This is a genomic window from Thalassospira sp. CA1 (assembly GCF_059052855.1).
The window spans coordinates 747,005-804,675 of the sequence record NZ_JBZCIA010000001.1; the positions used below are offsets into that span (position 1 = coordinate 747,005).

General features: G+C 54.7%; 50 protein-coding genes and 1 tRNA gene (2 of these 51 running past the window's edge). 22 read left to right on the forward strand and 29 right to left on the reverse strand.

From position 1 onward, the window contains the following. The 11 genes from AC5Q5A_RS03400 to AC5Q5A_RS03450 all read right to left on the reverse strand — a co-directional run. Nucleotides 1–2,632, reverse strand: the 5' portion of a protein-coding gene (locus AC5Q5A_RS03400; RefSeq protein ID WP_493894334.1) for a type I restriction endonuclease subunit R. It extends 368 nt beyond the left edge of the window; the window shows 2,632 of its 3,000 coding nt (coding positions 1–2,632); the start codon lies at nt 2,630–2,632; the stop codon falls past the left edge of the window. Then, nucleotides 2,622–3,353, reverse strand: coding sequence for a hypothetical protein (locus tag AC5Q5A_RS03405; protein ID WP_493894335.1), 732 nt, complete (start codon nt 3,351–3,353; stop codon nt 2,622–2,624). The genes AC5Q5A_RS03400 and AC5Q5A_RS03405 overlap by 11 nt, the downstream gene beginning before the upstream one ends. Then, entirely contained in the window at nt 3,346–4,587 is a 1,242-nt protein-coding gene (locus AC5Q5A_RS03410; protein ID WP_493894336.1) for a restriction endonuclease subunit S, read from the reverse strand. The genes AC5Q5A_RS03405 and AC5Q5A_RS03410 overlap by 8 nt, the downstream gene beginning before the upstream one ends. Then, nucleotides 4,577–6,067 carry a type I restriction-modification system subunit M gene (locus tag AC5Q5A_RS03415; protein WP_493894337.1) on the reverse strand — a complete coding sequence of 497 codons (1,491 nt, stop codon included), beginning with the start codon at nt 6,065–6,067 and terminating at the stop codon, nt 4,577–4,579. The genes AC5Q5A_RS03410 and AC5Q5A_RS03415 overlap by 11 nt, the downstream gene beginning before the upstream one ends. 322 nt (nt 6,068–6,389) lie before the next feature. Continuing rightward, a tRNA-Gln gene (locus tag AC5Q5A_RS03420) sits at nt 6,390–6,464 on the reverse strand. A gap of 78 nt (nt 6,465–6,542) precedes the next feature. Next, the gene (locus AC5Q5A_RS03425; protein ID WP_493894338.1) at nt 6,543–7,472 is read right to left on the reverse strand and encodes a 4-(cytidine 5'-diphospho)-2-C-methyl-D-erythritol kinase; all 930 of its coding nucleotides are present in this window, start codon (nt 7,470–7,472) and stop codon (nt 6,543–6,545) included. Nucleotides 7,473–7,493: 21 nt separating this feature from the next. Then, nucleotides 7,494–9,209 carry a tetratricopeptide repeat protein gene (locus tag AC5Q5A_RS03430; protein ID WP_493894339.1) on the reverse strand — a complete coding sequence of 572 codons (1,716 nt, stop codon included), beginning with the start codon at nt 9,207–9,209 and terminating at the stop codon, nt 7,494–7,496. 182 nt (nt 9,210–9,391) lie between these two features. Then, on the reverse strand, nt 9,392–10,579 hold the full coding sequence (locus AC5Q5A_RS03435) for a M20 aminoacylase family protein (protein WP_493894340.1): 1,188 nt from the start codon (nt 10,577–10,579) through the stop codon (nt 9,392–9,394). Nucleotides 10,580–10,675: 96 nt separating this feature from the next. Beyond that, nucleotides 10,676–11,164, reverse strand: a complete 489-nt coding sequence (locus AC5Q5A_RS03440) for a hypothetical protein (RefSeq protein WP_008889212.1) — start codon at nt 11,162–11,164, stop codon at nt 10,676–10,678. 2 nt (nt 11,165–11,166) lie between these two features. Beyond that, entirely contained in the window at nt 11,167–11,997 is an 831-nt protein-coding gene (locus AC5Q5A_RS03445; protein ID WP_493894341.1) for a DUF3100 domain-containing protein, read from the reverse strand. Between the two features lie 230 nt (nt 11,998–12,227). Further along, nucleotides 12,228–13,157 carry a LysR family transcriptional regulator gene (locus AC5Q5A_RS03450; protein WP_008889214.1) on the reverse strand — a complete coding sequence of 310 codons (930 nt, stop codon included), beginning with the start codon at nt 13,155–13,157 and terminating at the stop codon, nt 12,228–12,230. Nucleotides 13,158–13,377: 220 nt separating this feature from the next. Between AC5Q5A_RS03450 and AC5Q5A_RS03455 the strand changes: the two genes are divergently transcribed. Continuing rightward, on the forward strand, nt 13,378–14,292 hold the full coding sequence (locus AC5Q5A_RS03455; RefSeq protein WP_493894342.1) for an NAD(P)-dependent oxidoreductase: 915 nt from the start codon (nt 13,378–13,380) through the stop codon (nt 14,290–14,292). Between the two features lie 2 nt (nt 14,293–14,294). After that, on the forward strand, nt 14,295–15,830 hold the full coding sequence (locus AC5Q5A_RS03460) for an aldehyde dehydrogenase family protein (protein WP_493894343.1): 1,536 nt from the start codon (nt 14,295–14,297) through the stop codon (nt 15,828–15,830). Between the two features lie 87 nt (nt 15,831–15,917). Here AC5Q5A_RS03460 and AC5Q5A_RS03465 read toward each other — a convergent pair whose 3' ends face one another. Next, the gene (locus AC5Q5A_RS03465; RefSeq protein ID WP_493894344.1) at nt 15,918–17,555 is read right to left on the reverse strand and encodes an electron transfer flavoprotein-ubiquinone oxidoreductase; all 1,638 of its coding nucleotides are present in this window, start codon (nt 17,553–17,555) and stop codon (nt 15,918–15,920) included. A gap of 273 nt (nt 17,556–17,828) precedes the next feature. Here AC5Q5A_RS03465 and AC5Q5A_RS03470 point away from each other — a divergent pair, with 273 nt between their 5' ends. The 3 genes from AC5Q5A_RS03470 to AC5Q5A_RS03480 all read left to right on the forward strand — a co-directional run bounded on the left by AC5Q5A_RS03470 (nt 17,829) and on the right by AC5Q5A_RS03480 (nt 21,108). Then, nucleotides 17,829–18,719, forward strand: coding sequence for a uracil-DNA glycosylase (locus tag AC5Q5A_RS03470; RefSeq protein ID WP_493894345.1), 891 nt, complete (start codon nt 17,829–17,831; stop codon nt 18,717–18,719). Nucleotides 18,720–18,951: 232 nt separating this feature from the next. Further along, nucleotides 18,952–20,805, forward strand: coding sequence for a lytic transglycosylase domain-containing protein (locus AC5Q5A_RS03475; RefSeq protein ID WP_493894346.1), 1,854 nt, complete (start codon nt 18,952–18,954; stop codon nt 20,803–20,805). 15 nt (nt 20,806–20,820) lie between these two features. Beyond that, on the forward strand, nt 20,821–21,108 hold the full coding sequence (locus tag AC5Q5A_RS03480; protein WP_493894347.1) for a hypothetical protein: 288 nt from the start codon (nt 20,821–20,823) through the stop codon (nt 21,106–21,108). Between the two features lie 14 nt (nt 21,109–21,122). Here AC5Q5A_RS03480 and AC5Q5A_RS03485 read toward each other — a convergent pair whose 3' ends face one another. The 10 genes from AC5Q5A_RS03485 to AC5Q5A_RS03530 all read right to left on the reverse strand — a co-directional run bounded on the left by AC5Q5A_RS03485 (nt 21,123) and on the right by AC5Q5A_RS03530 (nt 28,930). Further along, a complete protein-coding gene (locus AC5Q5A_RS03485; protein ID WP_286792903.1) occupies nt 21,123–21,839 on the reverse strand; it encodes a tetratricopeptide repeat protein in 717 nt (238 codons plus the stop codon). A 46-nt stretch (nt 21,840–21,885) separates the two neighbouring features. Then, entirely contained in the window at nt 21,886–22,386 is a 501-nt protein-coding gene (locus tag AC5Q5A_RS03490; protein WP_008889222.1) for a cytochrome c-type biogenesis protein, read from the reverse strand. Next, entirely contained in the window at nt 22,383–22,919 is a 537-nt protein-coding gene (locus tag AC5Q5A_RS03495) for a DsbE family thiol:disulfide interchange protein (protein ID WP_493894348.1), read from the reverse strand. Before AC5Q5A_RS03495 ends, AC5Q5A_RS03490 begins: the two co-directional genes overlap by 4 nt. Next, nucleotides 22,916–24,985: a heme lyase CcmF/NrfE family subunit gene (locus AC5Q5A_RS03500; protein ID WP_493894349.1), complete on the reverse strand. Its 2,070-nt coding sequence runs from the start codon at nt 24,983–24,985 to the stop codon at nt 22,916–22,918. Before AC5Q5A_RS03500 ends, AC5Q5A_RS03495 begins: the two co-directional genes overlap by 4 nt. 132 nt (nt 24,986–25,117) lie before the next feature. Then, the gene (ccmE, locus tag AC5Q5A_RS03505; protein WP_493894350.1) at nt 25,118–25,606 is read right to left on the reverse strand and encodes a cytochrome c maturation protein CcmE; all 489 of its coding nucleotides are present in this window, start codon (nt 25,604–25,606) and stop codon (nt 25,118–25,120) included. A gap of 13 nt (nt 25,607–25,619) precedes the next feature. Continuing rightward, complete coding sequence (ccmD, locus tag AC5Q5A_RS03510) at nt 25,620–25,817, reverse strand: heme exporter protein CcmD (RefSeq protein ID WP_008889226.1); 198 nt, start codon at nt 25,815–25,817, stop codon at nt 25,620–25,622. Then, entirely contained in the window at nt 25,814–26,602 is a 789-nt protein-coding gene (locus tag AC5Q5A_RS03515) for a heme ABC transporter permease (protein ID WP_493894351.1), read from the reverse strand. Before AC5Q5A_RS03515 ends, ccmD begins: the two co-directional genes overlap by 4 nt. Before the next feature lie 60 nt (nt 26,603–26,662). Beyond that, nucleotides 26,663–27,328, reverse strand: coding sequence for a heme exporter protein CcmB (gene ccmB, locus AC5Q5A_RS03520; protein ID WP_210514964.1), 666 nt, complete (start codon nt 27,326–27,328; stop codon nt 26,663–26,665). Then, a complete protein-coding gene (gene ccmA, locus AC5Q5A_RS03525; RefSeq protein WP_493894352.1) occupies nt 27,325–28,038 on the reverse strand; it encodes a heme ABC exporter ATP-binding protein CcmA in 714 nt (237 codons plus the stop codon). The genes ccmB and ccmA overlap by 4 nt, the downstream gene beginning before the upstream one ends. Before the next feature lie 139 nt (nt 28,039–28,177). Further along, nucleotides 28,178–28,930 (reverse strand): DUF1223 domain-containing protein, encoded by a 753-nt coding sequence (locus AC5Q5A_RS03530; protein WP_493894353.1) that lies wholly within the window; start codon nt 28,928–28,930, stop codon nt 28,178–28,180. Nucleotides 28,931–29,209: 279 nt separating this feature from the next. Here AC5Q5A_RS03530 and AC5Q5A_RS03535 point away from each other — a divergent pair, with 279 nt between their 5' ends. Next, a complete protein-coding gene (locus tag AC5Q5A_RS03535; RefSeq protein WP_338183850.1) occupies nt 29,210–30,550 on the forward strand; it encodes a sodium-dependent transporter in 1,341 nt (446 codons plus the stop codon). Nucleotides 30,551–30,629: 79 nt separating this feature from the next. Here AC5Q5A_RS03535 and AC5Q5A_RS03540 read toward each other — a convergent pair whose 3' ends face one another. Together AC5Q5A_RS03540 and acnA are read right to left on the reverse strand one after the other, a co-directional pair. Further along, a complete protein-coding gene (locus AC5Q5A_RS03540) occupies nt 30,630–33,176 on the reverse strand; it encodes an EAL domain-containing protein (protein ID WP_493894354.1) in 2,547 nt (848 codons plus the stop codon). Between the two features lie 216 nt (nt 33,177–33,392). Beyond that, entirely contained in the window at nt 33,393–36,080 is a 2,688-nt protein-coding gene (acnA, locus tag AC5Q5A_RS03545) for an aconitate hydratase AcnA (RefSeq protein ID WP_493894355.1), read from the reverse strand. An 820-nt stretch (nt 36,081–36,900) separates the two neighbouring features. On the opposite strand from acnA, the gene AC5Q5A_RS03550 reads away from it, so the two are divergent. The 7 genes from AC5Q5A_RS03550 (at nt 36,901) to AC5Q5A_RS03580 (ending at nt 45,290) form a co-directional block, all read left to right on the forward strand. Continuing rightward, complete coding sequence (locus AC5Q5A_RS03550) at nt 36,901–37,710, forward strand: ABC transporter ATP-binding protein (protein ID WP_040822694.1); 810 nt, start codon at nt 36,901–36,903, stop codon at nt 37,708–37,710. Between the two features lie 2 nt (nt 37,711–37,712). Beyond that, entirely contained in the window at nt 37,713–39,662 is a 1,950-nt protein-coding gene (locus tag AC5Q5A_RS03555; protein WP_063088589.1) for a long-chain fatty acid--CoA ligase, read from the forward strand. A 60-nt stretch (nt 39,663–39,722) separates the two neighbouring features. Further along, nucleotides 39,723–40,616, forward strand: coding sequence for a branched-chain amino acid ABC transporter permease (locus AC5Q5A_RS03560; RefSeq protein WP_008889236.1), 894 nt, complete (start codon nt 39,723–39,725; stop codon nt 40,614–40,616). A gap of 19 nt (nt 40,617–40,635) precedes the next feature. Next, entirely contained in the window at nt 40,636–41,709 is a 1,074-nt protein-coding gene (locus AC5Q5A_RS03565) for a branched-chain amino acid ABC transporter permease (protein WP_008889238.1), read from the forward strand. Between the two features lie 105 nt (nt 41,710–41,814). Then, a complete protein-coding gene (locus AC5Q5A_RS03570; protein ID WP_493894356.1) occupies nt 41,815–43,059 on the forward strand; it encodes an ABC transporter substrate-binding protein in 1,245 nt (414 codons plus the stop codon). A gap of 152 nt (nt 43,060–43,211) precedes the next feature. Beyond that, nucleotides 43,212–43,994, forward strand: a complete 783-nt coding sequence (locus tag AC5Q5A_RS03575; protein WP_008889240.1) for an ABC transporter ATP-binding protein — start codon at nt 43,212–43,214, stop codon at nt 43,992–43,994. 60 nt (nt 43,995–44,054) lie between these two features. After that, complete coding sequence (locus tag AC5Q5A_RS03580; RefSeq protein WP_493894357.1) at nt 44,055–45,290, forward strand: phenylacetate--CoA ligase family protein; 1,236 nt, start codon at nt 44,055–44,057, stop codon at nt 45,288–45,290. A 79-nt stretch (nt 45,291–45,369) separates the two neighbouring features. Here the strand turns inward: AC5Q5A_RS03580 and AC5Q5A_RS03585 are convergent, their stop codons facing one another. Beyond that, the gene (locus AC5Q5A_RS03585; RefSeq protein ID WP_493894358.1) at nt 45,370–46,638 is read right to left on the reverse strand and encodes a permease; all 1,269 of its coding nucleotides are present in this window, start codon (nt 46,636–46,638) and stop codon (nt 45,370–45,372) included. A 132-nt stretch (nt 46,639–46,770) separates the two neighbouring features. On the opposite strand from AC5Q5A_RS03585, the gene AC5Q5A_RS03590 reads away from it, so the two are divergent. The 8 genes from AC5Q5A_RS03590 to rnhB all read left to right on the forward strand — a co-directional run bounded on the left by AC5Q5A_RS03590 (nt 46,771) and on the right by rnhB (nt 54,865). After that, nucleotides 46,771–47,976 carry an MFS transporter gene (locus tag AC5Q5A_RS03590; RefSeq protein WP_493894359.1) on the forward strand — a complete coding sequence of 402 codons (1,206 nt, stop codon included), beginning with the start codon at nt 46,771–46,773 and terminating at the stop codon, nt 47,974–47,976. Between the two features lie 180 nt (nt 47,977–48,156). Next, on the forward strand, nt 48,157–51,030 hold the full coding sequence (locus AC5Q5A_RS03595; RefSeq protein ID WP_493894360.1) for a monovalent cation/H+ antiporter subunit A: 2,874 nt from the start codon (nt 48,157–48,159) through the stop codon (nt 51,028–51,030). 1 nt (nt 51,031) lies between these two features. Continuing rightward, nucleotides 51,032–51,388: a Na+/H+ antiporter subunit C gene (locus tag AC5Q5A_RS03600; protein ID WP_064779809.1), complete on the forward strand. Its 357-nt coding sequence runs from the start codon at nt 51,032–51,034 to the stop codon at nt 51,386–51,388. Next, entirely contained in the window at nt 51,388–52,920 is a 1,533-nt protein-coding gene (locus AC5Q5A_RS03605; RefSeq protein WP_493894361.1) for a monovalent cation/H+ antiporter subunit D, read from the forward strand. Before AC5Q5A_RS03600 ends, AC5Q5A_RS03605 begins: the two co-directional genes overlap by 1 nt. Nucleotides 52,921–52,937: 17 nt before the next feature. Continuing rightward, on the forward strand, nt 52,938–53,429 hold the full coding sequence (locus tag AC5Q5A_RS03610) for a Na+/H+ antiporter subunit E (protein WP_064779807.1): 492 nt from the start codon (nt 52,938–52,940) through the stop codon (nt 53,427–53,429). Continuing rightward, nucleotides 53,426–53,695, forward strand: a complete 270-nt coding sequence (locus tag AC5Q5A_RS03615; RefSeq protein WP_063088598.1) for a K+/H+ antiporter subunit F — start codon at nt 53,426–53,428, stop codon at nt 53,693–53,695. Before AC5Q5A_RS03610 ends, AC5Q5A_RS03615 begins: the two co-directional genes overlap by 4 nt. Before the next feature lie 12 nt (nt 53,696–53,707). Beyond that, nucleotides 53,708–54,112, forward strand: a complete 405-nt coding sequence (locus tag AC5Q5A_RS03620) for a Na+/H+ antiporter subunit G (RefSeq protein WP_064779806.1) — start codon at nt 53,708–53,710, stop codon at nt 54,110–54,112. Nucleotides 54,113–54,241: 129 nt separating this feature from the next. After that, a complete protein-coding gene (gene rnhB, locus AC5Q5A_RS03625; protein ID WP_493894362.1) occupies nt 54,242–54,865 on the forward strand; it encodes a ribonuclease HII in 624 nt (207 codons plus the stop codon). A 23-nt stretch (nt 54,866–54,888) separates the two neighbouring features. On the opposite strand, the gene AC5Q5A_RS03630 is transcribed toward rnhB, so the two are convergent. Continuing rightward, nucleotides 54,889–55,671: an acyl-[acyl-carrier-protein] thioesterase gene (locus AC5Q5A_RS03630; protein ID WP_493894363.1), complete on the reverse strand. Its 783-nt coding sequence runs from the start codon at nt 55,669–55,671 to the stop codon at nt 54,889–54,891. Nucleotides 55,672–55,699: 28 nt separating this feature from the next. Further along, nucleotides 55,700–56,116, reverse strand: coding sequence for an alternative ribosome rescue aminoacyl-tRNA hydrolase ArfB (gene arfB, locus AC5Q5A_RS03635; RefSeq protein WP_063088602.1), 417 nt, complete (start codon nt 56,114–56,116; stop codon nt 55,700–55,702). 149 nt (nt 56,117–56,265) lie between these two features. Here arfB and AC5Q5A_RS03640 point away from each other — a divergent pair, with 149 nt between their 5' ends. After that, nucleotides 56,266–56,670 (forward strand): YbaN family protein, encoded by a 405-nt coding sequence (locus AC5Q5A_RS03640; protein WP_063088603.1) that lies wholly within the window; start codon nt 56,266–56,268, stop codon nt 56,668–56,670. A gap of 21 nt (nt 56,671–56,691) precedes the next feature. Here AC5Q5A_RS03640 and AC5Q5A_RS03645 read toward each other — a convergent pair whose 3' ends face one another. Together AC5Q5A_RS03645 and AC5Q5A_RS03650 are read right to left on the reverse strand one after the other, a co-directional pair. Beyond that, a complete protein-coding gene (locus AC5Q5A_RS03645) occupies nt 56,692–57,075 on the reverse strand; it encodes a MerR family transcriptional regulator (RefSeq protein WP_064779803.1) in 384 nt (127 codons plus the stop codon). A 38-nt stretch (nt 57,076–57,113) separates the two neighbouring features. Further along, nucleotides 57,114–57,671, reverse strand: the end of a protein-coding gene (locus AC5Q5A_RS03650; RefSeq protein ID WP_493894364.1) for a sensor histidine kinase. 1,062 nt of this gene lie beyond the right edge of the window; only the last 558 of its 1,620 coding nucleotides appear in the window; its start codon lies beyond the right edge, outside the window; its stop codon occupies nt 57,114–57,116.

Below are 57,671 nucleotides of genomic sequence, written 5' to 3' on the forward strand. Positions count from 1 at the left end.
GCAATTCCTTGAGACGCTGGGAAAACTTCCCGTACTGGTGCGGGTTTTCATCAAGCCGTTCATAAACCGTTTTGCGCAACTCTGTGCCCTTTCGGATCGCAGCCGTTTGAAGGTCCCTTTCCGGTTTACCGTCTATCTCGAAGTCCTGCCAGAAGTCAGGGTCGGTGATCGACCGAAGTTTGACGGTTACGCTCAAACCCGTGGCATCAAGGTGCTCTTCGAGCATTTCACGGATTTTCTTGCTGTATTCCTTCTGATCGAACGCTTCTTTTTTCTCAAACACCTGTGTGGCATATCGCAGGAAGCTTGCGACCCATTTCAGGTCCTTGGTGTAGTCCAGAACGGATTTATCCGGGCTGAGTGCCGAGTAGATGGAAATAAACTCTCGGGCGACAGTGCGGTAAGCAAACCACTGGTCTTCGGTCTTCAGGATATCCACAAAGGCGTCATATTCCGCCTTCAGGTCCGCCGTGCCGCGCTTCAATCCCTTCATCATCTTCATGACGGCAGCATGGGCCGCTTTGAGCTGGGAACGAAGGTTGTCCAAGTCAACCATCGCATTCTGAACATCATCAGACCGATAGGACGAAAGAGCCTGATCAAGGTTCTGAGAAACCCCGATGTAATCCACGATCAGGCCGTTTTTCTTATTGGCATCAGCAACGCGGTTGGTCCGCGCAATCGCCTGAAGAAGGGTGTGCTCCTTAAGCGGTTTATCAAGATACATGACCGATTCAATTGGCGCATCAAACCCAGTTAGCAGCTTGTCACAGACGATCAGGAAATCCGGGTCTTCGCCCTTCTTGCCAAATGCCTGTTTGACCAATTTCTCAGCGTCACGATCAAGGTAATGCGCCATCAATCCCTTGCGCAGATCAGCAACATGATCATCTTCGGAAGGCTTATCGTCTTCTTGCGACCGTGAATAGACACAGGCTGATTTAAGGGTTGCGGCCTTTTGGGCGTCATCCGGCGACATCCCCTGCTTGATCAGATCATCCGCAATCACCGTATCCAAGGCCCGTTTGTAAAGGATCACCGCTTCGCGATCTATGGCAACGATCTGCGCCTTGTAGCCATCCGGGGCCGCGTATTCCTTGAAATGGGTCCAGATGTCATAGGCTATAAGATCAATGCGTCTGGGGTGCTTCACCAGATCGGCAAAGGTGACACCGCGCTTCTTGAGTTCTTCAAGCTTGTCATCAGGCAGATCGGCAAACCACTGATCAAACAGAATGTCGATCTTGGCTTCATCAATATGCCAGTCGGTCTTGCGTCCAGTGTAATAGATCGGAACGGTCGCCCCATCAGCCACAGCATCATCAATGCCGTACTTGTCCAGATACCCCTCGCCAACGACCCCAAAGTTCTTGTAGGTATCTTGGTCAGATTTCTTGATCGGGGTGCCGGTAAAGCCAAAGAACCGCGCTTCAGGCATCGTTGCACGAAGATACGCACCAAGGTCCTTTTCCTGTGTCCGGTGACATTCATCCACCATGACGATCCAGTTTTGGGAGTTGGCAATCGGTGACTTCGACCCTTGGAACTTGAAAATCGTCGAAAGCGCGGTAATGCCGTCAATACCACTGCCAATCAGTTTATGAAGGTCTGCAACGGAGCCAACGCTTACAGGGTTTGGTAACCCACAGGCTTTGAATGTGCCGCTGATCTGATCATCCAGATCAATACGGTCTGTCAGCACCATCAGGTTGGGGTTTGCCAGTTCGGGGGATGCTTCGGTCAGATGGGTTTTCAGCTTCAAGGCCGCAAACACCATCGTCAAGGACTTGCCCGATCCTTGGGTATGCCAGACCAGCCCCTTGCGGTGTTTGCCTTCTACGACCCTGCTGACGATCTTGTTGACCGCCCGGAACTGCTGATAGCGGCAAATCTTCTTGATCTTGCCGACTTCGGCTTGTTCAAAGACGATAAAATGGGCGATCAAATCCAATAGGCGCGAAGGCTCCAACAGGCTCCAAAGACCCTTGTCGAGTTCATTGGAAAAGTCTTTGTCGTTGCGCGGCCAAGGATCACCCCAAGAACCATAGAACTTGGACGGGCTTCCAGTGGTACCATACAGGCAATTGGTGCCATCGGTCAGGATGTTAAAGCAGTTGGAAAAGAACAGCCGTGGGATATCGCGTTCATACTGTTTGAGCTGATCGAACGCCTCGCCGGTCTTGTCCTTGGCGTTGATTGGTGACTTGGCCTCTATCACCACCACCGGGATGCCGTTGATATAAACCACGACATCGGGAATGCGGGATTTCTCCGCCTTCACATAAAGCTGGTTGGTAACAGTGAATGTGTTGTTTTCGGGTTTAAGGAAATCAATGACCTTGATGGTCTTGTACTCGGTCTGGCCCTGCACCTTGCGGCTATAGTTTCCGCGCAAAATGCCCAGCCATTCCTCATTGTCATTCTTACTGGTCAGATCGACATAGGCAGCTTGGGCATCTTCGTCAGACAATCCGTTCAAGCGTTTGATGGCATCAACAAGGTGCGGGCGGAACAGAACTTGGTTCTCGCCATCGCGCAGGGCTTCATGTTCCGCCTTGGTTACAACGGTATAGCCCATATCCTTCAGGGCTTGGATCGTTGGCTTTTCTGCCAGTAACCATTCACTGCCCATTGTCACCGCCGGATGATATTGCGCCAATGCACCTCAAAAAGTCCTTGCCAGCTTCACTAATGAGGTACCGATGAGAACTTGGCTGCATTTCGGCGCTGCCAAAAATCTGGTCTAACTCGAGAAGGCCAAGAGAGGACAGGTGCCTGCGCATGATCTCGTTTAGCCTTGCACCTCTCTGGGCTTCTTCTCGACCAGTATGATCCAGGATGTCCTCAACCGTATGCCCCGGCTGCACCACATTTCGGTTTGCCTCGTGAAACCTTGCGCCTTGCTCGTTTCCAACTGTTGGGGAGTTCGCTGGATGATATTCTGCCAAAAGAATGATCTGCCGGTCATCAAGTTGCTCCAGAATACGCATGAAGTGCCGCGTTTCTTGTTGTTCAAGACCTGTCTCTTGAAGTCCTTTTGCAACCAGTTCCGCGATGTATTTTTTACGATCACCTGTTGAGGCACGTGCAGATTGCCAGAGTCCCTCTTCAAAAAGGTCAAGCCCTTCGGGTTTCTCCAATGCGATCTGCAGTTTGAGTTCATCAATCTGGTCTTGGAGATATCGGAGATAGGCTTCCACCCTTTCAGCCCGGACATTAGGTATTAACTCTGTCAAAACTGTTTGGACGGTTGCCCCAGCGAGTGGGATAACGCCCGCAGCACTTGCCCCAATCCGTAACGCCTTGGCGGTTGAAGTATCTCCAAGCGGTGGATGTTGATTTTCTTCAGGCATCTGGTACCTCAACCCGTTTGCGGCCTGTCAGAAGATCGGACATCAATCCATATTTGAGCGTTTGGAGCTGTTCAAGTTTCTCTTTGCTGGAGTTGATGGCATGGTCAAAGTCGCTAAGTATATCTGTGATAGCCTTCATTTCATCCAAATCACTCGGTCGGGCTATTTTAAATAGGCGGACCTTCTTGATGCCTAGGGCCGGTTGGCTGGTAGTGTTTATTTGTTTAAAAATCTGACTTTCAACCTTTTTCGACTGAAGAGCATGGAAGAGAAAGTCGGAGTATATCGGGCATTTCGAGGTGATCAAAATTACATTCGCTGATAGGCAGAAGCGTTCAACGTTTGGCAAATAGGTGGGATTTCCGATTGTCCCGATTTTGCCAAAGATGAAGGCCTTAGGGTGAATGTCGAAGCCCGCTTTTTGTTTCACCAAAACGTCAGGATGGACCTCTCTGGCATTCTCGAAATCAATGACGCCATTTTTATCTATATCTCCCATCCCGACATATGGGACACCTCCCTGAAAAACAGGTGGTGTCCGATGATCTGGTTGGGGATCAATCACATCAGCAAGACTACCAACATCAACAACTTCCCAACTTTCAGGAATCTCCCCCAGTTCGGTTTGTTTGAACTTGGTGTGGCCGATGCCTTTGGTGAGGAGGGTTTGAAGCAGCCCTTTTTTGACCTGTTTCGTTTGGTCAATGACGGGTTTGGTCGCCACAATGGCCTCATCCACGCTGCTCAGAACTTCCGCGATTTTCTTCTGTTCGGGAATTGGTGGAATCAGGATTTTTGCGTCAGAAAGATTTCTAAATGAGATGCTCTTTCGCCGATTAACGCCGCCATTTGCCAGTGTGTTGAAATGTCCAAGGAGGGCTTTTCTCTTCAGCAAAGAATGAAGAAATGGACGGAATACGATATCTTCGTTCACTTCAAAAACAGTATACATCGGGCTTACAAGGCCCTCATCAAAATCACGAAGATAATCTATTGACCCCTCATCAAGGTGAATGGTTGCGTAAGCAAACTGTCCCTTGCGGACAATCTTATATTTTGATGTGTTTGTGCTATAGACTCGCTTTGAAAAATACTCTTCCGAACACACAAAACCGTCGTATTTTGTCATGCTGAGAACGGGAATATCCGTGGAGGAATTGTTTTTGGTAGAAACGGGCTTAGCGAAGTCGCCAATACTCATTTCCCTCCATCCGATAGGAGCTTCATGCGCCATAGCCAAGCTCCTTGAGAAAGCCCATCATCCTGGCTTCGGCTTCGTCACGTTTCTGGCGTAGCTCATTCAGCTTAAATAGTTCTTCCGCGACATCAATCTCGGCTTCGTCTTCCTCTGTGCTGACATAGCGAGAAATGTTGAGGTTAAAGTCGTTGCTTCGGATCTCATCCAAAGTAATCACTCGGGCGAACCTGTCTTCGTCCTCAAAAGCAGCGAAAGCATCGGCGAAACGCTTCACGTTGCTGTCTGATAAGTAATTTTGGACCTTGCCAAGCTCCAACTCATGGGTTCCATCAACCACCAGAACCTTGCCCTTGCGCTCTGCAGGTTTGTTCCTGCGAATGATCAGGACACAGGCCGGAATACCCGCACCATAAAACAGGTTCGGTCCCAGCCCGATCACCGCATCGATCAGGTCATCTTCCAGAAGTCCTTTGCGGATTTTGGCCTCTGCCCCGCCCCGGAACAGAATGCCGTGCGGCAGGACCACACCCAACATACCATCTTCCTTCAGGCTGGCGAGCATGTGCTGGACAAACGCCAAATCACCATAGGACTGCGGTGGGCAACCATAGGTATCGCGTCCGAATTTGTCCCCGGTTGACCAGACATCATGGCCCCAGTTTTTCAGGGAGAAGGGCGGGTTGGCGAGGACACGATCAAAGGTACGAATGGCCTTTGTGCCATCCCCGACCAGATGTTTGGGATCAAGCAAGGTATCCCCACGCTCGACAAAGGCATCATCAATGTCATGCAGGAACAGGTTCATGGAGCAGATCGCCCATGTGTTCAGGTTCTTTTCCTGACCATAGAGCGACAAGGAACGCGGGTTCTTGCCTTGACGTTCAAGGTGATGGAAGCATTCCAGAAGCATCCCGCCAGAGCCACAGGTAGGGTCGTAGACCGACATGCCCTCATCAGGCTTCAGGCATTCGACAATCAACCGCACGACCATCTTGGGCGTATAGAACTCACCGCCTTTCTTGCCCGCATCATCAGCGAACTGGGCGATCAGATATTCATAGGCATTGCCAAGGATATCGGCCTCAACATCGACATGACGCAGACGGTGCTTTTCAAAGTGCTGAAGAAGCTTTTCAAGTGTGGCGTCGGGGAAGCGTTGCTTGTTGTTGAAGTCCACATCCTGAAACACACCACGAAGGCGGTGGTTGGCGTCCTCAATCGCGTGGAAGGCCGCGTTCAGGTGTTCACCGATGTTGGTAGTGTGCTTGCGCACGTCTTTCCAGAAATGGCCTTCGGGGATATGGAAACGGTGTTCATCCGGATCAGCCGCCAGTTCCTTGTCGCCATACTGACTCAGTTTCCGTTCATATTCCTCTTCCCAGACATCACAAAGACGGCGGAAGAACAAAAGGCCGAAGATGTAATGTTTGAAGTCCCCGGAATCGATGGATCCACGAAGAATGTTTGCGGCACCCCACAGGTGGGATTCAAGTTCTTGGAGCGTCAACTGAGACATGAAACTGGTGTTTCTCCTGCAACTTTAGGTACGTCGAATGTTATGGGATTCACCATAAAGGAAACCGAGTTTTTGGCAATCAGTCCGATGGTAACTGTGTCAGTAAACGTCTTCGTGATAGGGGAGATGACATGCCGCTTAGCAGCTATGACTGGTGCAATCGAACCTGCCTTGTGACTGATTGCGTATTGTTTGCTGTATAGGTGGTTTAGGAGGGAAGTTTTTATGTACCGTTGTGAACACCAAACGTGTACCACCAACGTGTACTACCCCGCGCTATGGCAGGGTAGTAACTCGTTGATTTTACTGAAAAAATCACAGTTGGCTGGGGCGGTAGGATTCGAACCTACGGTACACGATACCAAAAACCGATGCCTTACCACTTGGCCACGCCCCATCAGCGTGCGTGGCGCGGAAAATAGCGCCCTCATGACAAGAGTGCAACCCTCTATTTGAAGGTTTTTTTATCTCGCGCTCAGTCGGGGAAGGCAGCCCCCATATCTGCCTGCTCGCGGCTCTTTTCCGTCAGGATATGGGTGGGCGAAATCCACCAGTCCGGGTTCTGTGCTGCAATGGCATTTGCCGCACGTTCTGCCTGATCGTTTGTGTCGTAAATCCCGAAACACGTCGCCCCGCTGCCTGACATTCTGGCCAGCAAGCATCCCTCTTCACGGGCAAGCGCATTTAGCACATCACAAATTTCCGGAAGGATACCGGTGGCCGGCAGGGTCAGATCATTGCCGCATTCTGACAATGCATCGGCAAGGGCCGCACCGCTTTGAAAGGTCTGCGTGGTATCCCATGCGCCGGTCGGGCTAAACCCCTCGTCCGCCCGGGCCTTGAAGATTTCGGGTGTTGAAACCGCCTTGCCGGGATTGATCAGGACCATCGGGACGGACGGCAGGTCAGGCAGTGCGGTGATTTCTTCGCCGATCCCCGACATCAGACAGCTTTTGCCATGCAGGCAAACCGGGACATCGGCCCCCAGCGACAGGGCAATACGCGAAAGGGTGTCTGCGTCGAGATCAAGTTTCCACATCTCGCACAGCAACCGGATCGCCGCCGCCGCATCCGCCGACCCGCCACCGATGCCCGATGCAATTGGCAACCGCTTATCAAGGATCAGGTCGGCCCCCTGTGTCGTGCCACTTTCTGCCTGGAGCATCCGGGCGGCACGCATGACAAGGTTGTCACTGGTGTCTTCATGGACGAGGTTAGCGGCCATGGGGCCTGATATCGAAAGGGTGATGGTGCCATCGTCGCGCACCTCGCCACTTACCACGTCGCCGGATGCGGTAAAGCAGACGAGGCTTTCAAGCAGGTGATAGCCGTCATCGCGTTTGCCGGTGACGTGCAGAAACAGGTTAACCTTGGCAGGTGCCTGCTGGCGATAGGTCGCAGACATGAACGTTTCTTCCCAAATGCGTCAGTTTACGACGGTCGGGGCCACGCTTGGTACCTGACCATTGATTTTGGCTTCGACGGTACTGCGCAGTTCTTCGGTCGGATTGAAGGACAGGGCACGGTGCCACTGGAAGCGGGCCTCGTGATAGCGCCCGATCTGCCAATAGGCATCCCCCAGATGATCATTGATGGTCGGATCGTCCGGTTTCAGTTCGACCGCCTTTTCAAGCTGTTCGACCGCATCTTCGAACCGGCCCAGTTTGTAGTAAACCCACCCCAGACTATCGACGATATAGCCATCATCAGGCTGCAATTCGACAGCGCGTTTAAGCATTTCTTCGGCCTGATCGAAATTCATGCCCATATCAACCCAGCTATAACCAAGATAGTTGAGCACATAGGGCTGTTCAGGCTCGATCTCGAGCGCCTGAAGGAAATCTGCCTCTGCCTTGGCCCAGTCCCCGGCTCGTTCATGGGCAATGCCGCGACGATAGAGCAAACGCCAGCCAACCTGCGTCTGGCCACCAAGCCGTTCAATCGCCTTGTCATAGGCGTCGGCCGCCGGGCCATATTGCTGCTGAATGCGCAGGATATCGCCAAGCTGGATTAGCGCATCCGGGCGATCACGGCGTTCGCTGACCATGTCTTTGAGGATATCAATCGCCTCGTCGGCGCGGCCGATCTGCTCTAGGCTTGAGGCGGTACGAAGGCGCGCGTTCCAGCTGTGCGGGGATGAGCGCGGGATCCCTTTGTAAACCTCAATTGCCGTTTCAAAACGGTTCTGAATTTCCATCACTTCACCCACCAGAAGGCGGGTAATGTCATCATCGGGACGCAGCGACAGCGAATAGCGCGCCATCAGCAAGGATGGATCAACCGCGTTTTCCTGACTAAGCAGGGTGGCAATATCGAGATAGGCCTCTGCCAGACCCTCTGCCGGGGTCAGCATGGTGGCGATCGGTGGTTCTTTGCGATCAAGCCGTGCGAGATGGAACGGCATGGCAAGCGATTGCGGATGCCGATCCATATAGCTTTCATACAGAAGGGACGCCTTTTGCACCTGACCTTTACGCTCATAGACGGCACCAAGGGCCTCGGCAGCGCGAAGCGGCGCGTCGGCCGGATCGCCATAGGCACTGGCAAGGGCCCGTTCGGCGGCATCAAAATCACCAAAATGCGCCAGGATCAGACCGCGATGATACTCCGAAAGCGGGTTAAGCGCGCCATTGCCCTGCATGCCATCAAGGGCCGTCATTGCTGCGTCTTTTTGATCAAGGCCAGTGTAAAGCCAGGCCTTTGCCAGCGGCGCAATCAGGGCATTGATGCCCCGTTCGGGCAGGCTTGAGACGATATCAAGCGCATCCTGATAGCGATCTTCGCGAATGGCGGCATCCATCACCGTCAGGGCCGCAAACAGGTCCTGATCGTTTTCGGATTGTAAGCTGGTGGCAATGTCGACGGCATCGCTGATGCGTCCGTCGCTGATCAATGCCAGAAAGGCGCGGCGGCGCAATTCTGCGTTATCGGGGTCAAGTTGATGGGCGCGCAAAAGATATCGCGCAGCGTAGTCGGACCGGCTTTCCATCTGGGCGGCCTTGCCAGCCAGGAAGTTGCCCGAAAACCCGTTGGATTGCGGATACTCGAAAACGGCATCGTCGCTGTTCTGTAGCATGGTGCCACAGGCCGAAAGCGCAATAGCCGTCATCGGGATGAGGAGATGTAACAATTTACGTTTCAAAGGCTTTTCCTGCGTCCGCAATTCGGGTTCGGCGACGCCAGATCAGGCGCATCGCCATAGTGAATTTCGGGATTAGCCTACTCAGTCGGCAATTATAAGGCAAAGCATTTGCAACAACAGCAAACCGCTATCTTTGAATGCCATCGATGACACGGGAATACGCAGCGCAGGATAATATGTCGTCAGTCCTGCGACAGGGCTTCTTTGACCAGTGCAATCCAATAGCTGACACCATGCGTGATGGCGTCATCGTTGAAGTCATATGCGGCGTTATGAAGCAACCGGTCGCCATCCGTCGGGCCATTACCGAGCCAGATATAGCAACCCGGTTTGACATTCAGCATGAAGGCGAAATCTTCGCTGGCCATGGACGGTTCCGGATTGGTGTCCACCTGATCTGCGCCGACAATCTTCGATGCCACCGAAAGGGCAATTTCGGATTCTGCCGGGCTGTTGATTGTTGCCGGATAGCGGCGTTGATAATTCACCCGGGCATCGCAGCCCAGGGCCTGTGCGGTGTGTTTGGCTGTTTCGACCAGACGCGCTTCGATAACATCCTGAATATCAGGATCAAATGTGCGGACGGTGCCGCGAATGGTCGCGGTATTGGGGATTACGTTCCAGGTGTCACCGCCGAAAATCTGCGTGGGTGAAATGACAGCGCTTTTCAAAGGATTGATTTCGCGTGAAACGATGGTTTGCAGTGCCAGCAGAACCTGACCTGCTGTTGTAATCGGATCATGTCCGAGATGGGGCATGGCCGCATGACACCCTTTGCCCTCAATCACGATTTCAAACACGTCGTAGCTTGCCATCATCGGGCCAGCCTTAACGGCCATGGTGCCGATATCGCGGCCCGGCCAGTTATGCATGCCATAAACCGTATCGACCGGATGACTGTCAAAAAGGCCTTCTTTGACCATCTCGCGCCCACCGCCTTCGTTTTCTTCGGCAGGCTGGAAAATAAAATCAACCGTTCCGGCAAAATCCGGGTTTTCAGCAAGAATTTTGGCGGCACCAAGCAGCATGGTCATATGGCCATCATGACCACAGGCATGCATTTTTCCCGGATGTTTTGACGCATAAGGCAAATTGGTTGTTTCATGGATATCAAGCGCATCCATGTCGGCGCGAAGCCCGATCCGCTTTCCCGCCCCTTTGTTGCCATGCAGGGTTGCGACAACACCTGTTTTGGCGATGCCGGTTTTGACTTCCAAGCCAAAGGATTTCAGCTTTTCTGCGACAAAGGCACTGGTCAGGTTTTCTTCAAATGCGGTTTCAGGGTGAGCATGCAGATGGTGACGCCAGCTGATGAATTCTTCGACAAGTTCGGTGGCGCGAGGATGAAGGGAGCAAGAAGGGACAGTCATCTGCATACTCGATTTTGGATGATATGTGCGGGCGTGAACCCGGTAACTTAACACCGGGACCACCATATTTCAGATGGTCCCGGTTACAGGATGTTATCAGATACCCTGAAGCTTCAGGATCGCTTCGGCAACAAGAACCGAACCGGCATAGGTGCCAAGGAACACAAGGCAGGCAACCAGTGCCAGCTTCCAGCCGGAATGTTTGGCAACTTCGATTTCCTTTTTGGCAATCGCAAAGCCGGCATAGGCAAGCGCCGGGGTTGCAAGGGCCAGGAAGTTAACCGACTTGGCCTGTGCGACGATCCATTCCGAACCCGGGGTCCAGGGAAGGGTCGCGACAATGCCGACCAACGAAATCCATGCAACGCTTGGCAGATAGAACGGCGCAAAGCGGGTCAGGATAAGGCCAACCATCGAGATCAAATAGATCACGATCATGCCCATAAATCCGTCCATCAACGGTATCGCCGGTCCGACTGTGTTCATCACAAGTCCGACAAGGCAGACAATGATCAGGACGACGGCATGATCGACAAGATCAATTTTCGGGCGGGTGGTTTCTTTTGCAACAACGCTATCAGACATGATCAAGCCCTCTTGTTGTCAGCAGCGGCAAGGTCACGCTTACCAGCCGTCGCGTTATAGAGTTTTTCAACGATCGGAAGAGCAATAAACAGTCCGGCATAAAGACCTGTTGCATAGGTCAAAAGGTTGCTCGCCCCGGCAAGTGCAAGGATTTCGTCCTTCATGGTTGGGACAACTTCCGTCAGCGCACCAGTGCAGGCCGCCATCATTGATCCGCTGCCGATCCCGCATGCCATTGCAAGCGCGCGCGGATCAAAAACATCAATGCTGGCAAACAGCGACGCCAGAATGGCAAAGATAAACGTGCCGAAAAGCGTGCCGATCACATAAACGCCCATGACACCCGCACCTTCCGGGCTTTTGAGGGTGTAACGGTCGGCAATGATGGCAAGGTTCGGTTCACGTGCGATCGAGAAGGTCGCACCAATGGCCTCACGGCCCATTTTCAGGCCCCAAACCGCAAGCGGGAATGCCAGAACAATCGTGCCGAGGTTCCCAAGTTCCTGCAGCAACAGCGCAGGACCCGCTTCGATGATGGTTTCGATTGCCGGGCCGATGGTGGTTCCGAATTTGGCGATGAACGGCATGATCGCAATGACGATCAGCGGTGAGGCCGCCTTGACTTCTTTTTCACCGATGAACTTGCCAAATTTCGGCATGACATTCGGATTCATAAGGGCTGCCATGATAAAGGCATAAAGCAGCGGCAACAGAAGGATTGCCCCAATTCCCAACGGAATTTTGCGGATGCCGATCAGCTCGGCGATCGCCCCAATGATGATAACGGCTAAATGGAGCTTCCATAGCCCCATTTGTCCCCGAAGCGCATTCATTTCCCAGTCTCCTTGACAGACAGTGGCGTTTACGACGCAAGGACACCTTTCCCATTGATGCGGGAAACCAAACGCGCCTTGTCATCCCTGTAAAATCCGGCGACGCAAAATTCATCGTTTTGCCATTTTTGGATCCGGAATTTCCGACCGAGAATGGGAACATGCCGATTCATGGGCAAGTGCCATTTTGGGATGCTTCTGTTGCCGAAATGGCAACAGGTCACGCAAGGTTATTCATGTTCTTCGGGATACCAGGCGGAGCCAAATGCCTCCATGCGATCCCGGATCATGCCTGTAACCGCCCGCACCGCGGCGGTTTTGGGGCGCTCCTTGCGCACCAGCAAGTGTGAAGGAACACGCGCCAGGAAGGGATCGGTCATCGGTATGGCAACGACTTCTCCTCTGCGTAGTTGTCGTGATACCGCAAACGCAGGCAGATAGGTAATACCGCCCCCCGACAGGACAAAGTGAATGGCAACATTGATCGAATCGGCGGTCAGAAAAGCATCCCGCGCAACACGATTTCCCGGATCGGCATTTGCCAAAAGTTTGGACACCCCGAAATTCTGATCCAGCAAGGCGGCCGGATAATTCAGCGTTTCATTCAGTTTGCAGCTTTGCTTGGAGGCAAGGGCAAATTCCGGCGGGACCAGCACGCAAAGCGGGCTGTGGTTTTCGGCAAGTAATTCAAGCTCTGGCGTGCGTGGCGGGTTGAAGACCAGCCCCAGATCATAGTCATCGCGCAGAATGCCATGGGTGATCTTCTCGGTTCCGGCAACATCGACTTCAAGCCGAATATCGGGGAACTCGTCGCGCAGCGGGCGGATCACGTGATTAACAAGATCGACAACAAAGCCTTCCCCGGTCGCGATGCGCACCGTCCCGGCAATGGCGCCACGGGCCGCGGCAAGATCAACCGCAAATGCTTCGTCGATTTCAATGCGCTTGCGTGCATGTGCCGCAACCATATGCCCCGTTTCGGTAAAGATGATCCCGCGTTTGGTGCGTTCCATCAAAAGCGTATTCAGATGGGCCTCAAGGCTTGAGATCTGTCGACTGATCGCCGAGGGGGCAATGCGCAAGTTCTCGGCGGCAGTCCGGATCGAACCGGCTTCGAAAACAGCCAAAAAATAACGGAGAGGTTTGTCATCGATCTTCATATCGGGGCTTCGAATTGTGGGGCGATGTCGTAATCAGAGCATATCTGTTGCTGTTTCGGCAACAACATGTTCCGGCAATTGATCTTGAAACAGCGGTGCTTCCGCCGGAAGTTGATCAGGAAATCAAAACAGAAAAGGGCGGAAAAGGGCAGTCAAAGGCGAAGATTGTCACCTTTGATACAGCGCGTAACGACCCCAAAGCAGCAAAGAGGCAGCAATCGTGACACAAACACACATCAATGGCAGCGGAACCGTCGGGGTCATCGGGCTTGGAAATATGGGACTTGGTATGGCGCGCACACTTTTACGCGAGGGCCAAGCTGTAACCGGGTTTGACCTTTCCGTCGAACGCCAGGCGGATGCTGCGCGCGATGGTGTGACCATCGTTGCCACCCAACAGGAACTTTTTAGCGCCTGTGAGACCATCATTCTTTCCTTGCCGACAGCACGCCACGTGCAAACCGTTTTGACCGGGGATAATGGCCTTGCATCTTGTGATCTTGCGCCGCGCCTGATCATTGATACGACAACGTCTGAACCCGATGTGACCCGCGAACTTGACGCGGCTTTGCGTGTGATCGGTCATGTCCTGATTGATGCGCCGGTCAGTGGTGGCCCCGCTGGTGCCAATAGTGGGCAACTGACCATGATGGTTGGCGGCGATGATGCCGGTTTTGCCAAAGCGATGCCGATCCTTTCAGTTCTGGGCGGCAAGATTACCCATGTTGGCCCGGTGGGGGCCGGTCACGCCGTCAAGATTATCAACAACATGCTTGTTGCGACCCATCTTTTGACCATGCGCGAAGCAGTCGCACTGGGCAAGGCGGCCGGGGTGGATACCAACTACCTGATCTCCGCACTTAATGCCGGTTCAGGGCGCAGTGCTGTTAGCGAAGTCAATTATCCGAAATGGGTTCTTTCCGGGCAGTTTGACAGTGGCTTTACCATGGGGTTGATGCGCAAGGACATGCGCCTTGCCATGGCCTTGGCATCGCAAAAGGATGTGGCGCTCCCGGTCAGTCAACTGGCCGGACAGATTTGGCAGGACAGCGCAGCGGCGCTTTCCGATGACATGGATTTCAATCGCATCACCGAATTGACTGCAAACACCAACACCGCCAAGGCAGGAGAATGACAATGAGCAGCGCAGATACCCTCATGGCCCGTGACTATGCAAAGGCCATGGCACCGTTCTTTGCGGATGGTGTTGTTGGCAGTTGGGTCAATGGTGCGATCATGCCGGGCACAGGTGATGATGTCCAATTGATCGATCCTGCAACCGGCAAGGCTTTCTTGTCCTTCAGGGATGCAGGTGGCGATGTCGTGGATGCAGCTATGAAGGCGGCGGTTGCCGGACAGCGTGTCTGGTGGGCGATGACGGCAGCGGAACGTGGTCGTATTCTCTGGAAAATTGGTGCCCAGGTCCGTGATCATCTTGAACAGCTGGCACTTCTGGAATGCGTTTCTGCCGGTAAGCCGATCCGTGATACGCGGGTCGAGGTGCTTAAAGTCGCCGAGATGTTTGAATATTATGCCGGTTGGGCGGACAAGCTTCATGGCGATGTTATCCCGGTGCCGACCAGCCATCTGAACTATACCCGTCCCGAGCCATATGGCGTTGTTACGCAAATAACGCCCTGGAACGCGCCGGTCTTCACGGCCGGTTGGCAGTTGGCCCCGGCCTTGTGTGCGGGCAATGCGGCGGTTCTCAAACCGTCGGAAATGACGCCGCTGACCTCTGTTGCGCTTGGCGTTTTGTCGAAAAAGGCAGGTTTGCCTGACGGGGTGATTTCGGTGCTGGCAGGATTGGGCCATACCACGGGTGTTGCGGCGACAACCCATGACGCCACCCGCAAGGTCGTCTTCGTCGGGTCGCCAAAAACCGGTTCTGTGATCGCGGCCCAAGCCGCCCAGAATATCGTGCCGTGTGTTCTTGAGCTTGGCGGGAAATCGGCAAACATCGTGTTCGAAGATGCCGATCTTAAGCGTGCCGTGACTGGCGCGCAGGCCGCGATCTTTAGCGGAGCCGGGCAAAGCTGTGTTGCCGGTTCGCGCCTGTTGGTCCAGCGTTCCGTGTTGGATCAGTTCCAGGAAATGCTGGTTACGGGTGCCAATCATATTCCGGTGGGCGATCCGCTTGATACCGCAACCCAGATTGGCCCGATCAACAATGATGCCCAGTATCAGACGGTAAATCGCCTGATTGCGGCGGGGCGTGCCGAAGGGGCCCAAATTCTTGCAGGTGGTGTCCGCCCGGATGGGGTGGCTTGTGCTGATGGGTATTTCTTGCGTCCGACGGTTCTTGGCAATGTCCGCAACGATATGTCGATTGCGCGTGACGAAATCTTTGGCCCGGTTGTTTCTGTCATTCCGTTTGAGGACGAGGCCGAAGCCATTGCCATCGCCAATGACAGCAAATTTGGTCTGGCCGGTGCGGTGTGGACCGGTGCGGTGGATCGTGCGCACCGGGTGGCCGCCAATGTGCGGGCCGGGACGTTCTGGATTAACAGCTATAAGACCATCAATGTCATGTCGCCATTTGGCGGGTTTGGACATAGTGGCTATGGCCGATCCAGCGGCAAGGAAGGCTTGATGGAATATATGCAGCCCAAAAGTGTCTGGACCGAAACCGCGGCAAATCCGCCGGTTGCTTTTGGCTATGCGCCAGAATGATCAAATGACCAAGTGATCAAATCATCAGACTAAATAATAAGGGCCGCAAAAAGCGGCCCTTATTTGTATGAGGAAAGCCAAAAAGGCTTACATGTTCGGGTAGTTAGGTCCGCCGCCGCCTTCGGGCACGACCCAAACGATGTTCTGGGTCGGGTCCTTGATGTCGCAGGTTTTGCAATGCACGCAGTTCTGGGCATTGATCTGCAGGCGCTTGCCACCATTGTCTTCGTCTTCGACGAATTCATAAACACCGGCCGGGCAGAAACGTGCCTCGGGCCCGTCATAGACGGCAAGGTTGGTGCTTACCGGAACACTTGCATCTTTCAGCGTCAGGTGGATCGGCTGATCTTCGCTGTGGTTGGTGTTCGACAGGAAGACCGACGACAGCTTGTCGAAGCTGATTTTGCCATCCGGTTTCGGATAGTCGATCTTTGGCATTTCTGCTGCTGGCTTCAGGCATGTATGGTCTGCATGGTTTTTGAAGGTCCATGGTGCTTTGCCGCCGAACAGATAGGTATCAACCGCACTGTAAGCCATACCACCCCAGAAGCCCCACTTGGCGAAGCTCGGTCGGATGTTACGGACCTTGTGCAGTTCCGGATAGACCCAGCTGTCTTTCAGGCGCTGCGGGTAGCTTTCCATCTTTGCCGGAACTTCATCGGCCGTCAGGGCCTCAAACGCGGCCTCGGCGGCCAGCATGCCGGTCTTCATCGCGGTGTGCGAACCCTTGATCTTCGGCACGTTCATGAAGCCTGCCGAACAGCCGATCAGGCAACCGCCTGGGAAGACAAGATCGGGGATCGACTGGAAACCGCCTTCGTTCAGCGCACGTGCGCCATACGAGATGCGACGACCGTTTTCGAAGATCTTGCGGATTTCCGGATGCGTCTTGAAGCGCTGGAATTCATCAAACGGGCTGAGATGCGGGTTTTCGTAATCAAGACCGATGACGAAACCGACAACCACCTGATTGTTATCAAGGTGATAGAGGAACGACCCGCCATAGGTGTCCTTATCAAGCGGCCAGCCAACGGTGTGCTGGATCAGGCCTTCCTTGTGGACTTCGGGATCAACTTCCCAAAGTTCCTTGATGCCGATGCCATAGGTTTGCGGATCGGAACTTTTGCGCAGATCAAATTTCTTGATCAGCTGTTCGGACAACGAACCACGGCACCCTTCGGCAAAGAAGGTGTATTTGGCATGCAGTTCCATACCCGGTTCATGGTTCGGACCCGGCGTGCCATCGCGTTGCAGGCCCATATCACCGGTGGCGATACCCTTGACCGATCCGTCTTCGTTAAACAGAACTTCGGCGGCGGCAAAGCCCGGATAAACTTCAACACCAAGGGCCTCGGCCTGTTCGCCAAGCCAGCGGCAGACATTGCCAAGGCTTACGATATAGTTGCCCTTGTTGTGCATCTGCGGCGGGGTTGGCAGCTTTTTCGCGCCAGTTTCGCTCAGCATCATGAACTGGTCGTCGCCAGCCGGCACGTTCAGCGGTGCGCCGCGTTCTTTCCAGTCCGGGAAAAGTTCATTGATCGAGCGCGGCTCCATCACGGCCCCTGAAAGGGTGTGTGCGCCGACCTCGGAACCTTTTTCAACCACACAGACGGTGATTTCTTTTTCCTGTTCCTGGGCGAGTTGCATCAGCTTGATGGCCGCTGACAGACCGGATACACCGGCGCCAACAACGACCACGTCAAATTCCATGGATTCCCGTTCCATTTGGCCTCTCTCCTTTGGCTGGCGACCGTATCGAACTGTTTCCGTTCGTTGGCCGTGAGCCGGTATTCACCGTTCAGAGTCTCGCCCAAGCCCTGAATTCTCTCATAATTCTCTATGAATACAGCTATACCGATCATGGGATCAGTTGACAATCCATAGTCACGAACGGTGTCGCGTTTGTACTCTGGCACAAAGGACCCAAAATCGTATAAGGTCGTCCCAAGCAGCAGCCGCGATGCCGTTCGCGGTGCAACATACATCGCCTTAGTGTAGATGAGCAAACCAATTACAGACTTTGATGTAAATAATCTTGACCCGTTCGAGGCCCTTGTCTGGCAATTTGAAATGGGCGCGGACGAGGCCATTGCCGACGAGCCGCTTGACCGTTTCAAGGCGTCCGAAAGCCTGCGTCAGAACGCGGCGAACCGGGCGGGCTTTGGTGCGAATGCGGGCACCAACCAGCAGCGTCCGGCAGGGGCGTCGGCCCGTCCGGCACAGGCGGCAGGCAACGGCCCGGCACCAATGCCCGCTGGCGCGGATGGTGGGTTTTTACTGTCTGACACGCCGCATGAAGCACGCCAGTCCGCACGTGATGCGGCCGCCGCGGCAAACAGTCTTGAGGAACTCAAGGCGGCAATTGAAAAGTTTGAAGGCTGTGCCCTTAAGAAATCCGCCAGCAATACCGTTTTTGGCACCGGCAATGTCGAGGCCAAGCTGGTGCTGGTCGGCGAAGCGCCAGGTGCCGAAGAGGACCGTCAGGGACTGCCGTTCGTCGGACCAAGTGGCAAGTTGCTTGATGCCATGTTGCGATCCATCGGCTTGGCGCGTGAAGAAGTTTACATCACCAATATCCTGCCATGGCGGCCACCGGGAAACCGCCAGCCGACCACAGCCGAAGTGGCAGTTTGTGAACCGTTTGTGCGCCGACATCTTGAGCTGATTGGGCCCAAGGTTGTGGTGTGTCTTGGCGGCAGTTCGGCCAAAACCCTGATGGAAGAAGATCGCGGCATCACGCGTTTGCGCGGCACCTGGAAGGAAGTTTCCTTTGCCGATGGCAAAAAGGCCGACCTGACCGCGATGTTCCATCCGGCTTATCTTCTGCGCACCCCGGAACAGAAACGCCTTGCATGGCGTGATTTGCGCGCGATCGCACAAAAGCTTTAAGGAATTGGCGATAAACTGACTGTATGCATGGGAGATATGCATGCGTTCGGGGTGCGTATTCTGGAGTGCGCCAAGTGCTTGATTCCAGATAAATGATTTCGCGGTTTGGCCATTTGCTGCTATAAGGGACGCCGTTGCACAAGGGGGAACACCGCAGGCAACGGGTTGCGAGACCAAACTGCTTCGGGATAAACACGCGGCTTGAAAACAAGTCTCGTTGGGGAAACTAATTTTGATCGAAGCAATAAGAACACGCCTGCCGGGTGTCAAAAGCACCTTAAGGCAGGGCCTATTCTTCGCGTTTCTTGGCACCATGACCATCATGGGGGCCACGTCACCTGTTGTTGCCAGCACGCAGGAACAGGCGGCCCTTGGCAGCCCGGTTCTGGATGATGCGCTTTCGACCGTAATCCCCAAGCCACTTTCCGAACGTGACGCCGAACTTTACGAACAGATTTTTGCCGTTCAGGAACAGGGCCGTTGGCAAGATGCCGACCGCCTGATTTCGCGCCTGTCTGATGATGTCCTGATGGGGCACGTGATGGCGCAGCGTTATCTGCATCCGACGGCCTACCGTTCGCGTTACAAGGAACTAAAAGACTGGCTTGCCAGCTATGCCGATCATCCGCAGGCACCGCGCATCTACAAACTTGCGCTGACACGTCGCGGATCGGCCAATTATCCGAAAAAGCCTGTGGGCAGCTATGTTTCGGGTGCCGGTTATGATTACGAGAACATCACGCCCTATTATCACAAGTCGTCCAAGAAGCTCTCGTCCAAGCAACGTTCTCGCGTCGCGACCCTGAAAAGTCGTATTCGCCACCGCATCGGCAGCGGCTGGCCGACCGGCGCGCTGGAAGTTCTTGAAAGTGACGAGGCACAGCGTCTTTTTGATGCCTATGAGCAGGACCATGCTAAGGCGGCAATTGCATCGGGTTACTATTACTTTGGCAAACCGGACCTTGCGTTGAAATATGCCGGTGAAGCGGCAAAGCGTTCGGGCAAGTACCTGCCGCAGGCGCATTGGACGGCGGGCCTGACCGCCTGGCGTCTGGGCAAGATGGATGAATCGCACGCCCATTTCGCAGCGCTGAGCACCAACAAATATGCATCCAGCTGGACCCGGACCGCCGGTGCGTTCTGGGCGGGGCGTATTGATCTGGCCGCAGGCCGGTTCGAAGAGGCCGATGCCATGTTGAACCGCGCGGCGGAATATCCGCGTTCGTTCTATGGTCAGTTGGCAATGCGCGCACTTGGCCGTGATGATGTCTTTGACTGGGACAGCCTGGAACTTGATGAAAACCGTGCCAACAAGCTGAAGCTTGATCCGCATGGGCGTCGTGCGCTTTCGCTGTTGCAGATCGGACAGCGCGATGAAGCCGAACGTGAATTGCGCAAGGCCGCGGCAAAAGATGATGACTCGCTGCGCCGTGCTGTTCTGGCCCTGACCGATACCGCGAATTTCGCATCACTTACCATGCGTCTTGGCAGTTATATCGCGCAAAAGACCGGTGATGTGTTTGTAAACGCGCTTTATCCGGTCCCGCCATGGGAGCCGGAAGGTGGTTACGAAGTTGACCGGGCGGTGATTTATGCCTTCATGCGCCAGGAATCAGGTTTCAACACCGACGCCCGCAGTCATGCCGGTGCACGTGGTTTGATGCAACTGATGCCGGCAACGGCAAGCTATATCGGCAATACCCGTTACCGGGGTGAAAAGCGTGCCGAGCTGTATCAGCCGGAAATCAACCTGTCGCTGGGGCAGAAATATGTTGATCACCTGCTTGAACAGAATGGCGTTGATAACGGCTTCTTGCAGTTGATGGCAGCCTATAATGGTGGTATTGGCAATCTTGGCCGCTGGCAGAAGGCGCTTAAGGACAATGTCGATCCGCTATATTTCATCGAAAGCATTCCGTCGCGTGAAACCCGACTGTTCATCGAACGCGTGATGGCAAACCTTTGGATGTATCGTTCACGGTTCGGTCAGGAAACGCCGTCGCTTGATCTTCTGGCGGCCGGTGAATGGCCAACCTATCAGCCGCAGGATCAGGAAAATGATCGCGGCCTGACAGCGCAGCGTTAAGCACAATCACCTGAGATGACAGCCAGCAACGGCGACACCCCGCAAAAGCATCCATCCAATGACAAGGACCGTCGCCCGGATCAGGGTACGGTCCTTGATCGTATCAAGATGCCGCCCATGAGCGGCGAAGAAGCTTTGCGACGGTTTAACGAGGGGCAATCATCGGCAAATGACGTCGGGAATGCGCCGCAGCCGGGCGAACTTGAAAACCTTCATCCGATCATCAAGCTGATGGCACTTGGCGGGACATTGGTTCTGATTGTCGCGGTGTTGCTTGGGGTGCTTTACCTGTTCGCAGCTTGATGCCGTTATCCAAGCTAGTCTGCGCTGATCACGGCATCGGCACTGGATTGCAGGGCCTTGATTTCGCTTTCGGTGGCATTGCCAAGCGGGTCGTCCTTGGGAAGGTCGCGGTAAAGGTCGCTAAGCACGCGAAGCGCCTGATCGGATTTGCCATTTTGTTTCAGCATCATGCCGTAATAGTAGCGCGCCAACAGATGGTTGGGCATTTGCCCGAGGGCATGAAGCACAAGATCGCGTGATGTACTGTCGATCTGGCCATCCTGGGCGGTGATGCGGGTATCGGCATATTCAATGGCAAGCAACGGATTGTGACCCGAAAGGGCATAGGCCTGCGCAAAGGCGGCAACGGCCCGTTCAATATTGCCAAGCCGGAGCGATCCACGCGCCAAGGCGACCCAGCCTTGAAGATTGCGCGGGTTTACCTCAAGCGAGACGACAATCTGATTAAGTAAGCGTCTGATCTGTTGATCGGTTTTGAAATCCGGGTCGGTGGCGTTATCGGCAACCGCCGCGGCGGCGGCCAGGTTGCGTTCACCGGCACGGTCTGCATAGGGCCGCGATGGCAGGGTCGGGCTGCCAATGATGGCATAAAGACCCAGTGCCGCGACGACCGGCAGCGCGGCAAACGTCACACGGCGCGCACGGGATCCGTGCCCATCGGATTTCGGCAGGCTTGCATAGAGTGCAGAACCCGCCAGAACTGCCAGAACCGTCAAGCCAACCCAGATCACGCGAAACCTCCGCCCGGTTGACGATATGTCAGGCGATCACGTTTCATCAGGACTTGCCGTCATCATTTGAAGTGCCAAGAAGTTCGTCCAGACGTTCCTGTTCGTCTTTTGACAGGGATGCCGATGCCGGGGAACCTTCGCGCTGCTTGCGGCGATAGAATGCAAAGACGGCCAGCAAGGCCAGCACCACCAGAACTGCCGGGCTTGCCCAAAGAATATAGGTTTCCGGTTTTAGCGGCGGGTTCAAAAGGACATAGTCGCCATAGCGCGCAACGATATAGTCAATGACCTCTTCATTATCGTCGCCGGCAACGAGGCGTTCACGCACCAGCACGCGCAGATCACGCGCCAGTTCGGCATCAGAATCATCAATCGACTGATTCTGACAGACAAGGCAGCGCAGTTCCTTGCTGATTTCGCGCGCGCGTTCTTCAAGAACCGGGTTGGACAGCATTTCATCGGGGTTGACCGCAAATGCCGGGTTCGATGCAATGACCGGAACCAGAATGGCAAGTGCGCCAAAAACAAGTTTAAAGCGGCTTATCATCCCTTTAACTCCGCGATTTTCGGCAGCAGTACCTTTTCAAGGACTTCGACCGTAACCGGCCCGACATGCTTGTATCTGATTTGGCCAGTACCATCGATGATGAAGGTCTCCGGCACGCCATAAACGCCAAAGTCAATACCGGTCCGGCCCGACAGATCCATGCCGACAGCGGCATAGGGATCGCCAAGTTCGACCAGCCATTTCACGCCGTCTTCGGGATCCTTTTCCTTGTAATTCAGGCCATAGACCGGAACGTCGGCTTCGCGTGACAGGCGTTTGATCAGCGGATGTTCTGCGCGGCACGGGACGCACCAGCTTGCAAAGACGTTCAGAACCGATACCTCGCCCGTGGTCAGATCGGCACGCGACAGGCCCTTGTCCCGTCCCGGTAGTGGTGGCAGCGAGAATTCCGGTGCCGGTTTATCGATCAGGACTGATGGCACAACGGATGCATCCTTGTCGATGTTTAACAAGAACACCCCGGCCAGTGCGGCAAACAAAACCAGCGGAATGACAGCGATCGAAAATCTCATGAAGCGGGAACTCCAGTCTTCTTGAAGCGCAGGATTACGCGCGTGAGGATGCTGAAACATCCACCGATCAACATCAATAACATGCCACCCCAGACCCAGGGCATCATGGGCAAATAATGAACCGTTACCACCCTGCCGCCATCATCATCACGATCCCCGATCGAGACATGCAGATCGCCATCGCGACCATGCCAGATATCGGCTTCACGGGTTTCAACGCCACGGATCGGGTAATAGCGAATTTCAGGGAAAAGTTCTGTGACCGGCAGGGAATGGCGATACAGGATAAAGGTCGCCTGACGGGTGGCATAGTTTTCACCGGCCAGAAGCGAGACGCCTTCATATTGCAGGTTATAGGGGCCGGCCTGAATGCTTTGTCCGGCACGGGCAGAGACAACAACCTGTTCTTCCCAGATGCTGCTGGCCGATCCACCGGCAATCAGGATAGCAAGGCCGATATGGGAAAGGGTCATGCTGATATAGCGTGGCCCCAGAAGTTGCAGATTGCGATATTTGCTTTCGCCATATTCAGGGTGGCGCCAAAGCCGCGCCCACAGATCACTTAGCGACGCGGTCAGAACCCAACCGGCAAGACCGATACCGATCAGAGGTGCGGGTGACAGATCGATAAAGCGGATGGAAACGAACAGCACCGTGATGAGCGACAGGATGGCTGCAAGCTTCATGCGCCGCCCGATCATCCAGACTTCATCCTGTCGCCAGCGCAGTGCCGGGGCGAAGGCCATCAGAAACAGCAAGGGCAGAACAATCGGGATCAGAGCTTTGACATAGAACGGCGCACCGACCGTGATCGGATCGCCCGTAATCCATTGCAAAACCAGTGGATAAATCGTTCCGATCAGTACGACGGCAGCAACCAGCGACAGCATCACGCTGTTGAGGAACATCGCACTTTCGCGCGAAATGACATCAAAACCGCGACCATCGCCCATCTTATCGACAGATCGCCAAAACAGGTAATAGGCGACCGCAAACACCAGACAAAACGCAACCAGAAGTCCGGTACTGTCAACCGGCAGAAGCTGTGTTTCGGGCAGGGGCGCAAACAGATCTGATCGGGTCAGGTAAACTCCGAACCATCCCACCGCAAGCGTCGTGATGCCCAGAAAGGCTGTCCAGGCGCGCAGGGTTTCGGTTTTTTCCAGAACTGCCCGGCAATGCAAAAGGGCGGTTGCCAGCAACCATGGCAACAGAAGGCTGTTTTCCGCCGTGTCCCAGTACCACCAGCCACCCCATGCCTGTTCGCTATAGGAGCGATAGGCATTGATCGCAATTGCGGTGCCAAGGCAGACCCAGGAAATAATGGTCCAGGATCGCATTGTTTCGGCAAATCGGCGGTCAATCTTGCGGTCAAGCAACCCGGCCAGTGTCATGGCAAAGATACCGGCAAGGCCCGCCAGACCAAGATAAAGGAACGGTTCGCGCAGGACCTTAAGAAGGTCCTGGCTTTGCGGGTTCATGCCCCGACCATCAAGCGGCGCAACAGTGACGCGCAGGAACGGGTCGGCATCAATCAGTGTCACGACACCAAGAATTGTGATCAATGCGCCAAGAACGGAAAGGGCATTGCGCGCAAAGCGATCGGTACAGATGGCCGCAGAACTGCGCAGCTGAATGGCAATCAGAAGATTGACCAGTGAAAGGGCCAGAAGCCAGAGCAGCATGGCCCCGCCATCGGGGGTAAAGGCCGCCCCAATGCGATAAAGCAATGGTGTCGATGAATGACTGACATTCGAGACGATGGGCAGGGTGAAGTCACTGACGATAAAGGCATTAAGCAACGCCCCCTCGGCCAGAAGGCCAAGTAACAGAATGACCGCAGGCAAAAGAAACAGACTGGCCGGTTTTACCGTCGCCTGCCCGAAAGCACCGTTATTATCATCTTCATCGGAAAAGGCGGGGCTGGCTGCCGGTGTGGCAGAAGCCCGTTGCGGGGTGAGCATGCGCAACGATGCACGTAGCCAAAGCGGGCTGAACAGAACCGCCTGTCCAATTCCCGTGACCACCATCAGCAGCAGGGCAAAATGTCCTAACTCTGCAAACATGTGCGTCTATGACTTCCCCAATAGTTCCCCTGCGCCCTATTGCCCGATCGGTCGGGTACAGATCAAGGGGCAATGGTCGCGGCTATGTTTTTCTTGCGCGTATGGTCGGGCTTTATGGCGGCAGAATGTGGCTTAATTGCGCATTTGTTCGGCGTTCCTGGCTTCGATTTCTTCCCAATAGCCGCTTTTCTTAAGCGATTCGGCGACTTCAGGGGGCATGTAGTTTTCATCATGCTTGGCCAGAACTTCGGATGCGACAAAGGTGCCGTCGCTGTTCATATGGCCTTCGGCGACGACACCCTGACCTTCGCGAAACAGATCAGGCAAAATCCCGCGATATGAAACCGGCACACTTTCGGCCATGTCGGTAACGACGAAGGCAATGGTTTGTCCATCATCCTGTTTTGCCACCGACCCTTCAACCACAAGGCCGCCAATCCGCAAACGCTGATCGGGGTCAATCGGTGATTTTTCGGCGATTTCGGTCGGGCTGAAGAAGAACACCACCGAATCTTCAAATGCCGTCAGCATCAGGGCCGCAGCACTACCAACCGCGAGCAATATGGCCCCGATGACATACATGCGTTGGCGTTTACGGATTTTTGCGCGGGAAAGTGACACAGTCGTTCTCCGTTCAGGATGCCTGTTGGGTCTTTTTGGTTCGGCGGGGGCGCCGTGATTGCAAAACCGCTTCAAGCTGTTCGCGTTCGATCCGGCTGCTGCGTAAACCGCGTAGCGTTGCAATCAGCAAAACGATCATGGCAAGGGCAGTAACGCCGTAACTTGCCCAGATATAGCCGCCATAGCCGCCCATTGAGAAGAATTCACTCATTGCTTGGCCTCCGCATTGTGACCCGCTTCATAGGCTTGTTCTTTTGCCGATGCCGGGGTTTCGGGGTCTTCAAACATGCCTGACAAATGCAGGGCGCGAATGCGTCGTTCGTTCAGTTCCAGTCGAACCCGCAGGATCAGAACAACGAAGTAATAGCAGGTGAAACCAAGGATCATCAGGGCAAGTGGCAATTGCATGCTCGGATCGACGGCCGGGCCATCCATGCGCACGATCGAGGCTGGTTGATGCAGTGTATTCCACCAGTCGACCGAAAATTTGACAATTGGCACATTGACCGCACCGACAAGAGCCAGCGCCGATCCGGCCTTTGATCCGCGTTCCGGATCGTCAAATGCATTCACCAGCGCCATGTAACCGAGATACAGGAACAACAGGATCAGCATCGATGTCAGACGCGCATCCCACACCCACCAGGTGCCCCACATCGGTTCGCCCCACAGCGATCCGGTAATCAGGCAAAGGGCGGTAAAGGTCGCGCCAACCGGTGCAGTGGCGCGCGCGCAGATATCGGCCAACGGGTGTTTCCAGATCAGGCTCATCGCGCCGCAAATCGCCATACCGACATAGCAAAACAGCCCCATCCATGCGGCCGGGACATGGATATACATGATCCGCACGGTGTGGCCTTGCTGGTAATCAACCGGCGATCCGATCAGGGAAAAATAAAGGCCGGCCGCGATCATGACCACGGTCAGAGCCGACAGCCACGGCAGGATCGGGGCTGTAAATTTCAAAAACACACTTGGTTTAGCAAAGCGATGCATTTTTCTTATCCTTGGTGCGGAAATCCGCAAAGGGTCATCCCGTCTCGTCGTCTTGTTGTTTTATTCCATGGCCTGGCGTACGGCATGGGCGGTGGCAAAGGGTGCGGCTGCCAATGTCAAAAGCAGGATGGCGGCCATGATCTGTAATTGTGCGGTCGCCGAAATTCCAAGCAGGGCGGCCTCAACTGCACCGGCACCGAATATCAGTACCGGAATATATAGTGGTAAAACTAGAAGTGATACAAGAACTCCGCCACGTCGCGCGCCAAGTATGAGTGCTGCGCCAATCGCCCCGATCAGGCTCAGTGCCGGTGTGCCAAGCAGCATGGCGATCATTAGGGTGACAAAACCGTCCTGATCCATATTGAGCATCACCGCCATCAGGGGGGCCGCAATAATCAACGGAAGCCCGGTCGTCAGCCAATGCGCAAGCACCTTGCCCAGGATCAGAAGTTCGAGTGACACTGGCGATAGTGTCAGAAGTTCAAGCGTTCCATCCTCGTAATCGGCCTGAAACACGCGTTCGAGTGACAGCATGGCTGCCAGCAGGGCCGAGACCCAGATCACCCCCGATGCGATACGTGCCAGAATATTGACTTCCGGCCCGACACCGAACGGGAACAGGGTGGTGGTGACGATAAAGAACGCCACGACCATCACAGAATCCGCACCCTGGCGCAGGGCTAGGCGCAAATCGCGTTGCAGGATGGCCACAAAACCGTTCATTGCGCGGCCTCCTGCGATGAAGCTGCACGCTTTGTCGGGGCCATGTCTTCGAGGTCGTCCTGTTCGGCCAGCCATTCGACCATCGGGATGGCGAAGTCATCAAGATCAAGGATGGTCGGGTTTTCGACATCAAGATCGATATGGGTTGAATAGACAACAATGCCACCGCGGCCGCGAAATTCGGTGATCAGTTGGGCCAGCTCGGCACAGCTTTCGCGGTCCAGCCCGACGGTGGGTTCATCTAACAACCAAAGATCGCTGTGCCCGATCAGAACGCGGGCAAGGGCGGTGCGCCGTTTCTGGCCACTTGAAAGATACCGACCGGTGACCCGTGCCAGATGATGGATTTGAAGTGCGGTTAACGCCCGGTCAATCGCCGGTTCAAGATCACGCACGCCACGCAATTGGCCCCACAAACGCAAATTATCACGCACCGTCAGAACCGGTTTGATCGCATCCTGATGCCCCAGATAATGGGTGCGCGCATGATGGGCTGAACGATCCTCTGCGATGTTTTCACCGTTCCAGCGAAGATCGCCAGAACGCGGTGCCACAAGGCCTGCCATCAGGCGCAAAAGGCTTGATTTCCCAGCACCATTTCGACCGCGCAGCATCACGGCATCACCGGATTTGGCCGAAAAGGACAGGCCGCCAAATACCAGTCTTTCGCCACGGAGGCAGGTCAGATCAGAACCGCTAAAATCAGCCATATAACCCGTTAGATTGTCTGAAATTCATTCTGTAACACGTCATGATATAACGCGTTACAGCGTATTATTCATGCAATAACCGACAATCGACTGGTTGGCATTGTTTCAAATCAATCCAAACTCACGATCCAACAGGGAATCAGTCGTCGAAACGGACCATGGATGCACCGATGATGGGGCCGCCACGCCCGTTCTGGATCAGGATGGCGATCCCCCCGTCATAGGCGGCTTTCATGGTAAACGGGATTTTCTGCTGACTGCTGCCATCCCATTGGCCAAGGCTGATCATATCGCGCACGACATTGGCATTCACCAGTCGCTTGCCTGCGTTTTCGCCTGAAAGCACATCGCGCTGATGTTCGCGATCAAAGCCGATCAACCAGACCTGTGAAATCTGTCCCGGGTTTGGTTTGCCAACACCGTGCAAGGAAACAGTGCCCTTTGCCGGAAGCGTGTGATCAATGGTGCCTAGATGGATATCCGCAAGATCGCGTAACGGGGCAACCGTGGTACTGGTGGTTTCGATCTGTTGTCTGGCGGTGGCGCGTACCACGTGATCACCATTGATGATGACCTGCGGGGTATAGACATAACGTTCACGCATGCGATTGGCATAGTCGCGTTGACGTTCGCTGTATCGGGCGTCGGAGAACGGATCTTCCCACCCAAGATAGTTCCAGTAATCAACGTGGTAGGACAGTAACAGCAGGTCATCATGCTGATCTGCCAGATCATGCAGGACCTGGTCGGCGGGCGGGCAGGAGTTGCATCCTTGGGACGTGTAAAGTTCGACGACCGCGCGCGGCAAAACACTTTCAGCAGCCCTTGCGGGTGAAGATACGGCCATGAGCAACAGTGCAAGCGCACTTGAAAGGGGGCGAGGGTTTTTCATGACACTGATCATGCCTGAAAACCACCATCACCGACCAATCACAAGGCCTTGAAATCAGCAGTAGGTGTAAAGTGGAAGATATTTGCGCGTTTGCGTGGATCTTTGAAAGGAGATTTCCAAAGATTGATGCTATGAGCTGCGGACCAATCGGAACCAGTTCTAGGGAGCTGTCCATTGCAAAGGAACAAATGACCTTTGCGTTAAATGAAAAATGCGGAACTGATCTGCTGGTGGGAGCTTAATCTGGCAAGATCGGTCCAATACGAGGTTTGCAAGCGAATGATGAAACGCGAACACTGGGGCTCACGCCTTGGATTTATTCTGGCGGCCGCCGGGTCGGCTGTCGGATTGGGGAACATCTGGAAATTCCCGTATATGGCTGGCGAGAATGGCGGTGGCGCATTCTTGGTGATCTATCTTGCGCTGGTCTTTACCATCGGTATTTCGGTCATGCTGGCCGAATTCGTGATCGGCCGTATGTCGGAAAAGAACGCGATTGGCGCATTTGCCAAACTCAAGGGTGGGCTTTGGCCGATCGTTGGTTTGTTTGGCGTTGCTGCCGCCTTCATGATTTTGTCGTTTTATTCGGTGGTTGCCGGCTGGACACTGTCCTACATGATCAAGGCCGTCACCGGGGCGCTTTCGATCGAAGATCCGGCAGCCCTTGGCGATATCTTTGGCAGCTTCATCAGTGATACGACCTCGCCGTTGATTTTCCACGCGATCTTCATGGCGCTGACCATTTTTGTCGTGCTTTCCGGTGTTGGTGCCGGTATTGAGCGCGCGTCGAAAATCCTGATGCCAGCACTGTTTGCGCTTTTGATCGTTCTGATCGTACGTTCGGTTACGCTTCCAGGGGGCATGGAAGGTGTGGCCTTCCTGCTGTCGCCGGACTTTTCGAAAGTGACCTGGGCAACGGTTTCGGATGCGCTGTCACAGGCCTTCTTCTCGTTGTCGCTCGGGATGGGGGCAATGATCACTTATGGCTCCTACCTTGCGAAGAAAGAAAACCTTCCGGGCTCTGCCGGTTGGGTCACCCTGCTGGACTCGGCTGTTGCCGTTCTGGCTGGTCTTCTTGTTCTTCCGGCGGTGTTTGCCTTCGGTTTTGATCCGAGTGCCGGTCCGGGCCTGACCTTTATCACGCTGCCAGCTGTGTTCGCCCAGATGCCGTTTGGTTCGTTCTTTGCCTTCCTGTTCTTCCTGTTGCTGGCGATTGCGGCTTTGACCTCTGCGGTTTCGATCCTTGAAGTGGTTGTTGCCTATTTCGTCGATGATCGTGGGATCAATCGCAAAACGGCGGCAGTGGTTCTTGGTTTCGTGATCTTCCTGCTTGGTATTCCGTCGTCGCTTTCGATGGGGGTCATGGCGGATGTCGAAATCCTGTGGGGCAAGAACTTCTTTGACCTTATGGACTTTGTCAGCTCAAGCCTGCTTTTGCCGATTGGCGGTTTGTTGATCTCGTTGTTTGTTGGCTGGATCGTTTGGGGCAAGGCCCAGGAAGAAATCGCAGCACATAACGGAATTGTACCGGTATGGATCGGTGCGTGGGGCTTGATCGTCAAGTTCGTCGCACCGCTGGCGATTGCCTTTATCCTGCTTAAAGGGCTTGGCGTTTTCTAAGTCAGACTTGCCGATAGGCATATGCGAAAGGGCGGGGAATTTCCCCGCCCTTTTTTGTCGTTTGCCGTTCGTTTTGGTTCTAGAGGGCGGCTTCCTTGGCAAGCTTGGAAACAGATTCTGCACTCATCGGTTGACCCAGCAGATACCCCTGGATCAAGTCACATCCGGCCTTGCGCAGCACGTCAAGCTGATGCTGGTTTTCGACGCCTTCGGCAACGCAGGTTTTGCCGAGGTTACGCGCCATGTTGATGATCGTAATTGGCAAGGTTTCACCATCCGGGCCGTCTTCGATGTCCCAGACAAAACTGCGATCAAGTTTGATCACATCAAAGGGCAATGTGCGCAGATAACTCAGGCTCGAAAAGCCGGTCCCGAAATCATCAAGCGCGATGCGCACGCCAAGATCACGCAGGCGCTGCAATTTGGTCCGCATATCGTCGATATTGCGCATGAACAGGCTTTCGGTGACTTCGATTTCCAACCGGTCGGCGGCGACACCCTTGTCAACGATGATGGCGCGAAGCTGTTCGGCAAAATCCATCGATCCATAGAACTGCTGAACTGACACATTCACCGCCAGGCGAAGGTTATGTAAGCCTTCCTGACGCCAGGCAACCAATTGCTTGCAGGCGGTGCGAATGACCCAGCGGCCCAGTTCGCCAATCACGCCCATTTCCTCGGCAATCGGGATGAAGGTCGAGGGCGGAATGGTTTTGCCATCGGCCGTCGTCCAGCGCAGCAATGCCTCGACCCCGGCAATTTCGCCGGTTTTCGCATCAAATTGCGGCTGATAGACAAGATGGAGTTCTTCATTGTCGATCGCGCGGCGCAAGGCAGTTTCAAGGGCAAGGTCCGCCCCCTTTTGACTGTGCAGATTGACGCTGTAAAGTCCGACCCGGTTGCGTCCCTGTTCCTTGGCCTGAGCCATTGCCAGTTCGGCACAGCGAATGATGTTGCTGGTGTCATTGGCATCTTCGGGGAAGGACGCAATGCCAATACTTGCCGAAAGATAGACGTCTTCGCCCTTTCGAGTCAGATGGGCTTTGCCAAGGCGCATCAGAAGACTTTCTGCGATCCCGACGGCTTCCTGTTCGGTGTTCACATTTGGCAGGATTGCGGCGAATTCGTCGGCACCGATACGGGCGATTACAGCATCCTGACCAAGTTCACGGCTGATGCGGCGTGATACTTCGACCAGTACATCGTCCCCGATATTATGGCCAAGGGCACTATTGACGCGCTGGAAGTTGTCGATATCAAGCATGGCAACCGTCAGCGGGCGTCCAACCCGACGGGCGCGACCGATATGAAGCGACAAAAGTTCCGAAAACCGGCGGCGGTTTGGCATGCCGGTCAACTCATCTGTAAAGGCAATCCGCAAGACATCTTCGCGGTTTTTTTCACGTCCACTGATGTCGGTGAAGATCGAAGCGTAGTGGGTGATTGTGCCTTCGCCATCCCGAACCGCCATGATCGAAAGCCATTCGGCATAAATCTCGCCCGACTTGCGCCGGTTCCAGATTTCGCCTTCCCATTTTCCGGTGCGTGCCAAATCTGCCCAGAGTTTGGCATAAAAAGCCTTGTTCTGGCGTCCGGACTTCAAAATCGCCGGTGTCTTGCCGATTACTTCCTCGGCCTGATAACCGGTTACGCGCGTGAAGGCCGGATTGACGGCCTCGATCTCGGACTGCGCATTGCAGATCATCACACAGTCCGGGGAATTTTCGATCAGCTTGTTGGCAAGGGCCAGGGATTGGCGCGCCTTGGTAATTTCGCTACCACTGTCTTCGGCCAGACTGCTTAGATGGATCAGGTAATCCTGTTCGATAAATTCAAGCAGATCGGCAAATGACAAAACCCCGATGGTTTCGCCGTTGTGGTTATGAACCACAAGATGACGGAAATTGTCGCGCATCATCATTCTGCGCGCGTCATCAAGGTTCATGTCCTGACGAATGAAGGTTACCGGGCGGGTGGCAATATCACCCGCAGTCAGGTTTTCATGTTCTTCCGCCAGATGGCGCAAGATATCACGTTCGGTGATGATGCCGGTTTGCAGTTCTGCCGGTTGGTCGTCGGCGAAACCGGAAATGATCGCGCTGTCGCATTTTTCCGAATGCATGCGCTGACGCAGTTCCCAGACCCGAATGTCCTTATGGGCAAACACGGTGGATTGGCGAACCGCATCGGCAACATCGTTGGCAATGAACGGCTTTTTGTCACCGACATGACGGATGAGGTCGGTCTGGCTGATGATCCCGACAAGGCAGCCATCCGCATCAATGGTGACAAGATGGCGCACGCCACGATCGCGCATGCGCACGATTGCCGATTGCGGGGTGGCATGGACCGAAATGGTATGTACCGGTTGGGACATACGCGTTGAAACCGGTTCAGAAAGGGCGGCCATGGTTGACGGTGGCAACGATAGCAAATCGTGCTCGGTCAGAATTCCCACAGGCTTGTTGTCCACCACAATAATGACGGAGCTGCTGTTGGCCTTGCGCATTTTGGCCGTGGCGTCACCGAGGGACGTTTGCGGTGTGCAGCTTAAAACTGTTCCGGGGGAAAGTGTGCCGACCGTCAGACCAAACGGGCGTCCATCGGAGGATGTGGGGCGTATCATGCGCGTTTGCTCTGTTCGACTGATCTTTTTCGGTTTTATTCTTAAGGGTGAGACGAAGGCGCCATTCCTAGCAGGTTCGGCGTACTTGAGAATTGTTCTGGATCAAGTCAGGGGCGTTCAATTGAACGCCGCCCAGTAAAATTCGGTACAAACAAGAACACCCCACCGGAAAACCGGTGGGGTGTCAATGTGTAAGCCAAAGATTTCAGATTGAAATCAGGCAGCTTTCATCATGTTACGCAGAACGAACTGCAGGATGCCGCCGTTCTGGTAGTAGAGAACTTCGTTCTCGGTATCGATACGGCAGGTAACAACGATTTCCTCGGTGCTGCCATCTTTGCGCGTGATGCGAACCGTAACGTCCTGAAGCGGGTTGATGCCATCACCGATGCCAAGGACATCAAAGGTTTCCGAACCGTCCAGCTTGTAGGTCGCACGACCTTCGCCGTTCTTGAACTGCAACGGCAGAACGCCCATGCAGACCAGGTTGGTACGGTGGATACGCTCGAAGCTTTCCGCGATCACAGCTTTGACGCCAAGCAGGTTGGTGCCTTTTGCTGCCCAGTCACGCGAAGAACCGGTGCCGTATTCCTTACCAGCGATGACAACAAGCGGGGTGCCTTCGGCCTGATAACGCATTGCGACGTCATAGACCCAGCCCTGTTCGCCCGACGGATAATGAACCGATACACCACCTTCGGTGCCCGGTGCCATTTCGTTACGGATACGAATGTTGGCAAAGGTACCGCGCATCATGACTTCGTGGTTACCACGACGTGCGCCATAGGAGTTGAAGTCACGAACAGCAACGCCGTGCGCCTTGAGGTATTCACCTGCCGGGCTTTCTTCCTTGATCGAACCGGCCGGGGAAATGTGGTCGGTGGTGACAGAGTCACCCAGGATCAGGAGCGGACGTGCGCCATGAACTTCAGAGAAGTCACCCGGCTCTTTCGCCATGTCGACGAAGTAAGGCGGGTTCTGAACGTAGGTGGACTTGCCATCCCACGCGAAGGTCTCGCCTTCGGTGACTTCGATTTCCTGCCACGGTTTCGGACCGGCAAAGATGTTGTCGTAACGATCTTTGTACATGGACGCCGAGATCGAGGACGCGATGGTGTCAGCGATCTCTTTGTTGGTCGGCCAGATGTCTTTCATGAAGACGTCTTTACCGTTTTTGTCCTTACCGATCGGATCTTTGTTCAGATCGATCTTCAGGTTACCGGCAAGCGCATAGGCAACAACCAGCGGCGGGGAGGCAAGGTAGTTTGCCTTGACCTGCGGGCTGATACGGCCTTCGAAGTTACGGTTACCCGACAGAACGGCGGTGACGAGCATGTCGTTACCATCGATCGCGTCGATGATCGGTGCTGCCAGCGGACCGGAGTTACCGATACACGTGGTGCAACCGAAACCGGCCACGTTAAAGCCAAGCTGATCCAGGTAATCCTGAAGGCCTGCTTTTTCGAGGTAGTCGGCAACAACCAGCGAACCCGGTGCGAGCGAGGTTTTCACCCACGGCTTGCTCTGAAGGCCGAGTTCGACAGCTTTTTTCGCCAGAAGACCTGCTGCGATCAAAACGCTCGGGTTCGAGGTGTTGGTGCAAGAGGTAATCGCAGCGATGACGACGTTACCGTCTTTCATTTCGAAGTTTTCGTTCGAAACCGGAACAGAACGATCAGCATCAACACCCGGTGCCATGTCGGCAAAGGTTTTGGTGAAGCTCGAAACGGCATCTTTCAGCAGAACACGGTCCTGCGGACGCTTCGGACCCGAAAGGGCCGGCTCGACGGTCGAGATGTCAAGTTCAAGCGTTGCAGTGTATTCGGCTTCATGTGCCGGGTCGCGCCACATGCCCTGTTCTTTGGCATATGCTTCAACCAGTGCAATCTGGTCTTCGTCACGGCCGGTCGAACGCATGTAGTTGAGCGTTTCGTCATCGATCGGGAAGAAGCCACAGGTCGCACCATATTCCGGTGCCATGTTACCGATGGTCGCACGATCCGGAAGACTCATGTGGTCAAGCGCATCGCCATAGAATTCTACGAATTTGCCAACAACGCCTTTTTCACGCAGCATCTGAACGACGCGCAGAACAAGGTCAGTTGCGGTGATGCCTTCTTTCATGGAACCGGTCAGCTTGAAGCCGACAACTTCCGGGATCAGCATCGAGATCGGCTGACCAAGCATTGCTGCTTCGGCTTCCAGACCGCCAACACCCCAACCGAGAACAGCAAGGCCGTTCACCATGGTGGTGTGAGAGTCGGTACCAACCAGCGTGTCCGGATAGGCAACGGTTTTGCCGTCTTCGTCCTTGCCGGTCCAGACGACCTTTGCAAGATGTTCGACGTTGACCTGATGGCAGATACCAGCCCCCGGCGGAACAATGCGGAAGTTGTTAAACGCATTCTGGCCCCAACGCAGGAACTCGTAACGTTCGCCGTTACGTTCGAACTCGACTTCCATGTTCTTGTCGAGTGCGTCGTCGGTGCCGAAGAAGTCGATCATGACCGAGTGGTCAATGACGAGGTCAACCGGTGAAAGCGGGTTCACCTTCTGGGCGTCGCCGCCCATCTTCACGACAGCATCGCGCATCGCGGCAAGGTCAACAACGGCGGGAACGCCGGTGAAGTCCTGCATCAGAACGCGGGCCGGACGATAGTTGATTTCGTGGCTGCTCTTGCGCTCTTTGAGCCAGTCAACAACAGCTTTGACATCGTCGGTTTTAACGGTGAAATCGTCTTCGAAACGCAGAAGGTTCTCAAGAACGACTTTCAGCGTGAAGGGAAGTTTTGAAACGTCGCCGAATTTCTCGGAAGCAACTTTGAGGCTGTAATAGTCGACGGACTTGTCCCCGACTTTCAGCGTGCGGCGCGTTTTCAGGTTGTCTTTGCCACAAATGGACATCAGACCCTCCTCAAGGTGGTTAAAAGGGCTTGTCGTGACAAGACACCCCGACCGTCGGAGCGCCGAGCGGTGGGCTATCTGTGTTGCGTGACGCGGGTCACGGCTACATATCTATGTGCAACGGGGTTACACCACAATTCCCTTTGAAAGTCCAGACCCCGTAAAGGGGTATTGGTGAAAACCCGTTGATCACAGCATGTTGGCAAAGCCCAACAAGCAGTCAAAAGGCTTTAGACGATATGTGTCATGGCTTTTGGCCTTTCAATAGGACGGGCAAAACACGGAGTCTGTTTTTTCCTGACATGGTTATAGAGCCGTCGGCATTCGCGGCAATGAATGTGGTCGTGGGGCGCAGGGGCCGGTCGCCTGGAACGACGACTCCGCACCGGAGTCGGGGCGGCGGGTTCGGATTTGCGTGCAAAGCGGCATGTTCCCAATGCGCGCGAATTGTGCGGTGCATGATTGCGAAAGATTTTTGCATTGCGATGTTTTTGCGCGCCGTCTGCGACCCGCAACCTGAGATAACGCTACGTAATCAAGGGTAGAGCGGTCGGTGTATTCTGTCGTCAAATAATTGTGCGGTGCGAATTTGTACAAAAGTCCCAACCCCTTGAGAATCATTGCATTGACGCAATATGCTGAAATTGGTACTTAAATGCCTATTAAATGTGTCAAGCCCGGTTTCCGTAAGGTCAGGGTCATAAAATAAACCGACACATCATCAGGGAAACTGAACAGCGGTTTGCAAATTTTCACGCGAAAGAACCCGAAATGCGGTTCTGCGGCATTTGCGGCCCAAGTCAGGGAGGAATGCGACGGCATGACGTCACAGAGTCCTATTTTAGAGATTAGCGACGTGTCGCTTGTTTTCGGCGGCGTGCGTGCGCTGAGTGATGTCAGCTTCTCCGTTCAGCCGGGCGAGCTTTTCTCGATTATTGGCCCGAACGGTGCCGGTAAGACATCCATGCTGAACTGCGTTTCGGGGCGTTATACGCCAACGACCGGTTCGGTATCTTTCAAGGGCAAGGATGTTACCGGGCTCAAGCCGAATGATCGTGCCGAACTTGGTATCGGGCGTACGTTCCAGAACCTCGCACTTTTCGGGCACATGAATGTGCTTGATAACATCATGGTCGGGCGTCACCACCTGCTTAAAAACAACTTTCTGAACGGGCCGCTTTACTGGTTTGGTGGCGCGCAGAAAGAAGAGCTCGACCATCGTCGCTTCTGCGAAGACGTCATCGACTTCCTTGAAATTTCCCATATCCGCAAGGCGACCGCCGGCACGCTTTCCTATGGTTTGCGCAAACGGGTTGAGCTTGCGCGTGCTGTTGCGTTGCGTCCGGACCTGATCCTGCTTGATGAGCCGATGGCGGGCATGAACCTCGAAGAAAAAGAGGACATGGCGCGCTTTATCATCGACCTCAATGAAGAGTGGGGCATGACCGTTGTCATGATCGAACACGACATGGGGGTGGTCATGGATATTTCCAACCGCGTGATGGTCCTTGATTTCGGTCGCAAGATTGCCGAAGGCCTGCCTGAAGAGGTGATGGCCAACAAGCATGTCAAGAAAGCCTATCTCGGCGAAGAAGACGACGACACGGACGAAGACGAGCAGGTGGCCTGATCATGAGCAGCAATATCCCGGAATATGCCGACGTTCAGTCGCTTGATAGCTTCCCGAAAGTACTAGCTTATAATGCGCGCAACTGGCCCAAAGAAGTCGCCATGCGCGAAAAGGAATTCGGCATCTGGCAGGAATTCACCTGGCAGGATTATAACGACCGCGTCAAATGGATGGCACTTGGCATGCGCGCCCTTGGCCTTGGGCAGGGCGATGTTGTTGGGATCATCGGCGAAAACCGTCCGGAATGGGTTTGGGCCGAAATTGCGGCGCATGCACTGCGCGGTATGTCGGTTGGTCTTTATCAGGACAGCCTGCACGAAGAAGTCGCCTATCTGATTACCTATTCAGGCGCGCGCATCCTGATCGCCGAAGACGAGGAACAGTGTGACAAGCTGCTTGAGCTTGGCGAAGACATCCCGACTGTCGACCACATCGTTTATTGTGACCCGCGCGGGATGCGCAAATACGACGATCCGCGTTTGCTGGATGTCGAAAAGCTTTATGAACTGGGCCGCGAGCTGGAGGCAAAAAATCCGGGCATTTATGACCAGATGGTTGCCGACACCCGTGGCGATGAATGTGCCATTCTGTGCACCACCTCGGGTACAACGTCCAAGCCGAAGATGGCGATGCTCAATTCCGGTGATTTCCTTGATCACTGTGCCGCTTACCTTCGCGCTGACCCGAAATATCCGGGTGACAATTATGTCTCGGTCCTGCCATTGCCGTGGATTATGGAGCAGGTCTATGTCGTTGGTCAGTCGCTGATCAGCCGCCAGATCGTCAATTTCGTCGAAGAGCAGGAAACCATGATGGCCGACCTGCGCGAAATTGGTCCGAACTTCGTCCTTCTTGCACCGCGCGTTTGGGAAACCATCGCGGCCGATGTCCGCGCACGGATGATGGATTCCACACCGTTCAAGCAAAAGATGTTTGATTTCGGCATGGCATTGGCGCGCACCGCGATGGATGCCGGTGGTCATTCGAAAATGGCCGATGTGATCCTGATGAATGCGCTGAAAGATCGTCTTGGATTTTCCAATCTGCGTTCCGCCGCGACGGGTGGTGCCGCAATTGGTCCGGAAACCTTCAGGTTCTTCCACGCGATGGGCGTACCGCTTCGCCAGCTTTATGGTCAGACCGAACTGTGCGGCGCCTACACCATCCATCAGCCGGGCGATATTGATTTCGATACGGTCGGCGTTGCCTTTGATAATTCCGAGATCAAAGTGATCAACACCGACGAAAATGGTGTCGGCGAAATCGTTGCACGCACGTCGGGCATGTTTACCGGATACTTCAAAAATCAGGCCGCCTATGACGAAGATGTCCGGGATGGCTGGATGCATACCGGGGATGCCGGTTACTTCAAGGACGAGAACAAGCACCTTGTGGTGATTGACCGTATGAAGGATCTGGCGGAAACCTCGACCGGGGTGCGTTATTCGCCGCAGTTTATTGAAAACAAACTGAAATTCTCGCCCTTCATTGCCGAGGCCGTGATCCTTGGCAAGGGCCTGCCGTTCCTGTCGACCATGATCTGTATTCGTTACTCGATCATGGCGAAATGGGCCGAGCAACGCGGGATTGCCTTTACCAACTACACCAACCTGTCAGCCCAGCCGCAGGTCTATGACATGATCACCGAGGAAATCCGGGAAGTGAACAAGACACTTCCGGAAGCCCAGCGGATCAAGCGGTTCCTTCTTCTTTACAAGGAACTGGATGCCGATGACGGCGAACTGACCCGCACACGCAAAGTGCGCCGTGGTGTGGTTGCCGAGAAATATGCCGACATCATCGATGCGGTTTATGCCGGCAATGACAAGGTTGATATCGACACCATGATCACCTTCCAGGACGGGTCCAAAACCCGCATCCAGACGAGTGTGAAGGTCGTTGATCTTGATAATGACAAGGCCGCACAGACGGCCCCGAAAGCCGCCGAATAAGGCAGCAGCATAACTGTGGCCCCGGCCAAAGGCTTGGGTCGCCATTACAGGGATGGCAACATGAATTTCGAACTTCTGTTCCAGCTTCTGCTGAACGGTTTGATTGTCGGGACACTCTATGGCGTTGTCGCCATGTGCTTTGTCCTGATCTACAAATCGACCCAGATCGTCAACTTTGCCCAGGGTGAGTTCCTGCTGATCGGGGCATGGGTGTGTTATGCATTCCTTGTCGAGATGCATATGCCCTTCTGGCTGGGTTTCCTGTTTACCTTGCTGTTTATGATGGCGTTTGGCATCGTTCTGCAAATGGTTGTCTTGCGACCGATGATTGGCGAACCGATCATTTCGGTGATCATGGTGACCATCGGGCTTTCGATCTTCTTCCAGGCAGCAACCAAGTGGATATTCGGGGCAACCACCGCGACCTATCCACAGGTGTTTGAAACCCGATCGGTCAACCTTTTGGGGATGCAGATCGAGACGGCCTATATCATGAGCTTCGTGATCTCGTTGTTCATCATGGCCGGTTTTTACTGGTTCTTTAAATATTCCAAGCTTGGCCTTGCCATGCGGGCAACCGCATTTGACCAGCAGGTCGCGCAAAGCCTTGGTATCTCCGTCAAAACCGTATTTGCCATGTCCTGGGCAATCTCGGCCCTTGTATCGGGTGTCGCCGGGATCGTGATCGGCATGGTCAATGGCGTGTCGTCCGCGCTTTCGGTGATCGGTATCAAGGTGTTCCCGGCGGTGATCCTCGGCGGGCTTGATTCAATCATCGGTGCCATTGTCGGCGGCGTGATCATTGGTCTGCTTGAAAACACCGCAGAGTTTGTTGACGGCCAGTATCTGCACTGGGGCAACCTGTTCTCGATCGCACCGTTCTACGTGCTGATCATTATCCTGTGCATCAAGCCATACGGCCTGTTTGGCACCAAAGACATCGAACGTATCTAGAGGACGGGGAAGATATACTATGGCTGGATTTTCTATACGTCCTTGCGGTGACTTCCGAACCACCTATCGTCAGGATACCCGCATCTTTGATACGACCTATATCCGTAACGCCGCGATCCTTGGCATCTTTGCCGTCGCCATGATCCCGTTCGTTCTGGATGGCTATTACGTCAACCTGTTTATTCAGATTTCGTATTTTGCGATTGCCGCATTGGGCTTGAATATTCTGGTCGGCTTTACCGGGCAGATTTCATTGGGCCATGCCGCATTCTTTGGCTTTGGCGCCTTTGCGTCGGCCTGGATCAACAACACAACCGGTATTCCTGTCCTGTTGTCGATCCCGCTGGCCGGTTTGATGACCGCAGCGGTTGGTATGCTGTTTGGTTTGCCAGCGGCCCGCATCAAAGGGCTTTATCTGGCGATTGCGACACTGGCAGCCCAGTTCATCCTCGAAGATTTCTTTGCCCGGGCCGAATGGTTTACCGGTGGGTCCTATGGCGCGGCCGCCAATCCGGTCAATGTGTTTGGCTATGAAGTTCTGGATGATTTCAGCTTCTTCTATGTCTGCCTGTTCTTCCTGGTGGTGATGTATCTGCTGGGCACGAACCTGATGCGGACCCGCGATGGTCGTGCCTTTGTTGCCGTGCGTGACCATTATCTTTCGGCTGAAATCATGGGGATCAACCTCACGAAATATCGCCTGATGAGCTTTGCCATTTCGTCTTTCTATGCCGGTGTCGGCGGGGCGATGTATGGCCACTATCTGGGCTTTGTCTCGGCCGAGGGCTTTACCATTCTGCTGTCGATCCAGTTCCTCGGCATGATCATCATCGGTGGTCTTGGCTCGGTCAAAGGGACGTTGATGGGCACGGTGTTCATGGTTTTGTTGCCAGAAGTCATGGAAACCGGTGTCAGCGCACTAAGCGTTTTTGAATGGGCCAATTCGACGGCTGTGACCGATGGACTGGCATATATCAAGGAGATGGCAATTGGTCTGGCCATCATCCTGTTCCTGATCTTTGAGCCGGATGGGCTTGCCCATCGCTGGCAACAGATCAGGGCGTACTGGAAGCTTTATCCCTTCTCGTACTGACTAAAACCCCGAACCCGGCCCGCTTACAAAAAACAAAAGGGCCGGGACAAAAACGGGGCGACCGGGAGGCTTACTTTAGTGAAAACGTCCAAGGGAGACGTCGTTATGAAAAGATTGATTGCTGCGACTGCGATGGTCGCAACGGGGCTGTCGTTCTCGGCAGCACACGCAGATGACGATATGGTATTTGTCGGCCATCTGATGGACATCACCGGTGCCACCGGCTTTATTGGCAAGTTCTATGCCGATGGTGTGCGCGATGCGCTGTCTTACATCAACACCCATGGCGGTATTGATGGCACGGTTCTGGATTCTGAATCCGTTGACTATGCCTATAAGGTTCCGCAGGCGATTGCGAACTACAAGAAATGGCGTTCGCGCAACGACATGGTGGCGATGCAGGGCTGGGGCACGGGCGATACCGAAGCCCTGATCAGCTTCGTTGCCAAGGATGAAGTGCCGGTCTATTCCGCATCCTATTCCGGTCACCTGACCGACCCGACGGGCAAAAACCCGAAAACCGCCAAACCGGCACCTTATAACTTCTTCTATGGTGCGTCTTATTCCGATGCCTGCCGTGCGCTGGTTCAGTGGGCCGCAGAAGACTGGAAACAGTCCGGTGGTTCGGGCAAGCCGGTCTTCTCGCATATCGGCGATAACCACCCCTATCCGAACGCCCCGAAAGAAGCCTGTGCGGAATACGCAACCGAGCTTGGCTTTGAAGTAACCGCACCGGTCGTTGTTTCGATGAAGCCGGGTGACTTCAAGGCACAGTGCCTGACCCTTAAGGAAGCCGGGACCAACTATGGTTACCTTGGTAACCTTGGCCCGTCGGTTGTGTCGCTGGTGAAATCCTGTGACACGGTTGGCGCGACCCCGAAATGGCTGGCCAACATCTGGGCTGGTGACTACGAGACTCTTAAAACCATTGGCGATGTCGAAAACTACATCTTTCCGGCGATGACCAGCTTCTGGACCGATGAAGGTGTTCCGGGCATGGATCTGGTGCGCGAAATCTCCAAAATGTCGGACCGCTCTGGCGAAGAGTTCCGCACCCATCACTATATCCGTGGCATTTGCTCTGCCTATTACATGAAAGAAGCCATGGAATGGGCCAAGAACAATGGCGGCATCACCGGTGCGAACATCAAGGCAGGCATGTATGCCCGCCAGAACTGGGTGCCGGCCGGTCTTGAAGGCGTTTGCATGGAAGCAACCTGGACCGCCGAAGACCATCGCGGCATCAACACCGTCAATATCTATAACGGTAGCGCCAAAGGCGGTGAAGCAACGGTCGAAAAAGTAACGACTGTAACGCTGCCGCGTCGTGACGACTGGCTTGGTTACTAAGATCATCCAGTAAGGCGAATGTCTCCCAGACTGTTCGGAGGCAGGGCATAAGACGCAAGATGCCCTGTCTCCGACAGCTGGAGATCACAAGAAGATCATTCGAAAGGGACACCATGGCAGAGCCCGCCCGCAAAATAGAAACCGCCGAACCGATGCTGTCGGTCAACAATATTGAAGTCGTCTATGACGAGGTGATTCTGGTCCTGCGTGGCGTCTCGCTTGAGGTTCCGCAAGGCAAGATCGTGACCCTTCTTGGCCCAAACGGGGCTGGTAAATCCACGACGCTTAAGGCGATTTCGGGTTTGCTGAAAACCGAAGACGGCGAAGTCACCCGTGGTGATATCAGTTTCATGGGTAACCAGATTGCCAATGGTAATCCCGAGGATATCGTGCGCTCCGGCCTGTTTCAGGTCATGGAAGGCCGCCGTATCATCGAGGACATGACCTGCATCGAAAACCTGCGTCTGGGCGCCTATACCCGCAAGGACAACAAGGTCAAAGACGATATTGAAATGGTCTTTGAATATTTCCCACGCCTTAAGGAACGAACCGGACTTGCCGGTTACCTTTCAGGTGGGGAGCAACAGATGCTGGCGATCGGACGTGCGCTTATGGCGCGGCCCAAAATGATCCTGCTTGATGAACCGTCGATGGGCTTGTCGCCGCTTCTGGTCAAGGAAGTGTTCGGGATCATTGAAAAGATCAACCGCGAGCAGGGCATCACCATGCTCATTGTTGAGCAGAACGCCAACTTTGCGCTTAAGGTTGCCGACTATGGTTACATCATGGAAAGCGGTAAGGTTGTTCTGGATGGCACCCGTGACGAGCTTCTGAATAACGAGGACGTCAAGGAGTTCTATCTTGGCGGCGGTTCTGAAGAACGCAAAAGCTTCAAGAACATCAAGTCCTACAAGCGCCGCAAGCGTTGGCTCTAGGATAGAGATACACCGGGGCCGTATATCGGTGTGGTGGACGCCTTTGAATGAAAGACGGGTATGATGCTTAAAACTTATTATGACGAGCGCGAAACGCGAACTCCCGGAAGCCGCGAGGCCGGCTTGATGGCAGCACTGCCGCGCATCCTGCATCATGCCAAATCGCAATCGAAGGCTTATGGTCGACTGTTGGCCGATATCGAGCCGCAAAAAGTTACCACCCGCGAGGCGCTGGCGAAACTGCCGCTGACCCGCAAGTCGGATCTGATTGATGCGCAGGCCAAGGAACCGCCGCTGGCGGGTCTGAACGCAACGCCAATCCCGGCGATGGCGCGCCTGTTCCAAAGCCCGGGGCCGATTTATGACCCGCAGGGCAAGGGCGATGACTGGTGGCGGATGGGTCGTGCGTTCTTTGCGGCTGGCTTCCGCCCCGGCGATATTGTTCATAACTGCCTGTCCTACCACCTGACACCGGGGGGCTTTATCTTTGACAGTGGCGCACGGGCCTGCGGGTGTGTTGTCGTTCCGGCCGGGGTCGGACAAAGCGAGGCACAGGTCAAGGCAATCAGCGATCTTAAGCCAACCGGATATAGCGGTACGCCATCCTTCCTGAAAATCCTGATCGAAAAGGCCGAGGAACTCGGTGCGGATATTTCATCGATTAAGCGGGCACTGGTATCGGGCGAAGCATTACCAGAAAGTCTGCGATCCTGGTTTGCCGAACGCGATATCGCCATGCTGCAATGCTATGCCAGTGCCGACCTTGGCCTGATTGCCTATGAAAGCGATGCCAAGGACGGCATGATTGTTGCCGAAGACATCATTCTTGAAATCGTCCGTCCGGGCACGGGTGAGCCGGTGGCAGAGGGCGAGGTTGGCGAAGTCGTCGTTACCACGCTTAACATGGACTATCCGCTGATCCGGTTTGCAACCGGCGACTTGTCGGCAATTGCCGAGGGTGCAAGCGCCTGTGGTCGCACAAACCATCGTATCAAAGGCTGGATGGGGCGTGCCGATCAGACCACCAAGATCAAGGGCATGTTTGTTCATCCGCAACAGATTGGTGAAATCGTCAAACGTCACGGCGACATTGCCAAGGCGCGCCTGGTCGTTACCCGCGAAAACGATAACGACGTCATGACCCTGACCTGCGAGGGTATTGATGACAGTCAGATTGATGCGATTGCCGAAACCCTTGCCAGCGTTTGCAAGCTGCGCGGGAAGGTTTTGGCTGTCGAGGTCGGCAGTCTGCCCAATGACGGCAAAGTGATTGATGATCAGCGTGATCTGACCTGATTAAGTTAACTGACTTAGTGTTTCATTCCCGCTCGGGAAACCTGTGCCGCTCGGCTTTGCCGGCGGCACTTTTTTTCTTTTAGATCAGGCTGACTGCTTTAAGCACTAGGCCACCTGCAAGCAGCGTAAGTGCGGTCCCGACAATCACATTTTTAAGGGAAAGCACAGACCCGTCACCATGGTCGTGGTCATGGTCGTGATCATGGCCGTGGTCGTGGCCACCATGATCATGCTCGTGGTCATGCTGTGCAGCCTTTTGACCTTCGCGGCGGAGCCACAGCAGGATGCCAATTAGACCAAAGGCCGCGATGTTCAGGAACAGCGTATAATTGACGCCGAATGCACTGACCTCGGCGATGTCACGGCTGCTTTCGGGCAGGGCACCAATTGCGACAAAGGCGTAATGCAGGATAAGCGCGGTGGCCACAATGCTTGCATACATCACACCTGCGATATAAAGCGCAGTTTTCCAGCCATAATATCGGGCATTGACCTTAACCAGTGGCGGGACCATCAGGTCCGAATAGATAAAGCCCATAATCCCGGCAAAGCTTACACCCCCGGCACTGAGAACCGTGGCCAATGGAATGTTCCCCATCGAGCCGATAAACGTCGCGGCGGCGACAAATGGTGCCACAAGGGCGTTTTCAAGAACGGTCAGGAACGGCAAGTCTGACGCCTTACCGGTGCCGTCCCCGGCAAGGAACAGGGTCTGCCAAAATTCGGCCGGGACAAAGACCGCAATAAAGCCGGCAATCGTGAAGCCGATCAGGATTTCACGCCAGACCATCTGCCATTCCATGACAAAGCGGTTGCCAACCTGCTGCCAGCCTTGTTTGGACTTGATGCGTTTCTTCCAGTCGAAGTCGTCTTCTTCGCTGCCGGTTTCCTCGTCGGCATGTTGCTTGGCGGCTTCAATCATCTCCTTGGGATATGTCACGCGGATCAGAACGGCAGAAATCGCGATCATCAGGATACCACCGATGATTTCGGCGGCCAGAAACTGCCAGCCAAGAAACAGGAATATCAAAACGCCAAGTTCAATGACCAGGTTGGTCGATGCGAACATGAAGGCGACGGTGGCAATGAAATGTGCGCCTTTCTGAAACAGCGATCGTGCCGCTGAAAGGGCTGCAAACGAGCATGAACTTGATATGGCGCCAAACAGACCGGCAAGCGAAACACTCCCGATACCGGCGTCGCCCATATGCGCAGTCAGGCGGTTCTTGGGAACGAAAACCTGAATCGCGGCACTGATGGCGTAACCAAGCACAAACGCCCACAGCGCGTTCCAGAAGAAACCAAGTGCGGTCATGACGCCGTTTGAATATTGATCTAGCAAATCCATTGTGACCTTCCTGCCATTTCAGGTGTCGGGGTACTGTTGAAACGGCTGGAAAGGTGAACTGTTCCAAGATAGGCATTCGGCAACATCTGTGTATGATGGCCGAAATACTAAAAATGCCGCGGGGGAAGCACGGTGCGTACGGGCAAGGTTTTTGCCGTTTCCATGATTACGGTCTGCCAGTTGATGGCGCTTGCGCTGTGGTTCTCTGCCACGGCGGTGCTGCCGCAATTGCGCAGCGAGTTTGGCATTGGGGCGCTGCAATCATCGCTATTTACCAGTGCGGTTTTGCTGGGTTTCGTTCTGGGAACTGTTACCAGTGCGATCCTGGGTCTGGCGGATCGCATCGAACCCCGCCGTTTCTGGGCGGCATCGGCGATGATTGCCGCGACCGCCAATATCCTTATCCTCGTTGTTCCGGTTGACGGCATTGTTGTGATCCTGTTGCGGTTGATCACGGGCGTTTGCATGGCCGGGATTTATCCGATTGGCATGAAGATGGTGGCAACCTGGTCACGCGGGGATACCGGTTTCTTGGTCGGGCTTTTGGTCGGGGCGCTGACCATGGGGTCTGCCATGCCGCACCTGTTTGCGGTGGCGGTGCCACTGGACTGGCGATACGTGATCATGACCGCCAGTGTAACCGCCTATATCGCGGCGATTGCCATCCTGTTTGTGCATCTGGGCGGGACACCGGGACGATCGCCCCGCTTTGATCCAAAAATGGTTGGCAAGATTTGGTCAAACAAGCCGCTGCGCCATGCCTGCTATGGCTATTTTGGGCATATGTGGGAACTGTATGCCATGTGGGGCTGGATCGGATTGTTCCTGTATGGCGCGTTTTCGGATCGTGTGATGGACAATCCCGGTGTCTGGTCTGCACTTTCGACGTTTGCCATTGTTGGCATCGGCGCGTTCGGGTCCTTGGCCGGGGGGTATTATGCTGACCGGATTGGCAGAACGACCGTGACGATTGCCGCCATGATCGTTAGTGGTGCCTGTGCGCTGGTTGCCGGTGGGTTATCCGATGCCCCGATTATACTTCTTATTGTGGTCTGCATCGTTTGGGGGATCTCTGTGATTGCGGATTCCGCACAATTCTCGTCCTGCGTAATTGAACTGGCCGACCCGCATCAGGTCGGCACGGCATTAACCCTGCAAAATGCCATCGGGTTTCTGATTGCGCTTGTTTCCATCCATCTTGTGCCGGTTGTCGCCGATCAGACAGGTTGGTGGGGGGCATTTGCCATGTTGGCTGTCGGGCCTGTTTTGGGAACCATTGCCATGGTCAGGCTGCGCATGATGCCCGAGGCGATACAGCTCTCAGGCGGTAAAAAGTAAGGTTTGCCCGCTATAATTGCGATCTTTGGTGATCGGCTTCACTTGACAGCAGGGTGTTAAAAAGCTGCGCTGTTTGGGTTTTCTTGACCATTATCAGTACTAATATTAACTTCTGGCGGAATTTTCTTGCTGTCTCGCGTTCGGGGCGATGCGGCGAATATCCAAAAATAAGGGTCTTTCATGAGTCTCACCCTCATTGTTTTGCTTCCCTTCATTGGGGCGGTCTTACCCGCCATAATGATCAGGGCCGGGCGCAATGCTTGTGCAACAGCGACCGGTTCTGTCACGCTGCTTGCCCTGATCTTGCTGATGGCAAAGGCCCCGGCGGTCATTGACGGCGAGGTATTTCAGGTCAGTTATAGTTGGCTGCCGGAATTGGGTCTGAATGTGACCATCTTCCTCGACGGGCTCGGGTTGCTGTTTGCGACCCTGATCCTGGGTATCGGTCTTCTGATTATCATCTATGCGCGGTTCTATCTTTCCAAGGACGACCCGATGGGCAGGTTCTATGTGTTCCTGCTTTTGTTCCAGGGGGCCATGGTTGGCATCGTTCTTTCCGATAATATCCTGCTGCTGTTGATTTTCTGGGAACTGACATCGCTGTCATCGTTCCTGCTGATCGGGTACTGGAAACATTTGCCTGAAGGCCGTCAGGGCGCACGCATGGCGCTTGCCGTGACCGGTGCTGGTGGTTTGGCAATGATTGCCGGGATGCTGATCCTTGGCGATATTGTCGGGTCCTATGATCTGACGGTGATCTTGCAGAACGCCGACCTGATCCAGGCATCGCCGATGTATCTGCCGGCCTTGATCCTGATTTTGCTGGGCTGCTTTACCAAATCGGCACAGTTTCCGTTCCACTTCTGGCTGCCGCACGCGATGGCCGCACCGACGCCGGTTTCGGCCTATCTGCACTCGGCCACAATGGTGAAGGCGGGCATCTTCCTGATGGCACGCATGTGGCCGGTTCTGTCGGGCACGCCGGAATGGTTCTATATCGTCGCGACCGCTGGTCTGGTGACCATGGTGCTGGGGGCTTGGATTGCGATCTTCAAGCACGACCTTAAGGGTCTTCTGGCATACTCGACCGTCAGCCACCTTGGTCTTGTGACCATGTTGCTTGGTTTCGGGACGCCGATGGCGGCCGTTGCCGGGGTCTTCCACATCATCAACCACGCGACCTTTAAGGCGGCCCTGTTTATGACGGCCGGTATCATCGATCATGAAACCGGGACCCGTGATATCCGTCGTTTTGGCGGGTTGCTCAACCTGATGCCGATTGCAGGCACCATCGGGATTATCACCGCCGCCTCGATGGCCGGTATCATTCCGCTTAATGGTTTCATTTCCAAGGAAATGATGCTGGAAGAAGCATGGCACACCATGTGGCTGGATCAGAACTGGGTGGTTCCGCTTCTGGCGACCGTTGGTGCCCTGTTCTCGGTGGCGTATTCCTTCCGGTTTATTTTCCACGTCTGGCTGGGCAAACCGCGTGATGAAAACCTGCCACACCATCCGCATGACCCGCCCTTTGGCATGTGGGCACCGCCCGCATTGCTGACGGTTCTGGTGGTTCTGATCGGTCTGTTCCCGTCTGCCATCGCAGGGCCACTGGTCGCTGCGACAGCCGGGGCCGTTATCGGTGGTGAATTGCCGGAATATCACCTGTCGCTTTGGCATGGGCTGACACCGGCCCTTGGCATGAGTGTGATTGCGATTATCGGTGGATCGCTGTTGTTGATGCGCCATGGTGGCCTTATGTCGGCAACCGCCAATTTGTCGCGGCCCGATGCCAAGGCAATGTTTGATTGCGGTATGGCCAAGGCCGTCGCGCTCAGCCGACTGGTTTCGAACAATCTTCATAACGGATCGTTGCAGCGTTATCTTGCAATCACGATCATCGGTTCCATCGGGATCGGGCTTTCGGGATTCTATGCGCAGCCGGACTTCCAGTCAGGCACGCGCGAGCTTCTTGAAGTCTCGCCGCCTGCCGCGATTGGCTGGTTGTTGCTGGTTGTGACCTGTATTGCGTCGGTCTTTATGCATCACAACCGCTTGCTGACCTTGCTTCTGGTCGGTGTGGTTGGTCTGATTGTGTCGCTTGGCTTTATCTATCTTTCGGCACCGGATCTTGCGCTGACGCAGATTTCGGTCGAGGTGGTGACAGTCATTCTGATGTTGCTTGCCCTTAACATCCTGCCCAAGGAAACCCCGAAGGAAAGCCTGCCGGGCCGCAAAATGCGTGACGGTATTGTTTCGATTGCGGCTGGTCTTGGGGTTGGGGGTGCGATCTGGGCGATCATGACCCGCGATCTGCCAAACACAATCTCGTCCTATCATCTGGCGAACTCGAAAACCGAAGGTGGTGGCACCAACGTCGTGAACGTCATCCTCGTTGACTTCCGTGGCTTTGATACCTTTGGCGAGATCATCGTTCTCGGGATTGCCGCACTTTCGATCTTTGCACTGATTGAAACCGTGACCCAGGGCGAGGCGGCCAAACGTCTGGCCAACTGGGTTGTCAGCAACCGTCGCTCGGCTGATCGTCACCCGATGATGATGGTGGTGGCAACGCGTGTGATGTTGCCACTGTCTCTGATGGTGGGTGTTTACATCTTCCTGCGCGGTCACAATGAACCGGGCGGTGGCTTTATCGCGGGTCTGGTCGTGTCGGTTGCGCTGGTTATGCAGTATATGGCGTCGGGCTTTGGTTGGACCCAGAACCGCATGAAGGTCAATTACCATGGCATGATCGGTCTTGGCGTGATTGCCGCGGCGATTACCGGGGTATCGGCCTGGGTTGCCGGGCTGCCGTTCCTGACCAGCGGGTTCGTTCATGTTCACCTGCCGATCGTTGGCGAGTTCGAACTGGCATCGGCCATGGGCTTTGACCTTGGCGTGTTCCTGACCGTGGTCGGGGCAGTGATGCTGGCCCTTGCCAAACTTTCGCAGGTCGAACGTATGGCCGAACATGTCGAAATAAATACCGAGCCGATGGACCACGATCCGTCGTTGTCGGCAGCACCGGCGGCAACGCCGGGCAAGGAGGCCTGATATGGAATTTCTTGTCGCAAGCAGTATTGGGCTTCTGACCACGTGCGGGACTTATTTGTTGCTGCGCGGGCGAACCTTCCCGGTGGTTGTTGGCTTGGCCCTGCTGTCCTATGCGGTGAACGTCTTCCTGTTCGCCATGGGACGTCTGACCATCAACATGCCGCCGATCCTGCGTGAGGGTGTCACCGAATATACCGACCCGCTGCCACAGGCGCTTGTCCTGACGGCAATTGTGATTTCGTTCGGTATGACGGCATTGATCGTTGTTTTGTCGATCCGGACTTTCCTTGAAATCGGTAATGACCATGTTGACGGTCGTCCGGTTGGCGCGCCATCCGAAGCAGGAGATAAAAACTGATGGGTGACTGGATTGTTGTTCCCATAGTGCTGCCCGCCGTGATGGCCGCCCTGATTGTTCTGGCGGTGCGTCACGACATCATTTTGCAGCGCGTGTTTTCCATCACGGCAACGGTCGCCCTTGTGGCCGTCACACTTTCGCTTCTGGTTTATGCCAGTGGCAATGGCCCGGAAATGTATGCGCTGTCGGATTGGCCGGCACCGTTTGGCATTGTTCTGGTTCTTGATCGTCTTTCGGCGATGATGGTGTTCCTGACATCGCTTCTGGGTCTTGGCGTTGTTCTTTTTGCATCAAGCGAATGGGACCAGCGCGGCAAGCATTTCCATGCCCTGTTCCAGTTCCAGCTGATGGGGGTCAATGGTGCGTTCCTGACCGGTGACATCTTTAACCTGTTCGTGTTCTTCGAAGTTCTGCTGATTGCGTCCTACGGCTTGATGCTGCATGGCGCGGGGGCAGAACGTCTTAAGGCCGGGATGCAATATGTCGTCATCAACCTGACAGGGTCTTCCTTGTTCCTGATTGGTGTCGGCATGATCTATTCCGTCACCGGGACGCTGAACATGGCCGACCTTGCCATTCAGGTGACCAATGTCGCGTCGGGTGATGCAGCTCTGCTGCGCGCGGGTGCGTTGATCCTGCTTCTGGTGTTCTGTGTGAAGGCCGCACTTGTTCCGGTTCATTTCTGGTTGCCGGGCACCTATGCCAATGCACCGGCACCGGTGGCAGCCCTGTTTGCCATCATGACCAAGGTCGGGGCCTATTGCGTTCTGCGTGTCTATTCGCTGGCCTTTGGCGATACGGCAGGCGACATGGCATGGCTGGCAGCGCCTTATGTCCTGCCAGCGGCGCTGGTGACCCTGGTGCTTGGTATGACCGGGGTTCTGGCGGCGAAACGCCTTAACAGTCTGATCGCCTTTTCGGTGATCGGATCGATGGGGACCTTGTTGATTGCCATCGGGCTATTTACGCCCGAAGCCATTTCGGCCGGTCTTTATTATATGCTGCATTCGACCTTCTCGGCGGCGGCCCTGTTCCTGATTGCCGATCTTGTGGTGTCACGCCGCGGGCAGTTCGGCGATAGCTTGCATACCGCGCCGCGTTTTCATCAGACCGGCTTCCTGGCGGTTCTGTTCTTTGTCGGTGCGATCGGTATGGCCGGGATGCCGCCACTTAGTGGCTTTATCGGTAAACTTCAGATCCTTGATGCGGCACGCGACAGCGATGCGATGGTCTGGATCTGGTCGATCATTCTGCTGACGTCACTGATGTGTATCGTCGGATTTGGCCGGGCGGGCAGTGTACTGTTCTGGAAAAGTGCCTCCGTCGACGGCGAAATCACGGTCGAAGGTGCGAAATGGCCGGTTCTTCCGATCATTGCCAGTTGCGGTATGGTCAGTGGCCTGATTGCGCTGACCATCTTTGCCGGACCGATCACCGAGTATCTGAACGGCGTTGCGGCACAGTTGTTTGATACGTCGCATTACATCGAAGCGGTGCTGGGCGCAAACGCCCTGTCACTGGTCGGTCAATAAGGGGAGAGGATAGAAAGATGATAAAACGTTATCTGCCCCATCCGCTTTTGACACTTGTACTCCTTGTTGTCTGGGTTTTCCTGGTCAATGAGGTCTCGGCCGGTGCGGTGATCTTTGGGCTTATTCTTGCGATCATCATTCCGCTGATCACGGCCAGTTTCTGGCAGGATCGACCGCGCTTGCGCAACGTCTATGGCATTTGCGAGTACGGGCTGATTGTGCTGTGGGACATTCTGGTCGCGAATGTGATCGTGGCTGGTTTGATCCTGTTTCGCAAAACCGAAAGCCTGGAATCAAAGTCGGTTGTTGTGCCGCTTGATCTGACTTCGCCAGAGGCGATCACAACGCTTGCCGGTACGATCACCATGACGCCGGGAACCGTGACGATTGATCTGAGTGCCGATGCCAAAAGCTTGCTTGTGCATTGCCTGCACGCACCCGATCCGCAGAGCGTGGTGGACGATATCAAGAACCGCTACGAACGCCGTCTGAAGGAGATTTTCGAATGATCGATTATGCACTGAATTTCGGCTTTATCTGCGTTGCGCTGGCTCTTCTGATGAACCTGTATCGTTTGACCGTCGGGCCGACCACGGCAGACCGGGTTTTGGCCGTTGATACCATGGCGATCAATGCCATTGCCCTTCTGGTTCTGTACGGGATTGGCAAGGCGACCGCGATGTATTTTGAAGGGGCATTGCTGTTTGCGATGTTCGGGTTTGTTTCAACCGTGGCCTATTGCAAGTTCGTCTTGCGCGGCGACATCATCGAATAAGGGAGCGTAACGATGCCGTTTGTTGTTGAACTCATCATTTCGCTTCTGATCGTGATCGGCGGGCTGTTCTTGCTGGTTGGGTCGTTCGGGATGATCAAGTTGCGCGATCTTCTGCCGCGCCTGCATGCACCGACCAAGGCCAGTACTGTCGGGCTTGGTGGTGTCTTGATCGCGTCCATGCTGTTCTTCTGGATTGAGCGCGGTAAATTCACCATTCACGAATTGCTGATCACGCTGTTCATCTTCCTGACAGCGCCGATCACCGCAAACCTGATCGCCAAGGCGTACATGTTGCTGAATGTTGATCCGAACAAGGAACTGCCGCCCAGCAAACAGAATGAAGGTTGGGCAACCTTTGATCCGATCGGCCCGGAAGGCTATGACCCAAGCGAAGAATATCAGGAAAAGGAAACCTGAAAGGGTCAGGACCTTTGATGAATTCAAGCGGCACCGGGAAACCGGTGCCGTTTTGTTTTTAGGGTGTGTTGCCTGCGTGCATCCCAGTTGCTAAGACGAATAACAGAGAGGGACGGGACAGAGATCACCATGCCGGATTTTTCCATCGAAGATCAGTATCACGGACGAATAGCCGGGATCGACGAGGTCGGTCGCGGGCCGTTGGCGGGCCCGGTCGTGGCGGCGGCGGTTATCCTGCCACGCGATGAACGTCTTCCGGTGGAGCTGCTGTCCGAGCTTAATGATTCCAAGAAACTCTCGGTCAAGAAACGTGACCACCTTTATGGCGTCATCATGAACTGTGCCGAAGTCGCCATTGGCGCGGCATCCGTGCGCGAGATTGACCAGATCAATATCCTGCAGGCGACCTATGTTGCGATGCGACGTGCGGTCAGTCGGCTTGGAGCTTTGCCTGATCAGGCACTGGTTGATGGCAATCGCGACCCCGGCTTGCCTTGTGCGGTGGAAACGGTGGTGAAAGGCGATAGCAAGTCGCTTTCAATTGCCGCGGCATCAATCGTTGCCAAGGTGGTGCGTGACCGCGCCATGGCCCGCCTTGCCACGCGATACCCGTTCTTTGGCTGGGAAGGCAATGCCGGGTACGGGGTCAAAAAACATATGGCGGGACTGGGCGAGGTGGGCCCGACCGCCCATCACCGCAAAAGCTTCAAGCCGATTGCCGATTTGTTTGATGCGATGATGGATGGCTGCTAGCGCCGCTTTCACGGCATTCGGGGCTAGGCCACGGCGGTCTGGTTAAACGGCACGATATGGGCACGTACCAGATCGGTGCCATCTTCTTCACGGGTGATGGCGGCAAAGCCATCTGCATGACGAATGGTGACACGTTCCTGCACACGGCATTCGCTGCGAAACTGAATATCCAGACCTTCCGGGTGAAAATCCGGTCGACCGTCCGGACCCGCAACCCCCATGACCCATTGCATCAGGCGCACATTGTTGACGTGCCCATAGAGATCAAGATCGGACGGCCGTGCCTTGATATTATCCATGGTCGGCAAAGGATCGGTGGTAAAGGCTGGTCGCAAAGGTGGCTCGATCAGTTTGGGGCCGGGCGGATCGGGCAGTCGTTCGGCCACCCAATCGGGCCATTGGGCCGCACGACGAGTGCCAAGGTCAAACATCACCCAGAAACTTTGCGCGACACCGACGATTTCTCCTTTGCTATTGGTCAGGCGAAAGTCACGGGTGGCGACCCGGCGTGATACCCCCGACGGCCATGTTTCAATCAGGATATCCTCGCCATTTCCCGGATAGTTGCGCATATGAATGACCATGCGCGCCAGAACCCATGCAATGCCCTGATCAACCGTATCGTCATAGGCCAGTTTCAGGATACGCGCGCCCCAACCGGCGGCATCCTGCATATAGTCGGCCAGTGCAGACATCATGACCTTGCCATTGTCACCGATCTCGGAATAACGAACGCGATAGTTTCCCTTCCACCCGCAATTGGCCGGAAGTGGCGCCGTTGAAATCCTGTTCCAGTCGATGGTCATGGCAGGCCTTTGTATGGGTATCGCGCGATCAATAGGACGGTTTTTGCCGCATTTTCTTGGTATCACCGCGCTTCTTTTTGGAATCGACGCGTTTACGTTTGGCAGAAAGACTGGGGCGGGTTTTGACCCGGTATTTTTTGCGTTCGGCAGCCTTGCGTAAAAGTGCCAGAAAACGGTCAATCGCATCCTGCTTGTTGCGTTCCTGGGTACGGTGGCGCTGAGCGTCAAAAATGATTTCGCCGTCATTGGTCAATTTGCTGCCGGCAAGTTCACGCAGGCGATTGCGCACATGCATTGGCAATTCCGTCAGGTCATCAATGCGCACACGCATCTGAACAGCACTGGATACCTTGTTGACGTTCTGCCCGCCCGGGCCGGAGGCACGGACAAACTGAAAACTCAGATGGCGTTCATCCAGATAGAGGCCATTTTCAATTTCAAGCATGGGAAACCGTGCAGATTGTCGAACTGTTTCAAGGTGATCAATTAACTGAGTGTTATGGTCGGCGATTGATTGAATTTGCTGATTTCTATGCCTACATTGAGCTCTGCTCTAACCTGTCAGGGGTCGGATCGACTGTAAACAGGAAATCAATGCTGCGCGTCTCGCATATCTATCTGGCCCTTGGGTGGCTTTCTGTTGGTCTTGGTGTGATCGGTATTTTCCTGCCGCTTTTGCCAACGACGCCCTTCATGCTGTTGGCCGCTTGGCTGTTTGCCAAGGGATCACCACGCCTGCATGACTGGATATGCAATCATCCGCGTTTTGGTTTGTCGATCCGTCAATGGAACGAGTATGGCGTGATCAATCGCCGTGCCAAAACCCTTGCCATGGTGGCGTTTCTGGTGGTGATTACGGCGTCATTGGTGCTGATTGAGAACCGCTGGGTGGCGTTTATTCAGCTTCTGGTCGCCATTCCTGTTAGCTGTTTTATCCTGTCCCGCCCTTCGGAAGCCCGGTTGGCCAAGGTGCAGAACCCAACAGGTAGCAGTCAATAACGCTGGCAAAGGGCAGGGCTCTTAGCCTGCCTTCTTGCGCGACAATTCTTCCTGACAAGTTTCTTCAAGCTTGTCGAGTTCATCAAGCGTGGCGTCAATGTCTTCGCGCTGCTTGCGAAGTGTTGCGCGGCGTTCATTGACCTTGTCGACCAGTGTGGTCAGCTGGGTGATTTCGCTGCGATCGCCGTCATAAAGATCCAGCAAATCGCGAATTTCCTTTAGTGAAAATCCAAGCCGCTTGCCACGCATGATCAGGCGCAGGCGCACACGGTCACGTTGGCTATAGATCCGGGTCTGACCTTGCCGTTCGGGCGAAATCAGTTCCTGATCCTCGTAAAAGCGGATGGTTCGGGTGGTGACTTCGAATTCGCGGGCAAGATCGGTGATGGTGTAGCTGTCGCTCATGGGGGCTCAATCATCTTTACGCTTACGTAAACTGAAAGCTACATGCTTTCGGATGCGGCGACAATCGACAATTCTTTTGGCAGCTCGACACAAAATGTGCTGCCCTGGCCAGGTTTGCTGGTGACATCGATACCGCCACCATGTCGGTCGACGATCTTTTTACAGATCGCAAGACCAATTCCCGTCCCGGCATAATCCCCATAGCCATGCAGGCGCTTGAAGATTTCAAAGATGGTTTCGTGATATTGCGGGTCGATGCCAATCCCGTTATCGGCAACAAAGATCCGATAGCTATCGGGTGTCTCAGAGGCAAAAATCCGGACCTGACCATTTTTCGGATCGCTGTATTTAAGCCCGTTTGACACCAGGTTCTGGAACAACAGCAGCAACTGGCTTGCGTCCCCCATAACGGTCGGCAGATGGCCTTCGCGGATGATGTTGCCTTCGGGGGTGGAACCGGCACGCCTGAAATTGGTGACAATGGCATCAAACAGATTGTCGAGCGGGACGGGATTGAACGGTTTGCCGTGGCGTCCAACCCGCGACAGGGTCAGGAGGTCATCAATCATCCGCTGCATGCGTTGCGTGCCATCAAC

Coding starts and splice junctions, on each gene's coding strand:
- AC5Q5A_RS03405 (WP_493894335.1), bottom strand. CDS start 3,353: ATGCCTGAAGAAAATCAACATCCACCGCTTGGAGATACTTCAACCGCC.
- AC5Q5A_RS03410 (WP_493894336.1), bottom strand. CDS start 4,587: ATGGCGCATGAAGCTCCTATCGGATGGAGGGAAATGAGTATTGGCGAC.
- AC5Q5A_RS03415 (WP_493894337.1), bottom strand. CDS start 6,067: ATGTCTCAGTTGACGCTCCAAGAACTTGAATCCCACCTGTGGGGTGCC.
- AC5Q5A_RS03425 (WP_493894338.1), bottom strand. CDS start 7,472: ATGTCTGCGACCTATCGCCAGCAGGCACCTGCCAAGGTTAACCTGTTT.
- AC5Q5A_RS03435 (WP_493894340.1), bottom strand. CDS start 10,579: ATGACTGTCCCTTCTTGCTCCCTTCATCCTCGCGCCACCGAACTTGTC.
- AC5Q5A_RS03440 (WP_008889212.1), bottom strand. CDS start 11,164: ATGTCTGATAGCGTTGTTGCAAAAGAAACCACCCGCCCGAAAATTGAT.
- AC5Q5A_RS03445 (WP_493894341.1), bottom strand. CDS start 11,997: ATGAATGCGCTTCGGGGACAAATGGGGCTATGGAAGCTCCATTTAGCC.
- AC5Q5A_RS03450 (WP_008889214.1), bottom strand. CDS start 13,157: ATGAAGATCGATGACAAACCTCTCCGTTATTTTTTGGCTGTTTTCGAA.
- AC5Q5A_RS03460 (WP_493894343.1), top strand. CDS start 14,295: ATGAGCAGCGCAGATACCCTCATGGCCCGTGACTATGCAAAGGCCATG.
- AC5Q5A_RS03465 (WP_493894344.1), bottom strand. CDS start 17,555: ATGGAACGGGAATCCATGGAATTTGACGTGGTCGTTGTTGGCGCCGGT.
- AC5Q5A_RS03470 (WP_493894345.1), top strand. CDS start 17,829: ATGAGCAAACCAATTACAGACTTTGATGTAAATAATCTTGACCCGTTC.
- AC5Q5A_RS03480 (WP_493894347.1), top strand. CDS start 20,821: ATGACAGCCAGCAACGGCGACACCCCGCAAAAGCATCCATCCAATGAC.
- AC5Q5A_RS03490 (WP_008889222.1), bottom strand. CDS start 22,386: ATGATAAGCCGCTTTAAACTTGTTTTTGGCGCACTTGCCATTCTGGTT.
- AC5Q5A_RS03495 (WP_493894348.1), bottom strand. CDS start 22,919: ATGAGATTTTCGATCGCTGTCATTCCGCTGGTTTTGTTTGCCGCACTG.
- AC5Q5A_RS03500 (WP_493894349.1), bottom strand. CDS start 24,985: ATGTTTGCAGAGTTAGGACATTTTGCCCTGCTGCTGATGGTGGTCACG.
- ccmD (WP_008889226.1), bottom strand. CDS start 25,817: ATGAGTGAATTCTTCTCAATGGGCGGCTATGGCGGCTATATCTGGGCA.
- AC5Q5A_RS03515 (WP_493894351.1), bottom strand. CDS start 26,602: ATGCATCGCTTTGCTAAACCAAGTGTGTTTTTGAAATTTACAGCCCCG.
- ccmB (WP_210514964.1), bottom strand. CDS start 27,328: ATGAACGGTTTTGTGGCCATCCTGCAACGCGATTTGCGCCTAGCCCTG.
- ccmA (WP_493894352.1), bottom strand. CDS start 28,038: ATGGCTGATTTTAGCGGTTCTGATCTGACCTGCCTCCGTGGCGAAAGA.
- AC5Q5A_RS03530 (WP_493894353.1), bottom strand. CDS start 28,930: ATGAAAAACCCTCGCCCCCTTTCAAGTGCGCTTGCACTGTTGCTCATG.
- AC5Q5A_RS03535 (WP_338183850.1), top strand. CDS start 29,210: ATGATGAAACGCGAACACTGGGGCTCACGCCTTGGATTTATTCTGGCG.
- AC5Q5A_RS03540 (WP_493894354.1), bottom strand. CDS start 33,176: ATGATACGCCCCACATCCTCCGATGGACGCCCGTTTGGTCTGACGGTC.
- acnA (WP_493894355.1), bottom strand. CDS start 36,080: ATGTCCATTTGTGGCAAAGACAACCTGAAAACGCGCCGCACGCTGAAA.
- AC5Q5A_RS03550 (WP_040822694.1), top strand. CDS start 36,901: ATGACGTCACAGAGTCCTATTTTAGAGATTAGCGACGTGTCGCTTGTT.
- AC5Q5A_RS03555 (WP_063088589.1), top strand. CDS start 37,713: ATGAGCAGCAATATCCCGGAATATGCCGACGTTCAGTCGCTTGATAGC.
- AC5Q5A_RS03560 (WP_008889236.1), top strand. CDS start 39,723: ATGAATTTCGAACTTCTGTTCCAGCTTCTGCTGAACGGTTTGATTGTC.
- AC5Q5A_RS03565 (WP_008889238.1), top strand. CDS start 40,636: ATGGCTGGATTTTCTATACGTCCTTGCGGTGACTTCCGAACCACCTAT.
- AC5Q5A_RS03570 (WP_493894356.1), top strand. CDS start 41,815: ATGAAAAGATTGATTGCTGCGACTGCGATGGTCGCAACGGGGCTGTCG.
- AC5Q5A_RS03575 (WP_008889240.1), top strand. CDS start 43,212: ATGCTGTCGGTCAACAATATTGAAGTCGTCTATGACGAGGTGATTCTG.
- AC5Q5A_RS03580 (WP_493894357.1), top strand. CDS start 44,055: ATGATGCTTAAAACTTATTATGACGAGCGCGAAACGCGAACTCCCGGA.
- AC5Q5A_RS03585 (WP_493894358.1), bottom strand. CDS start 46,638: ATGGATTTGCTAGATCAATATTCAAACGGCGTCATGACCGCACTTGGT.
- AC5Q5A_RS03595 (WP_493894360.1), top strand. CDS start 48,157: ATGAGTCTCACCCTCATTGTTTTGCTTCCCTTCATTGGGGCGGTCTTA.
- AC5Q5A_RS03600 (WP_064779809.1), top strand. CDS start 51,032: ATGGAATTTCTTGTCGCAAGCAGTATTGGGCTTCTGACCACGTGCGGG.
- AC5Q5A_RS03605 (WP_493894361.1), top strand. CDS start 51,388: ATGGGTGACTGGATTGTTGTTCCCATAGTGCTGCCCGCCGTGATGGCC.
- AC5Q5A_RS03610 (WP_064779807.1), top strand. CDS start 52,938: ATGATAAAACGTTATCTGCCCCATCCGCTTTTGACACTTGTACTCCTT.
- AC5Q5A_RS03615 (WP_063088598.1), top strand. CDS start 53,426: ATGATCGATTATGCACTGAATTTCGGCTTTATCTGCGTTGCGCTGGCT.
- AC5Q5A_RS03620 (WP_064779806.1), top strand. CDS start 53,708: ATGCCGTTTGTTGTTGAACTCATCATTTCGCTTCTGATCGTGATCGGC.
- rnhB (WP_493894362.1), top strand. CDS start 54,242: ATGCCGGATTTTTCCATCGAAGATCAGTATCACGGACGAATAGCCGGG.
- AC5Q5A_RS03630 (WP_493894363.1), bottom strand. CDS start 55,671: ATGACCATCGACTGGAACAGGATTTCAACGGCGCCACTTCCGGCCAAT.
- arfB (WP_063088602.1), bottom strand. CDS start 56,116: ATGCTTGAAATTGAAAATGGCCTCTATCTGGATGAACGCCATCTGAGT.
- AC5Q5A_RS03640 (WP_063088603.1), top strand. CDS start 56,266: ATGCTGCGCGTCTCGCATATCTATCTGGCCCTTGGGTGGCTTTCTGTT.
- AC5Q5A_RS03645 (WP_064779803.1), bottom strand. CDS start 57,075: ATGAGCGACAGCTACACCATCACCGATCTTGCCCGCGAATTCGAAGTC.